This is a genomic window from Nitrincola tibetensis (assembly GCF_003284585.1).
GTDB classification, from domain to species: Bacteria; Pseudomonadota; Gammaproteobacteria; order Pseudomonadales; family Balneatricaceae; genus Nitrincola; species Nitrincola tibetensis.
In genome coordinates this window covers 1-48,554 of the sequence record NZ_QKRX01000021.1, presented here as the reverse complement: position 1 = coordinate 48,554, position 48,554 = coordinate 1, and the positions used below count along the sequence as shown (strand labels likewise).

At 45.6% G+C, this 48,554-nt stretch carries 44 protein-coding genes; 42 read left to right on the top strand and 2 right to left on the bottom strand.

What is annotated here, in order from left to right; genetic code table 11:
• Positions 1–3,372, bottom strand: a 3,372-nt coding sequence (locus tag DN062_RS17590) for a PAS-domain containing protein (protein ID WP_112160607.1), incomplete at its 3' end; no start/stop codon positions are given.
• 83 nt (positions 3,373–3,455) lie between these two features.
• Positions 3,456–4,865: an RNA-guided endonuclease InsQ/TnpB family protein gene (locus DN062_RS17585; protein WP_112160606.1), complete on the bottom strand. Its 1,410-nt coding sequence runs from the start codon at positions 4,863–4,865 to the stop codon at positions 3,456–3,458.
• A gap of 332 nt (positions 4,866–5,197) precedes the next feature.
• Between DN062_RS17585 and DN062_RS17580 the strand changes: the two genes are divergently transcribed.
• From DN062_RS17580 to murI, 42 genes are all read left to right on the top strand, one after another.
• Positions 5,198–5,458: a DUF4212 domain-containing protein gene (locus DN062_RS17580; protein ID WP_112160605.1), complete on the top strand. Its 261-nt coding sequence runs from the start codon at positions 5,198–5,200 to the stop codon at positions 5,456–5,458.
• Positions 5,459–5,463: 5 nt separating this feature from the next.
• Complete coding sequence (locus DN062_RS17575) at positions 5,464–7,233, top strand: sodium:solute symporter family protein (protein ID WP_112160604.1); 1,770 nt, start codon at positions 5,464–5,466, stop codon at positions 7,231–7,233.
• Between the two features lie 94 nt (positions 7,234–7,327).
• Positions 7,328–7,834 (top strand): hypothetical protein, encoded by a 507-nt coding sequence (locus DN062_RS17570; protein WP_112160603.1) that lies wholly within the window; start codon positions 7,328–7,330, stop codon positions 7,832–7,834.
• Between the two features lie 166 nt (positions 7,835–8,000).
• A complete protein-coding gene (locus DN062_RS17565) occupies positions 8,001–9,683 on the top strand; it encodes a VC_2705 family sodium/solute symporter (RefSeq protein WP_112160602.1) in 1,683 nt (560 codons plus the stop codon).
• Between the two features lie 64 nt (positions 9,684–9,747).
• Positions 9,748–11,589, top strand: a complete 1,842-nt coding sequence (locus DN062_RS17560) for a DUF294 nucleotidyltransferase-like domain-containing protein (protein WP_112160601.1) — start codon at positions 9,748–9,750, stop codon at positions 11,587–11,589.
• Between the two features lie 4 nt (positions 11,590–11,593).
• On the top strand, positions 11,594–12,070 hold the full coding sequence (locus DN062_RS17555; RefSeq protein ID WP_239995837.1) for an exonuclease domain-containing protein: 477 nt from the start codon (positions 11,594–11,596) through the stop codon (positions 12,068–12,070).
• Positions 12,052–12,261 (top strand): 3'-5' exonuclease family protein, encoded by a 210-nt coding sequence (locus tag DN062_RS18985; RefSeq protein WP_239995836.1) that lies wholly within the window; start codon positions 12,052–12,054, stop codon positions 12,259–12,261. The genes DN062_RS17555 and DN062_RS18985 overlap by 19 nt, the downstream gene beginning before the upstream one ends.
• A gap of 190 nt (positions 12,262–12,451) precedes the next feature.
• Complete coding sequence (gene fliE / locus DN062_RS17550; RefSeq protein ID WP_112160600.1) at positions 12,452–12,811, top strand: flagellar hook-basal body complex protein FliE; 360 nt, start codon at positions 12,452–12,454, stop codon at positions 12,809–12,811.
• Between the two features lie 14 nt (positions 12,812–12,825).
• Positions 12,826–14,499, top strand: coding sequence for a flagellar basal-body MS-ring/collar protein FliF (gene fliF / locus DN062_RS17545; protein ID WP_112160599.1), 1,674 nt, complete (start codon positions 12,826–12,828; stop codon positions 14,497–14,499).
• Positions 14,492–15,487, top strand: coding sequence for a flagellar motor switch protein FliG (fliG, locus tag DN062_RS17540; RefSeq protein WP_420811682.1), 996 nt, complete (start codon positions 14,492–14,494; stop codon positions 15,485–15,487). Before fliF ends, fliG begins: the two co-directional genes overlap by 8 nt.
• A 3-nt stretch (positions 15,488–15,490) precedes the next feature.
• On the top strand, positions 15,491–16,237 hold the full coding sequence (locus tag DN062_RS17535) for a flagellar assembly protein FliH (protein WP_112160597.1): 747 nt from the start codon (positions 15,491–15,493) through the stop codon (positions 16,235–16,237).
• 24 nt (positions 16,238–16,261) lie between these two features.
• Complete coding sequence (fliI, locus tag DN062_RS17530; RefSeq protein ID WP_239995838.1) at positions 16,262–17,641, top strand: flagellar protein export ATPase FliI; 1,380 nt, start codon at positions 16,262–16,264, stop codon at positions 17,639–17,641.
• Positions 17,638–18,096 (top strand): flagellar export protein FliJ, encoded by a 459-nt coding sequence (gene fliJ / locus DN062_RS17525; protein WP_112160595.1) that lies wholly within the window; start codon positions 17,638–17,640, stop codon positions 18,094–18,096. The genes fliI and fliJ overlap by 4 nt, the downstream gene beginning before the upstream one ends.
• 116 nt (positions 18,097–18,212) lie before the next feature.
• A complete protein-coding gene (locus tag DN062_RS17520) occupies positions 18,213–21,437 on the top strand; it encodes a flagellar hook-length control protein FliK (RefSeq protein WP_112160594.1) in 3,225 nt (1,074 codons plus the stop codon).
• A 72-nt stretch (positions 21,438–21,509) separates the two neighbouring features.
• Positions 21,510–22,013, top strand: a complete 504-nt coding sequence (locus DN062_RS17515) for a flagellar basal body-associated FliL family protein (protein WP_112160593.1) — start codon at positions 21,510–21,512, stop codon at positions 22,011–22,013.
• A gap of 14 nt (positions 22,014–22,027) precedes the next feature.
• Positions 22,028–23,008, top strand: coding sequence for a flagellar motor switch protein FliM (gene fliM, locus DN062_RS17510; RefSeq protein ID WP_112160592.1), 981 nt, complete (start codon positions 22,028–22,030; stop codon positions 23,006–23,008).
• A 25-nt stretch (positions 23,009–23,033) separates the two neighbouring features.
• Positions 23,034–23,444, top strand: a complete 411-nt coding sequence (gene fliN / locus DN062_RS17505) for a flagellar motor switch protein FliN (RefSeq protein WP_112160591.1) — start codon at positions 23,034–23,036, stop codon at positions 23,442–23,444.
• A complete protein-coding gene (gene fliO / locus DN062_RS17500; protein WP_112160590.1) occupies positions 23,444–23,881 on the top strand; it encodes a flagellar biosynthetic protein FliO in 438 nt (145 codons plus the stop codon). Before fliN ends, fliO begins: the two co-directional genes overlap by 1 nt.
• Positions 23,878–24,615 carry a flagellar type III secretion system pore protein FliP gene (gene fliP, locus DN062_RS17495; RefSeq protein WP_112160589.1) on the top strand — a complete coding sequence of 246 codons (738 nt, stop codon included), beginning with the start codon at positions 23,878–23,880 and terminating at the stop codon, positions 24,613–24,615. Before fliO ends, fliP begins: the two co-directional genes overlap by 4 nt.
• Positions 24,616–24,631: 16 nt before the next feature.
• Entirely contained in the window at positions 24,632–24,901 is a 270-nt protein-coding gene (locus tag DN062_RS17490; protein WP_112160588.1) for a flagellar biosynthetic protein FliQ, read from the top strand.
• A gap of 4 nt (positions 24,902–24,905) precedes the next feature.
• Positions 24,906–25,676: a flagellar biosynthetic protein FliR gene (gene fliR / locus DN062_RS17485; RefSeq protein WP_239995835.1), complete on the top strand. Its 771-nt coding sequence runs from the start codon at positions 24,906–24,908 to the stop codon at positions 25,674–25,676.
• Positions 25,677–25,688: 12 nt separating this feature from the next.
• The gene (flhB, locus tag DN062_RS17480; protein ID WP_112160587.1) at positions 25,689–26,831 is read left to right on the top strand and encodes a flagellar biosynthesis protein FlhB; all 1,143 of its coding nucleotides are present in this window, start codon (positions 25,689–25,691) and stop codon (positions 26,829–26,831) included.
• 161 nt (positions 26,832–26,992) lie between these two features.
• Entirely contained in the window at positions 26,993–29,083 is a 2,091-nt protein-coding gene (gene flhA, locus DN062_RS17475; protein WP_239995834.1) for a flagellar biosynthesis protein FlhA, read from the top strand.
• Between the two features lie 37 nt (positions 29,084–29,120).
• Positions 29,121–30,557: a flagellar biosynthesis GTPase FlhF gene (gene flhF, locus DN062_RS17470; RefSeq protein WP_112160585.1), complete on the top strand. Its 1,437-nt coding sequence runs from the start codon at positions 29,121–29,123 to the stop codon at positions 30,555–30,557.
• 12 nt (positions 30,558–30,569) lie between these two features.
• A complete protein-coding gene (locus DN062_RS17465; RefSeq protein ID WP_112160584.1) occupies positions 30,570–31,385 on the top strand; it encodes a MinD/ParA family protein in 816 nt (271 codons plus the stop codon).
• 25 nt (positions 31,386–31,410) lie between these two features.
• Positions 31,411–32,121 carry an RNA polymerase sigma factor FliA gene (locus tag DN062_RS17460; RefSeq protein WP_112160583.1) on the top strand — a complete coding sequence of 237 codons (711 nt, stop codon included), beginning with the start codon at positions 31,411–31,413 and terminating at the stop codon, positions 32,119–32,121.
• Positions 32,122–32,213: 92 nt separating this feature from the next.
• The gene (gene cheY / locus DN062_RS17455; protein ID WP_112160582.1) at positions 32,214–32,597 is read left to right on the top strand and encodes a chemotaxis response regulator CheY; all 384 of its coding nucleotides are present in this window, start codon (positions 32,214–32,216) and stop codon (positions 32,595–32,597) included.
• A 39-nt stretch (positions 32,598–32,636) separates the two neighbouring features.
• Positions 32,637–33,443 (top strand): protein phosphatase CheZ, encoded by an 807-nt coding sequence (locus DN062_RS17450; protein WP_112160581.1) that lies wholly within the window; start codon positions 32,637–32,639, stop codon positions 33,441–33,443.
• A gap of 13 nt (positions 33,444–33,456) precedes the next feature.
• The gene (locus tag DN062_RS17445; RefSeq protein WP_112160580.1) at positions 33,457–35,553 is read left to right on the top strand and encodes a chemotaxis protein CheA; all 2,097 of its coding nucleotides are present in this window, start codon (positions 33,457–33,459) and stop codon (positions 35,551–35,553) included.
• 33 nt (positions 35,554–35,586) lie between these two features.
• The gene (locus DN062_RS17440) at positions 35,587–36,819 is read left to right on the top strand and encodes a protein-glutamate methylesterase/protein-glutamine glutaminase (RefSeq protein WP_112160579.1); all 1,233 of its coding nucleotides are present in this window, start codon (positions 35,587–35,589) and stop codon (positions 36,817–36,819) included.
• 20 nt (positions 36,820–36,839) lie between these two features.
• On the top strand, positions 36,840–37,616 hold the full coding sequence (locus DN062_RS17435) for a ParA family protein (protein ID WP_112160578.1): 777 nt from the start codon (positions 36,840–36,842) through the stop codon (positions 37,614–37,616).
• Complete coding sequence (locus tag DN062_RS18680; RefSeq protein WP_193483911.1) at positions 37,616–39,022, top strand: hypothetical protein; 1,407 nt, start codon at positions 37,616–37,618, stop codon at positions 39,020–39,022. The genes DN062_RS17435 and DN062_RS18680 overlap by 1 nt, the downstream gene beginning before the upstream one ends.
• Complete coding sequence (locus tag DN062_RS17425; protein ID WP_112160577.1) at positions 39,022–39,447, top strand: DUF2802 domain-containing protein; 426 nt, start codon at positions 39,022–39,024, stop codon at positions 39,445–39,447. Before DN062_RS18680 ends, DN062_RS17425 begins: the two co-directional genes overlap by 1 nt.
• Before the next feature lie 107 nt (positions 39,448–39,554).
• Positions 39,555–39,962: a nucleoside-diphosphate kinase gene (gene ndk / locus DN062_RS17420; protein WP_112160576.1), complete on the top strand. Its 408-nt coding sequence runs from the start codon at positions 39,555–39,557 to the stop codon at positions 39,960–39,962.
• A gap of 69 nt (positions 39,963–40,031) precedes the next feature.
• Positions 40,032–41,141 carry a dual-specificity RNA methyltransferase RlmN gene (gene rlmN / locus DN062_RS17415; RefSeq protein WP_112160575.1) on the top strand — a complete coding sequence of 370 codons (1,110 nt, stop codon included), beginning with the start codon at positions 40,032–40,034 and terminating at the stop codon, positions 41,139–41,141.
• Between the two features lie 28 nt (positions 41,142–41,169).
• Entirely contained in the window at positions 41,170–41,940 is a 771-nt protein-coding gene (gene pilW / locus DN062_RS17410) for a type IV pilus biogenesis/stability protein PilW (RefSeq protein ID WP_112160574.1), read from the top strand.
• A 62-nt stretch (positions 41,941–42,002) separates the two neighbouring features.
• A complete protein-coding gene (locus DN062_RS17405; protein WP_112160573.1) occupies positions 42,003–42,839 on the top strand; it encodes a RodZ domain-containing protein in 837 nt (278 codons plus the stop codon).
• A 54-nt stretch (positions 42,840–42,893) separates the two neighbouring features.
• Positions 42,894–44,144: a histidine--tRNA ligase gene (hisS, locus tag DN062_RS17400; RefSeq protein ID WP_205126769.1), complete on the top strand. Its 1,251-nt coding sequence runs from the start codon at positions 42,894–42,896 to the stop codon at positions 44,142–44,144.
• A 19-nt stretch (positions 44,145–44,163) separates the two neighbouring features.
• On the top strand, positions 44,164–44,820 hold the full coding sequence (locus DN062_RS17395) for a YfgM family protein (RefSeq protein WP_112160571.1): 657 nt from the start codon (positions 44,164–44,166) through the stop codon (positions 44,818–44,820).
• Complete coding sequence (bamB, locus tag DN062_RS17390) at positions 44,817–45,965, top strand: outer membrane protein assembly factor BamB (RefSeq protein WP_112160570.1); 1,149 nt, start codon at positions 44,817–44,819, stop codon at positions 45,963–45,965. The genes DN062_RS17395 and bamB overlap by 4 nt, the downstream gene beginning before the upstream one ends.
• A 67-nt stretch (positions 45,966–46,032) precedes the next feature.
• Positions 46,033–47,472, top strand: a complete 1,440-nt coding sequence (gene der, locus DN062_RS17385; RefSeq protein ID WP_112160569.1) for a ribosome biogenesis GTPase Der — start codon at positions 46,033–46,035, stop codon at positions 47,470–47,472.
• 10 nt (positions 47,473–47,482) lie between these two features.
• Positions 47,483–48,316 carry a glutamate racemase gene (gene murI, locus DN062_RS17380; protein ID WP_112160608.1) on the top strand — a complete coding sequence of 278 codons (834 nt, stop codon included), beginning with the start codon at positions 47,483–47,485 and terminating at the stop codon, positions 48,314–48,316.
• Positions 48,317–48,554: the final 238 nt, after the last annotated feature.

Genomic DNA, 48,554 nt, shown 5'->3' with positions numbered 1-48,554 from the left:
TCCCTTTACTTCGCTGTGACGTGGATTGTCGATGCGCTTAAACTCCTCAAAAACCTCTTTGATCTTGTTTTCCGCAATCCCTACGCCTGTGTCCCAAACCTCAAGTCGTAAAAATTGTCCCTCGCGTCTTGCCCCTAACAGCACCTTACCCGTTTTCGTATAGCGCATGGCATTGGATAAAAAGTTTTGCAAAACTCGACGCAACAGTTTTGGGTCGGAGTAAATCACTTGCTTTGAACAGACATACCGATATTCAAGATTACGCTCAGATGCCAGTGCTTTAAACTCGGTGCTTAGGTTATTGATCAAGTTGGACAAAGAAAAGTGGCTGGGTGAGGGCTCTAACGCGCCAGCATCCAGTTTGGAAATGTCTAGAATGGTCGTGATCAGCTCTTCTGCTGCACGTAACGAGCCATCGAGATTCTCGATCAATTGATTGACATCGGGCTCATAGGTTTTTTGAGCAAGCGCCGAAATAAATAAACGTGCTGCATTCAGAGGTTGCAGCAAATCATGACTAGCTGCAGCTAAAAAGCGGGTTTTACCTAAGTTAGCTGCTTCTGCATCGGATTTGGCTTGACGAAGTTCGTCCTCTATCAGTGCGCGTATGGTGTTTTCTTTACGAAGCTCTTTGTTGACGACCGATAGTGCTTGTGTTCGTTCGCGTACGCGTTGCTCTAGGTTTTCGTTGGTTTCTTGCAAGGCCAGTTCTGCAATACGGCGTTCTGTAATGTCTTGATAGAGCGTGAAATAGCCCAATAGATCGCCGTGCTCACCCATGTGCGGAATGTACGTCACTTCGGCAAAACGGTCACTGCCATCTTTTGTTGGGAGCTTTGTTTCAAAGCGTTGGCGCTCGCCCGAAAGGGCTTTGTCGATATAAAAACGGCGGTATTCGTATTCTTCGCGTGTGAGTACGCTGTAGCATGGAATACCCGCGACTCGGTGGCGATCTAAGCCGAATACGTCGGCATAGGCTTTGTTAATAAACAAGTAACGCATTTGCGGATCTAAGTAGGCAATTAAAACCGGCACGTTGTCTGTATAAATGCGTATATTCTGTTCGCTCTCACGTAAAGCTTCTTCAATGGCTTTGTGATCGGTAATATCCATATAGGTATTCACGTAACCGCCATTGGGCATGGGATTGCCGCGAATTTGCAATACGCTGCCATCGGGGCGCATACGTTCGTAAGAGTGAGGATTATTGTCGAGCAGTAATGCGACGCGAGCTTTGATGTGTTCGTTGATCTCCCCAGGGCCATATTCGCCTTGTCTGGCATTGTGACGGAAGACTTCTTCGATAGGGCGGCCAATGCAAATCAACCCATCTGGGTAGTTGAACATCTCGATGTATTTACGGTTCCAAGCGACTAAACGCATTTGTTGATCGACTACGCTAATCCCTAGGCCAATATTTTCAATAGTGGATTGCAGCAAGGAACGATTGAAGCGCAGGGCTTTTGAGGCTTCGTCTACGATGGTCACGACATCGCCGATCATCATTGTTTTACCGCGTAGAGTAGAGTCCATGACAATCCGTGCCGAAGAGGCTCCAATAGCGCCAGCCAGCATGCGTTCCGTGTATTGAATTAACTCAGGACTGGCTTTATCACCCGGCAAAGGGTAGTGATCTCCTCTTTGTAGTGCAAAGCCTGTGAAGGCATGGCGTGTCCGACTGGCTCCGAGGAAACGCTCACTGAGCATTTCTAAATCTTCAACGGTGACATGCCCAAAAAGACGTGATTGATCGCTAATGTCTTTATTATGGACATTAATAAAGGCCGTCGCTTGAATACGATCGACCAAGCGGCTGCGAGATAAGCGCGAAATAAAGATAAAAAAGAACAGGTTGAAGAAAAGACTCCACAAAACACCATGTGTCAGAGGATCGAGCCCTGTAATGCCAAAAAGAGCGGTGGGTTGTAACCAGGAATTGGTATCTGATGGAATGAGGTCAGTTAAAGTGTATGGGATGTCCAATGCGGCCCGAGTGGTCGGCAAGACCAGTGTGTAGGCCCAGAGAACCATGCCTGCGATCATGCCTGCCAGTACGCCTTGTCGTGTGCCTTCTTTCCAATAAATACCGCCGATAATGGCAGGTAAAAACTGGATCGCTGCTACAAAAGCCAATAAGCCAAACGAGGCCAGAGAGCCGTGATCGCCAAAAATGCGGTAGTAAAAATAGGCGAGAATCATTAAGCCTAAAATTGTGATGCGTCGCACGCGAAGCAAGAGCGCGCCCAGGTCGCCGGATTTCGATAAGCGTAACCAGCGAATACGCAACAATAAGGGCATTACAATATCGTTACAGACCATCGTTGAGAGCGTAATACTGGCAACAATAACCATACTGGTTGCAGCAGATAATCCACCGATGAAAGCGAAGACGGCAAGATGCTCCCAGCCTGCAACGAGGGGGAGCATGAGTACATAGGAGTCAGCATCTATCGTGCTTCCTGCAAAAATATCCATGCCTGCAACGGCAATAGGCAATACAAAAAGTCCAAGTAGAATAAGGTACAAAGGGAAGAGCCAGCGAGCCATTAATATATGCTTAGGATGGGTGTTTTCAACGACCGTGACATGAAATTGACGCGGCAAACAAATCACAGCAGCACAAGCAAGCACTGTTTCTGTCAAAAAACTGCCAGCAAAAGGGGATTGAAAGGTTGGGCTGTAACGAATTTGGTCTGAAATCATGCTTAGCGTGTTGCCTAAGCCATCGTACAGATAAAAGGTGACAAAAAAGCCGACGGATAAAAAAGCCGTGAGTTTGATGATGGATTCAAAGGCAACAGCTAGAACCATGCCGGGATGATGCTCAGTGGCATCGATATGGCGCGTGCCAAAAAGAACGGCAAAAATACCCATTAACAAAGCCACAAATAAAGCCGTATCACTGCCTTTGCTGAGCGCTTCTGTTGCGCCGGGGGCAATCGCGTTATAGCTAAGTGCAACCGCTTTAAGTTGCAGTGCAATATAGGGCATGGTCCCCAAGACCGCGATTATCGTGACTAGTACCGCTAGGCTTTGGCTTTTTCCATAACGAGATGAAATAAAGTCGGCAATGGTCGTAATGTTTTGTTGCTTGCTGACGAGAACAATTTTCTCGATCATGCGCCAGCCAAAAATAAAGACAATGACGGGCCCTAAATAAGTGGCGGCAAACTCCCAGCCTGTAGTAGATGCTCTGCCAACGGCGCCATAAAAAGTCCAAGATGAGCAGTAAACCGCTAGGGACAATGAATAGATTAAAGGATGGTTTGCCAGTCGTTGTCCTGTCGCACTTTTATCGCCGTAATAGGCGATTGCAAACAGTAGAAAAAGGTAGGCGACAGAGATAAGTATGATTAATCCGCCAGACAGCATCGTGACATCCTGATATCAAAGTAGGAGGGTAGTGTACCGATAATCCTATCGGATCACATCTAGTTGATGTGAACTACTCACCGCTAAAGCGGTTGAGCTTCCAAGCCAGCGACCTGAGTCGCTAGCTTTTCTTTTTTGACGCTTCGCAGGCCACGGCTAGTCGAGCTTTTGGCTCGGCTAGTCTTACGCATGCCTCCACGCCCAGTATCTGACTGTGGCCTTAAAACCCCATCATCAGATAACACCGTTCCAGTGTCTAAAATTAAGTTAATGGCCCGTTTCTTAATCACCATTGACGCATTGTGATCCGCGTTGTCAGTGTGTCCACAGTGACCGCAAGTAAATATGGATTGTGACTTGCGATTGTCGGGGTGAGTGTGACCGCATAGCGCACACTCCTGACTGGTTCTTGGGGCCGGTATTTTAAATACCACCTTTCCAGCGTGATAGGCTTTGTATTTTGTATAGGTTTCGATGAGATGCCAACCCACGTTTAATATGGACTTATTGAGTCCAGACTTTTGCTTGGCTTTATTCGAAACATATCGTCCTTGCTCGTCCTGTTGCGCTTTAGGCTTGCGCGTCATTGCGGCCGTTCTCAAGGCTTCGAAGACAATGACTTTAGCGTCGCTGTTCACCAATGAACGACTGGTTTTATGCGCGAAGTCATTGCGTATATTCGCTTTTTTCGAATGATGAACCGCGATGCGATGCTTGGTTTTAGCTCTGCGATTAGAGCCTTTTTGCTGCCGCGCCAACCGGCGCTGCAATCGCTTGATATAGCGTTCAGATTTGCTCATGGATTTTTTTTGATCCTGAGCAAAATCATACGTCTGGTCACCCGCATGAACCGGAATCACTACGCCGCGATCAATGCCCTGAGTGTATTCTTCCAGATACTCTCGGGTGACCCCTTGTAGAAAGGTTAAATGCTCTTTAAGCGTTGGCAGGCCAGCATCCGATACATTGTTTTCATAGCAGAATGATAGGGTGTATTGACCCCGTTCCTTGCGAACATACATCGAATTCGGGATCTGAAATGTATCATGAGCCTTAAACGACAAATAGCCGATATTGTTTGTCTTCGTCCCAATAAACAAGCGAATATTGCCATCTTCGCAGCGGTCAAATCGAAACACTTCGCGGGTCAGATGAATACTGCCCTTATCCGTTTTCGGTTTGCGCTTGGGTCTGCCACACTGACCGCTCATGAACTTTTTATACGTCTTGAACCAGTTTACAGCACTATTGCGCAGTATTTGACTGGGGCAATTATTCAGCCATGGCGTCAGCTCTGTTGACTTAAACTGGGCCGTGGTTTGATCGATGGGGGCATAGGTGCCGATAGCGCAATATTTACGGGCAAAGGTTCGATAATAATGCTCTTCTTCGACCTTGGCATTCCAGATGCTACGAGCACAGCCCATCCATTGGCTGAGTATCAGCCTCTGGTGGGGTGTTGGATTTGCTCGCAGTTTGATGCCTGTTAACATGATGCCTGTTTATTTGCTCTTAATACGTTAAATGATAACATTTTTTATTCTAAAAAATGTTGATCGCTTGCTTGACTCGTCCCTAAAGGAACGAGATTGCGCAAGCATTTTGTTCAACCTATTATACCATTGTCGTGTTTGACTAAAGGTTTGATGATCGACAATTTAGACTCTGTGTGCTCTAGTGTCAGAAATCATTAGGTTTTTTCTGAAATCATCAATTAAATCATTGGTTTCTAGACTAAAGTCGGGGCTTTTCTTTTACAGGTTACCTTTGTTAGATTGAGGCTGTATTTTTCTCAACTCCAATAACAAAAAAATGGAGAGTCAACATGGCAGATGATAAGCAAAATGCAGCTGCATACTGGAAGGCGAACGTTCGCCTTATCACTTGGAGCCTGGTTGTATGGGCTCTTGTATCGTATGGCTTCGCCATACTTCTGCGCCCAATGTTAGCCGGTATTCCGGTTGGCGGAACTGATCTAGGATTCTGGTTTGCACAACAGGGTTCGATCCTCACCTTTATCGCGATCATTTTCCACTATGCGTGGCGATTGAACAAGCTTGATAAAGAATTTGGTGTCGAGGAGTAAGCGGCATGAGTCAATTTGCAATCAATCTTATATTTGTGGGCGCGTCCTTCGTTCTTTATATAGGTATCGCGATCTGGGCACGTGCTGGGTCAACAAAGGAATTCTACGTTGCTGGTGGTGGTGTAAACCCTATCACAAACGGTATGGCGACTGCTGCAGACTGGATGTCAGCTGCATCTTTCATCTCAATGGCAGGTTTGATCGCAGCGGGTGGTTACGCTAACTCTACCTTCCTAATGGGGTGGACAGGTGGTTACGTATTACTGGCGATGCTGTTGGCACCTTACCTACGTAAGTTTGGTAAGTTCACTGTGCCTGACTTCATCGGTGACCGTTTCTACAGCCGTGGCGCGCGTTTAACAGCCGTTCTTTGCTTAATCATCATGTCAGTAACTTACGTTATCGGACAAATGACAGGCGCTGGTGTTGCCTTCTCTCGTTTCTTGGAAGTAAGCTCAGCTGCAGGTATCTGGATTGCAGCGGCAATCGTATTCCTTTACGCCGTATTTGGTGGTATGAAAGGGATTACCTACACTCAGGTGGCTCAGTATGTGGTGTTGATTGTTGCTTACACCATTCCTGCTGTGTTCATTTCTTTACAGATAACCGGTAATCCACTCCCTCCGTTAGGTTTGTTTGGTACTCACCTTGAGTCTGGTATGCCTTTGTTAGAGAAACTGGATGAAGTGGTACGTGAGCTGGGCTTCCGTGACTACACGGCTGACGTTGATAATAAACTGAACATGGTATTGTTCACTTTGTCTCTGATGATCGGTACGGCGGGTCTACCACACGTAATTATTCGTTTCTTCACTGTACCTAAGGTAGCTGATGCGCGTTGGTCTGCAGGTTGGACGTTGATCTTCATCGCGTTGTTGTACCTGACTGCTCCTGCAGTTGCGTCAATGGCTCGTTTGAACCTTGTTAACACCATCTACCCTGAGGGCCCAACGGCTGATGCATTGGCTTACGCTGATCGTCCAGAGTGGATTAAAACATGGGAAGAAACAGGTCTCATTCGTTGGGAAGATAAAAACAACGATGGTCGTATCCAGATGTATAACGATGCCAATGCTGCGTATGCTCCTACAGCAGAAGCACGTGGTTGGAACGGCAATGAGTTGACAGTAAACAATGATATTCTAGTATTGGCAAACCCTGAAATTGCAAACCTACCACCTTGGGTTATTGGTTTGATTGCGGCTGGTGGTATTGCAGCAGCACTCTCAACAGCAGCTGGTTTGTTACTCGCGATTTCATCGGCAGTCAGTCATGACTTAATCAAGACCATCATTAATCCAAACATCAGTGAAAAGGGTGAGATGATGGCCGCGCGTATCTCCATGGCAGGTGCGATTGTGTTGGCAACCTATCTTGGGCTGAATCCGCCTGGCTTCGCGGCACAGGTGGTAGCATTGGCCTTCGGTATTGCAGCAGCCTCTTTGTTCCCTGCTTTGATGATGGGTATCTTCTCTAAGCGTGTGAACGACAAGGGTGCCATCGCAGGTATGCTTGCTGGTTTGATCTCCACATTGGTTTACATCTTCACTTACTTGGGATGGCTCTTCATTCCGGGTACGAATATGTTAGCCAATACGCCAGACAACTGGTTGTTCGGTGTGTCACCTCTGTCCTTCGGTGCAATTGGTGCTGTCATCAACTTCGCGGTCGCCTATGCGGTGTCTTTGGCAACTGAAGAGCCACCACAAGAAATTCAGGATCTGGTTGAAAGCGTTCGTACACCAAAAGGTGCTGGCGCTGCTCTTGATCACTGAGCATAATAGAACCTAGCACAGCGCAGGCTGTAAGTTAGGGTCTTCTAAGCGGGCCTCCAAACGGAGGCCCGACTTATTTCAGGAAAGGTTAAACATGATTTGGACAATAGTCGCGATTGTATTTGCGGGTTTAGGTGCAGCCGGTATCGCTTTAACTCTGCGTAAACTGACACGAAATAAATTGCCGAAATGGATTATTCCTGTCTTTGCAGGCGCAGGGATGTTGGCCTATCAAATTTATTATGAATACGATTGGTTCGATCATCAGCAACAGCGTCAACCTGAGGGAACAGTAGTCGTTTCAACGGAGGAAGGTCAGGTATTTTGGCGTCCTTGGACGTATTGGTTTCCTATGACAATTGCGTTTAGCGTGTTGGATACGAACAACATCGTTAAGGTCGAACTTAATGATGTAGAACTGGCAGAATTTATACTCTACCGCTTTGAAAAACAGCACATAGACCATGTATCGGTCAAAGCCCATGTGATGAACTGCGAGACAGCTGAGCTATTGCCTTTATCGTCAGAGCGCACCTTGCAGTTTGAACGATTACGCGTATTAGCAAAAGATGATGTTTTATATACAAGCGTCTGCCAATAATAAAAAATTGAGACTAAAGTCAGGCTTTTCACTTGGCTTTGTCCTTTGTTAGAGTCAAAAGAAGTTCATTGAATTGTCCTATAATAATTTTACGACTAAGTGCATAGTCTCCTAGCCTTATCCATTTTTGATAGGGTGATACTAAAACCACAGAGAAAGCAGCCAAATGTTGCCTGAACATCTCTTATACACTTTACTCGCCCTAATCAGTGTGTTTGTTATTTATGCTGTCTATAGTTTGAGTCAAGGACATTCATCCACGCAGTTCTATATGGCGGGGGGGCGTGTCTCGCCAATGACGAATGGAGCAGCAATTGCGGCCGACTGGATTTCAGCTGTGACGTTTCTGTCCTTGATTGGTTGCCTTGTTGTGGTAGGGCAGGATGCTTTGCTCTATATGTTAGGCTGGAGTGCTGGTTTTGTCTTATTGGTTTTATTACTGATCCCTTATTTGCGACGTTTTGGTCAAGCCACAGTGCCTGGGTTTATGCTCAAGCGCTATCAGTCACGTTGGATTTGCGTAATTGCCGTTATCACGAGTGTCTTGATCGCGCTCTTTTATTTGGCGGCTCAATTGCGAGGCATGGGAATTGTTTTTTCACGCTTCCTGCAAGTACCTATTACAACGGCAATCGTTTTCGCCGTCATATTATTGATCTTCTATGCCGTTATGGGGGGGGTCAAAGGGGTGACGTATACACAAGTTATTCAATATTCCGTTTTGATTTTTACCTTTATGGTGCCTGCTTTTTTTATTAGTTTTCAAGTGACTGGGCAGTTTTTGCCGCAGGGTTTGCCCTTTGCCGAGGTCGGCGAGCAAGGAAGTGTCTTCCATTGGTTTGAACGGCTGAGAGTAGATGCAGGGTTTGATGCATTTGTGTCAACGAATTTGTTGTGGTTTGAGAAAGGTCTGTTGGTATTGCTTTTGGCCTGTGGTACGGCCGCTTTACCCCATTTGATTATGCGTTTTTTTTCTGTAGGAACGCCTCGAGAGGCCAGATTGTCCGGTGGCTGGGCACTGCTATTTATTGGTTTCTTTTATACCGCCATTCCTGGGGTGGGGATGGTCGGCGGCGCGCAATTTTTACACTCAGTTAAAGAGTATGATGGAGAAGGTTTGTATGCAGCGGCGATGCCAGATTGGGTAGATCGTTGGCAAGCTTCGGGATTGGTGAGTTGGCAGGATCACAATGATGATGGACGAATCCTATATAAGCAAACCGATGAGCTATCCATGAGTCAGTTTGGCAGCGAGCTGTCTTTGGATCCTGATGTAATGGCGATTGTCTTCTTAGAGGTCGCTGCCCTACCTTCGTGGGTGATTGCCCTGTTGGCCTCAGGGGCCTTGGCAGCGGCTTTAGCATCGGCGACTGGTGTCTTAATGGTCGCTTCTATTTCAGTGTCTCGCGATTTGATGAAAAAGTGTTTCATGCCCCAGATGACGGATAGGCAATCATTGCATTTAGTGCGTTGGTCTTCCTTGGGTTTGGTCATATTGTCATCTGTGCTAGCTGTATTTCCGCTTGGATCCTTGATTGAAACGCTTGCAATAGGGTTTATCTTTTCGGGAGCCGTATTGTTTCCAGCTTTGGTCTGCGGTGTTTATAGTGAACGTATACATGCAAAAGGGGTGTTCGTTGGGATGTCACTCGCGTTCATGCTGGTGCTAGGCTTTGTGATAGCGACTATTTTGTCACACCCTGTTCTTTTGCATTGGTCTTATTCATTCGCAACTTTTGGTGGAGTGGCTTTGTTGGTGAATTTTCTTGCAAGTTGGTTAGTGTCTTATTTAACACCTGCTCCAGATAATTCGACTCAGCAGGTGGTGGCTAAAATGAGGGTAACTTAGTCACTTTAGCTTTGAAAGGACGCTAGTAATGAACGAATTATCAATAATAACAACGGAGTAAATAATGCCTGATTCATTCAAAATGGACAATTTGCCGTTCAGCTTGCTCGATGAGCGAGAACAGGCATTGCTTCGCAGTCACTTGGATATTACCTATTTTCAGAAAGGTGAAGCCATCATTGAAGCGGGAACCGCGCCCGAAGGTTTGTATGTCATCTTAAAAGGACGAGTGGGTGAAAGTGATTTAGGTGAGACCTTAGCAACTGGAGAGGTGGTAAGTTCGAATGTGTTTGTTCATTACCAAGATGAGGACTATTTTGGTGGCTGGTCGGCTCTGAATGGCAAAGCAATTCATAACTTTATCGCGGTTGATGAAACCATTTGTCATTTGTTACCCACGAAAACACTGTTGGAGCTGATTTCAAGTAATCATTTATTTGCTGATTATTTCCAACAAAATTTGACAGCCAAGCGCGAAATTGTTGCTCAACATGGTCAAAGCCAGGATATGGCTGAGTTTATGTTGGCTCGAATTGATGATGGTACGATACGCGAGCCTTTGATTGTATTGGAAGGAACATCAATTTTTGAAGCGACTCGCTTGATGCGGGAAATGAAAGCCGATTGTGTGTTGGCTAAGAAGGGCAATCGTTACGGTATGGTGACAGGAACAGACCTGTTAGATGCTGTGGTCATCAATCAGCTGCCTCTCGATTCTGATGTTTCCGATATAGCAAGCTATCGCCTTATAACCATTGACCCCCAAGACTATTTGTTTAATGCCCTGATTATGATGACGCAACAGCAAATAGAGCGTGTTGTGGTGATGAAAGACTCACAGGTACTGGTCGGGATCGTAGAACTTACCGATGTATTGAGTCATTTTTCAAGTCATTCGCATGTCATCGGGTTGCGAGTCGAACGTGCGCAAACCATTGCCGATTTACGTGATGCCTCTAGGGGGTTAACGGAGCTCATCAAGGCCTTGATTTCAACGGGTGTCAAAATACGATTTACCATGGAACTCTTGGCTGCAATGAATGGACGCATTTTGTCAAAGCTCTTTGATTTAACCATTCCTCAGGATATGCGTCCACATGTGTGTTTAATTGTGATGGGGTCTGAAGGGCGTGGCGAACAGATCATGAAAACAGATCAAGACAATGGTCTTATTTTCCGTGATGGCTTGGAATGGCCTAAGATGCATGAGGTGATGAAGCAGTTCAGCGAAACACTTATGTCATTTGGTTTTCCTCCCTGTCCTGGCAATATCATGGTGTCAAACCCTGAGTGGGTTAACTCGACAGAGGATTGGGCAAATAAGCTGTCACGCTGGAGTCAAAAGTTTGACGGTGAGTCGGTGATGAAGCTAGCGATTGCTGTTGATGGTAAACCCGTTGCTGGAAACGTGGCGTTATTTAAAGTGGCCCGTAATGCTTTCTTGCGCAGTATTCGGAATAACGAAATTTTCTTCTCGCACTTTGCTAAGGCTTCGTTGGATTTCAATACACCTCTGACCTTTTTTGGTAAGTTAAAAGATAAGGGGAGTTTGGATATCAAAAAAGGTGGGGTGTTTCCGATCGTGCACGGGATTCGCACCATGGCGCTTGAGCATAAGATTCTTGAAACCAACACCTTTAAACGTATGGAGTTGTTGATGGAAAAAGGTGAGTTGCCTAAGGCGTTAGGCGCTAACCTATCTGAGGCCTTGTCATTATTTGTTCAGTTACGCTTGAAGCAACAAATCGATAGGGTTCAAGCAAGTGAATCTGGTGTTGACGATACCCCGAACGCCATCGACCTACAGAAATTGAATAAGTTAGAGCGAGAGTTATTGCGAGACGCTTTGAGTATTGTTAAAGATTTTAAAAAGTTTCTTACCAATCGTTATCATATAGGGACCTAGCCGAATGATCCTTCCACGTATGATTAGACGCCTAAAAGACCGACGTGATCATAAAAACGGCGACTATGCGCATTTGTTTGAGCCATATAAAGGCGATGAAATCGTATCCTTGGATTGCGAGACGACGAGTTTGGACGTCAAAAAAGCAGAAATCTTATCCATTGGAGCGGTTAAAATTAAAGGGCGTAAAGTCGTTACGAGTGAGCGTTTGGATATTAAATTAAAGCCACCAGCCTCCTTGTCGAAAGACTCAATATTGATACATAAGATACGTGCGAGTGATTTGGTGGATGGTATTGAAATTGAGGACGCACTAGAACAGGTCTTGCAGTTTGTGGGTAATCGTCCCATCTTAGGCTATTACGTTAATTACGACGTGCGAGTGCTTGATAAGTTTATCCGTCCTCAGTATGGGTTTGGTTTGCCGAANATAAGTTTATCCGTCCTCAGTATGGGTTTGGTTTGCCGAATAAAGCCATAGAGCTGTCTCATGTTTACCATGACATCATTAAATGGAAGTCTGTGGGTGGGGAGATAGATCTGCGTTTTGATACCATTTCCAAGAAATTGGATATTCCGATTTTGCAGCGTAATACGGCGCTAGGTGATGCCATTACTGTCGCCTTAATGTATGTCCGTTTGAAGCACGGCTCCCCACCTTCTGTCGCTTAGGTCGACTCTTGTTTTTTTGACGCATTGAAGAACAGGTCTTTTGGCCTGTTTTTTGCATTCTAACCTGTGTTGCGCCACTCTTAGTAAAAAAAGTGACAGAATACCGTCGTCAGTATGGTATATTTGTTTGTGTTGTGGCGTAAACTTTTTATAATGTCAAAAAAATGCCGTAAACGAGTGGGGTGATTGCATGATTGAGCGCGCAGATATTTCAAGTGTATTGTCACAGATGCGTTCTCTGCGTGCCGAAATGCAAGCAGGGGCACAACAGGTAGCATTGCCATCCATGGGACAGTTAAATACTGAGTCCGTGAAGCCTACAGATCGCTCAGGTTTTGGAGCTTTACTCAAATCGGCTGTTGACTCCGTAAGTGAGCAGCAAAAAATGGCGAGTGAGTTACGTGAGGCTTATGAAAGAGGTGATGCTGGTGTCGACCTGCCCCAGGTCATGATTCAAGCGCAAAAATCATCTGTCGCTTTTGACGCCATGACACAAGTTCGTAATCGTTTGGTATCTGCCTACGAAGACATTTCCAAAATGCCGATTTAATAGAGCTTGATTAAATGGAAAATACAGCAGGATCACTGACGTCAAAAGGCGGATTAATGGCGGGCTTTAATAGTCTCGGCATTTTGCGTCAGTTGGGGTTAATGGTGGGTCTTGCGGCAAGTATTGCGATAGGCTTCTCGGTTGTGCTCTGGTCTCAAAAGCCCGATTATCGAGTGCTCTATTCAAATCTTAGCTTTGCGGATGCCAATGAGGTTATTGAGCAATTGCGCATGAGCAATATACCCTATCGCTTTGATGCGGATGGTCGTGCGATTTTAGTGCCCGAATCGCATGTTCATAATGCGCGCTTACGCTTAGCTGCTGATGGTTTTTCGGCGGATCGAACAGTGGGGTTTGAGTTGTTGGATGGTGATCAGGGGCTCGGCACCAGTCAATTCATGGAAACAGCACGCTACCGTCGTGGCCTTGAAGGTGAGTTGGCAAGAACTATCTCCAATATGGTCGCGGTAAGGTCTGCTAGAGTGCATTTGGCCATTCCGAAAGACACCGTTTTTATTCGAGATCAACGTAAACCCCGCGCATCGGTGTTTTTGGAGTTGACCTCAGGGCGTCAGTTGGAGCGTGATCAGGTTGCTGCTATTGCCAACTTTGTCGCCTCGAGTATTCCTGAGCTAGACGTTAAAGACGTCACTATTGTCGATCAGCGTGGGCGCTTGCTCAATATTCGAGATGCAGATACCGATGTTGTTCTGGCTGCGCGGCAATTAGAGTATACGCGTCAGGTTGAGGATACGCTGGTTAATCGTGTTAACAGCATATTGCAGCCTGTGGTTGGTATGGGCAACTTTAGAGCTGAGGTCTCGGCTGATGTTGATTTCACTCAGATTGAGCAGGCCAGCGAAATCTATAATCCTGATTTACCCGCCTTACGAAGCGAACAAACCATGGATGAACGTCGTGCTGCAGGGGAGCCAGCGGTCGGTGTTCCTGGTGCATTGTCAAATCAGCCACCAGGACCTGTTGCGGTTCCAGAAGTAGTTGGAGCGGAGGGTGCAGGAGCGGGTGGTGCTGCATCCGGTACAAGCCGCAATCAGGCGACGCGTAACTTTGAACTGGATCGGAGCATTAGCTATACCCGCCATCAAATGGGGGGGATAAAGCGTTTGTCGGTTGCCGTCGTGGTTGATGATCTTGTCAGTATTAATCCAGAAACGGGTGAGACTGTTCGCACACGTTGGAGCGAAGAAGATCTTCAGAGGCTTCGTCAGTTGGTGCAGAACTCGGTTGGCTTCTCGGCTTTAAGAGGTGACAATGTTGATGTGATCAACTCATCCTTTGTTGCGCCAGATCTATTTGAAGTGGATGACGTGCCTTTTTGGAAAGAAGACTGGTTTTGGAGTCTGGTTAAGCAAGCATTAGGCGCAGGATTTGTTCTTTTGCTTGTATTTGGTATCTTGCGGCCTGTATTAAAACATTTGACAGCGGTGGGTGAGGCTAAAAAAGATTTAGAATACGGTCCCGTTGGTGCTGTTTCCGCTGAGCTGGACGGCTTAGATGCATCCGGTATGGCCGAGGATCGTGTCACTTTTGGCGGAACAGAGCCAGGCGGCATCAATGGATCGAGTGAGAATTTTGAGTTTCAGTTAAATGAAATTCGCAGTATGGTGGCGGAAGATCCTGCGCGCGTGGCTCAGGCGATAAAACAGTGGGTGATTGAGCGTGAGTAACGACCTAACCGATATTGAAAAAGCAGCCATTCTACTCATAAGCTTGGGTGAGAGTGATGCGGCTGAAATACTTAAGCATCTTGGGCCGAAAGAGGTTCAACGTATCGGTGAGGCAATGTCTCGTTTAGACAATATCCCGCAATCGAAAGTTGAAAGTGTTATTAGTAATTTTCTCGAAGTGGTGAGCGATCAGACAGGAATCGGTATTAATAATGATCGGTATATCCGAGCTATGCTTAATCAAGCGCTGGGTGAAGATAAAGCCAAAACATTGATTGATCGAATATTGTTCACGACCAATACATCCGGTCTAGATACCTTACGTTGGATGGACCCACGCCAAGTAGCGGAATTGATTCGTTTTGAGCATCCGCAAATTCAATCGGTCATTGTGTCGTATCTCGAACCGGATCAAGCCGCAAGTGTTTTGGGATATTTTGACGAAAATGTTCGTTTAGATATTGTAATGCGTGTTGCTGCAATGGATCAGATACAGCCTCAAGCCTTGCAAGAGCTGAATGACATGCTGGAAACACAATTCTCGGGTCCCCGCTCAACTCAGTTGGCGAAGTTGGGAGGCATCAAGTCTGCTGCTGAAATTATGAACTTTATTGATACGCAGATTGAAGTTGAGCTAATGGAGTCTATGCGTAGCGTTGACGAAGTGTTGGCTGACCGTATTCAGGATTTAATGTTTGTATTTGACAACCTGATTGATGTTGATGATCGGGGTATACAGGTTTTATTGAGAGAAGTGCAAACCGATATGCTGATTATTGCTCTTAAAGGCGCTGATTCTGGTCTGCAAGAAAAAATATTTAAAAATATGTCCAAGCGTGCCGCTGAACTGTTGCGTGATGACCTAGAAGCAAAAGGCCCTGTCAGAATTTCGGAAGTTGAAGCTGCTCAAAAAGAAATCTTAACTGTTGCTAGGCGTTTGGCCGATGATGGCGAGATTAATTTAGGCGGCGGTGATGACATGGTGTAAGGGATGACAAAATCAGATAATGCGATACCTGTTCGGATACCTGCGGCCAAAGCGGGTAAACTTCAGACTTGGCAGCTACCCGATATCGAACGATCTTCGTCTTTTAGCCCTTTGCACGCGTTGCGTGAGCAAGAAATAGTCAGGGTGGTAGATGAAGAGGTGGCAGCCGAAAAACTGACAGTGAAAGAGTTAGATGCCATTCGAGAAGAAGCCTACAAAGAAGGATTTGCTGAGGGGCGTCAGGACGGGTTTGAGCAGGGCAAACGAGAGGGATATGAGCAAGGCTTAGCGATGGGATTGAATGAAGGTCAAGGGCAAATTGACATCCAGTTGCAGGTGTTGCAGTCGATACAGTCTCAATTGTTCGATCCTTTAGCTTCAAAAGAGGCGCAATTAGAAGCCCTTTTTTACGGCTTGGTGGTTAAGATATCAGAAGCAATTGTGATGTCTGAGCTTTCGATTTCAGAAGATCGCCTAAAAAGTACATTAAAGCAGGCATTGGATGCTTTACCTGCTCAACCCAAGCAGTTAAAAATTGTGATGCACCCCGAGGATAGCCAGCTGCTTTCAGAATATGCTGAACGACATGGTTTGGAATTCTTGGATGATGTCAGTATGACGCGTGGAGGTTGTCGTTTAATTAGTGAGCATTCAGAAGTAGATTATCAAGTTGAAACACGGTTTAGCCAAGTGCTGGATCAATTCAAAGCGTCACTGCGCATGCCTCTGGAGCCGAATCTAGCGGAATAAGTTAAGGTTTTTATCGTGAAATTTATTGAACGCTGGCAGCATGCTTCATCTCAGTCTTTACATTCACCTCAGCCGCAAATTTCAGGGCATGTTACACGTCTAATTGGTTTAACACTCGAAGCCGTGGGCCTTAAAGTGGCACTCGGTGATTGCTGCTATATCCAAGTGACGACCGATCGTGCTTGCGAGGCGGAAGTTGTTGGCTTTTCTGGCGATAAAATTTATTTGATGCCTCTGCAAAGTGTTGAAGGTTTGCAGCCTGGAACAAAAGTGACTCCTGTTTCAGGTAAAGGCTTAGTGCCTGTTGGTTTTGGGTTGTTAGGCCGTGTTCTCGATGGCACAGGTAAAGCACTGGATGGTAAAGGGCCTTTGGATGTTGATGAGTGGGTTACTTTGGAGGGGGAGGTTATCAATCCTCTGCATCGTCAGCCTATAAATGCATCTTTGGACGTAGGTATTCGTGCCATTAATGGCTTGTTGACGGTCGGTTGTGGTCAGCGTTTAGGGTTGTTTGCCGGAAGTGGTGTGGGTAAATCCGTGCTGCTCGGGATGATGACACGCTTTACCGAGGCTGAAATTACGATAGTCGGTCTGATTGGAGAGCGTGGACGTGAGGTGAAGGAGTTCATTGACCATAGTTTAGGAGAGGAAGGGATGGCGCGGTCTGTGGTCATTGCTTCTCCTGCCGATGATTCCCCTTTAATGCGCCTTCGTGCCGCGCAATTGACGACGCGTATTGCTGAATACTTTCGTGCAAAGGGCAAGCGTGTCTTGTTGTTAATGGATTCGTTGACACGTTACGCGCAAGCGCAACGAGAAATTGCTTTGGCTGTTGGTGAGCCGCCTGCAACAAAAGGCTATCCACCCTCTGTTTTTGCTAAGTTGCCAAAATTGGTTGAGCGCGCTGGAAATGCTGAAAAAGGCGGAGGTTCAATTACCGCTTTCTATACCGTGTTGACAGAGGGTGATGATCAGCAAGACCCCATCGCAGACTCTGCGCGTGCCATACTCGATGGGCATTTTGTCCTGTCAAGAGCTTTAGCTGAACAGGGGCATTATCCAGCCATAGATATTGAGGCATCTGTCAGTCGAGTGATGCCACAAGTGGTGACGCCTGAACAGTTAGCGATGGCGCTGGAGTTTAAACGAATGTATTCCCGCTATCAGCAAAATGCAGACTTAATTAGTGTGGGCGCCTATGCTAGAGGCAGTGATCCTTTAACCGATAAAGCGATTGAAATGCAGCCTATTATAAAATCCTATTTGCAGCAGACAATGCAAGAGAGTTTGCCAATGGCTCGGTCGGTTGAGGAGTTAGGTTTGGTGATTACGGCGTCATCGCAGGTTCAAACAGTGCAGTCGCCTAAAATGCCGATGGTAAATCAGCGCATGGATAGGCGATGACAAAGAAAAAGTCCGACCGCTTAGCGTTGGTTCATGATTTAGCGGTTAAAAAGCGCGAGAAAGCCGATCAGTACTTGGCTGAAAGTCGTCAACGAATGATGCAAGCTGAAACCCAGTTGCAACAACTCGAAAGCTATTTGCGTGAGTATCAAGAACAGTTCACTCAAAGTGGCAAACAAGGCTTTTCATCATCTCAAATCGTCTCTCATCAAGCGTTTATATCGCGCTTACAACATGCGGTGAGGCAGCAGTATCAAACACTTTACTTGGCGCGAGATCAGTATGAGCAAGTGTTGAAACACTGGCAGCACTCCTACGCTCAAGCAAAGGGCCTTGAAAAACTGCACGACAAGGCCTTAGATGTTGAGCAGGTTCAGAGAGATAAGAAAGAGCAACGGCAAATAGATGAGCGTTCTCAGTTAACTCAGCGATCAGGTTTTTTTTCGTCTGATTGAGGGTCGTATCCGTCAACATGGACCTTTGTGAAACTAAGTGATGTCATGTGTTGATAGCGTGAATTGGCTTGGATATTGCAAGAAGGCAGTAAAGTCCCCCGCTGTTGGAGTTTGACATGTCTTTTTCCTTATTCCCAAATTTGTCAGCATTAGGCCTGTCTGGAGCGATATCTATGCCAGCTTCGCCTGATGCTAAAGGCACGCAGGCTCCGTCTGGCAGCTTCTTTAATACGCCGAAAGCTCACGCATTCTCCGCTTTAATCGAAAAGGCTTCCGGCGGTCGGGATTCAGTTAATGCACCCTCTGCTGTGGCAGATTCATCTGCATCCCAAGGCAATTCTTTGCCAGTGGTCGGCAGGGAATTGCCGCGAAACTCTACTCATACTGCCGAGCCCGATATGTCGCCAGCTCGCGATAATCGGCTGCAAACGTCCAACCCAAGCTTGGGAGAAACTCAGTCATCCGATAGAAGGCGTTCTTTGACTGACAGTGCAAGTGAAGCAGGGAGTCAAGCGAAACACTTTGCAAAGAGTACCTCAAATGAGGTAAGTCAGGTAGTGATTGCTGCAGAAGATAAGTCAACGCATGTCAAGGCTGCCGAACCGAGTCTATCTGACATTGAGGCCTCAAGCGATGTTAGTAAAGTCGTTGTATCTGATCTTACTAAAGCCATTCATCGTGCGATTCATCAAGCGCAAGATGATGCTCAATTGTACAAAACCGATACGGCACTAAGAGAAGCGATTAGAGATAATCAATGGAATGCTGACTTAGCTGAGCCACCTATTGCAAATACAATACAGGGGGTTGCCGACACTCGTAGCACGAGTGGAAGTGCTGGTTTGGCTGTGAGCGCACCCAGTCAAATTTTTTCCGATGGCGCTGTAAATAAATCTAATTTATTACCAGAAGATCCAAAAACATCTGCTAACAGTGCAGCTGTACTGAATGTTCAAAACGAAAATCCAGCAGCTGCTTCATTAATATCAGGCGTGGCCGCACAGGTGAGCGCAGATAAGCCTCAGGTGGTTGTGAGGCCAAGACAAGAAGCTAGCATTTCAACGAATGATGCAATCCTAAGGCCCGTTGAGCGAGAGTTCTTAAAAGAGGCCGGTGCTCATGATAACTCGATAATAAGGCTTGCTGAGGAGCGAGCTTTGTTGAATGCTGAAAAAGAAGGGACAGTTTCTAATCCATCTCCTGTAAACCTGATAGGCATTGACACTGTGGCTCAAAACCAAAGCATGCCCCTGACATCTGAAACGAGCATGGATTTGATTTCGTCTGAAGATGCGCTTTCTGCGCGCGCTACACAGCCTGAACCACCTTCAGAATCCGACATGGTTTCTAGCAACCCAGAGTTGGATTTGTCTATGCCGCCAGCGCCTCAGACGCTGAAAACGCCCTCAGGCCCTATTCAAGAAGAGCCTTTTCTTGTGGCGGGTTATGATCCTAGACGTTTCGAAAGCGATACTCGTGAAGCAGACACCGTCAACGTGAGGGGGGAGACTGTCCTCTCTGGACGGAAGGTTGAATTAGAGCGCAATCTTTTTGTGACCTCCCCGTTAGCAGATGTGCCTGACTCTCAGAGGATGGAAATCATTGAGAATGCTCGTTTGTCAGCGCAAATAAATGCTAGTCATGATTTAGGTCAACTGGATGAGCGGGTTCAGCGCCAAGGCGAGGGTGTGGCTTCGGTTCCTGATCGCCTAGAGAGTGTTAAGCCGAGTTCGGCTGCACCAGTGAGAGTGAGTGAGCCAGTCAGTGTTGGTACTCAGTCACCGAGCTTGCCTGCAGCACCAGTTGGCTTGCCTGTTGAAGGCATCATTCGTTCAGAACCGCTAGATTTGCCAACTACAGCTTCTATCCCTACTGAGTTATCAAGTCTGACAGTGGCCACAACAGATTTGCCAGCTGAGCCTTCCGTTCGTGTAGAACCACCTAATTCGCGTACTCAAGCGCCCGTTCGGGGTGTGTCACTGGATTTACCTGATCAAGCTTCCGCTCGTGTAGAGTCGCCAAATTTTCGTGCTGAAGCTCCCATTCGAGCTGAGTCTTCAGGCGTGCCCACTGAAACTTTAATTCGTACTGAAGCATCCAGCTTGTCTAATGATAATGGGCTTTCACCACGACAAGAGGACGTAACTCAACTCAATCGAGTCCGTGGAGATGTCCAGCCCCCAATACGTCCTCAAGCTGATGTGCAGCAAGCAAATGTTGAACCTCCTCTAGTGGATGAGGCGGCTATTCGACGAGAAGGAGCCATAGCATCTTTATCGCAGAATCCAGGGGATACGAGTATTCGTGAGGCTTCAGCGGCAGTGGGGCCCAGAACAGGTTCACCTAGCATTCAGCCTGTGCCTGAGGAGATTGTATTGCCGAGTAGGGACTCTTTGCCAAGAAGCGAGATGATTAGAGGTTTTACTGAGACGACAGTGAAAGATGCTCCTGTTCAGACGACAGAAGCATCGGTGTCTAATCCAATGTCGGCTCAAAATGAGGTATTAATCCCCTCAGACACTGACCTGCCAAAGGTGGATTCGACGGGGCTTGTTGCTGATACTCCCGAGGCTGCTGCAGCTCCAATGTTGTTTAAAGATAAAGAGCCTGTACAAAAAACAGAGCCACGATTAGATAAAAGTGTTAGAAAAGAAGATTCGGTTGTGCTGCGTGAGGCACAAAGGCCTGTTGGTGCAGCGGTAGAAGCTGAGCGGATTGTAGACTCGATGCGTTTACGAACTGAAGGCTCAGAACGTCGTATTGAAATGGAGCTGAGAGAGTCAATGTTGGCAAGCACTTCATCGACATCCGTATCCGCCGCTAAATCGGATGGATCTAGTAGTGCATTGAGTTCAGCCTTGAATGGTGCTCAGCAAACTACTTCTGCTAACCCTGCGACATCTTCTGTGATGTCCGAATCCTTGCGTCCGGCTGAGCGCTTAATGAATCCAGCGTGGGCTAAAGGGATGGGAGAAAGAGCCATTATGATGGTTCAGCAAGGCCCTAAGGTTGCGGAAATACGCTTGGATCCACCTGAGTTGGGATCGTTGAGAATTCGAATCCATGTTCACGCAGGTGATCAGGTTAATATTAGTTTTAGTGCTCCGAATGCCAACGTTAGAGAAGTGCTTGAGCAACACATGCCAAGGTTAAGGGAAATGTTTGCAGAGCAAGGATTAAATCTTGCAGATTCCTCTGTGTCTGATCAATCTTCCCAGCAACAAAAAGACAAGGAAGGTGGAGGCTTTGCTAAGGGTGGAAAAAATATTGAGCAGTTAAATGAAAATAGTACTGCATTTGCAAAGCCAATAAAAATCGGATTAGTCGATTATTATGCTTGAAGCAAGTCCACTGTTTTATAGAGGTTGTGGTATATTGTTCACTCTGGAGATAGTTGAAGACTGGGGTGATCAATGGCTGAAGATAACAATGAAAACAAGGGTAAAGGTTCAAAGAAAAAACTAATCATCATCTTGGCCGCTGTCGTTTTATTGTTGGTGGTAGGTGGGGCTGCATTCTTTTTGTTAATGGGAGGTGACGAGCCATCGGAAGCAGAAGCCAAACCGGTAACGCCGACAGAAGCAATCTATGTGAAGATTAGAACACTAGAAGGTCGCCCGATGTTTGTTGCTGGCTTGCAAAACCCGGCCGGTACACAGCACTTTATTCAAGTCTATGCAGAAGCGAAAACACGTAACCCCGCTGTTGAAACTGTATTGAATACACATATGCCTTTATTTGTTGCGCGTCTAAATACTCTATTTACAACAAGTAATCCTGATTCCTTGAGAACAGTAGAGGGTGTGCGGGCCTTGCAGCAGGAATCCACCGAATTGGTAAGACGTTTAGTGAGTGAGCGTGGTGGTCCTGGCGATGCTGTTGAGATTGTTTTGTTTACCGACTTTGTGATGCAGTAATGGAGCAGCGTTAAATGTCCGTTAAGGATCTGCTATCGCAAGATGAAATTGATGCCCTGTTGCACGGCGTTGATGATGGTGATGTTGAAACAGCTGACGAAAGTTCTGTCGATGAGTCGGGGGTTCGTGTTTATGATCTAACCAGCCAAGAGCGCATTGTCCGTGGGCGAATGCCGACGCTAGAAATGGTCAATGAACGTTTTGCGCGTTTAGCACGAGTGACGTTGTTTAATCTACTGAGAAAGCCCGCAGACGTGACCGTCGGTGGAGTGCAGGTGATGAAGTATGGTGATTACATCCATACTCTATATGTTCCTACCAGTATGACGCTAATGAAAGTAATGCCTTGGCGCGGAACGGGTCTTTTGATCATGGATGCAAAGCTCGTTTTCAAACTGGTTGATCAGTTTTTTGGTGGAGATGGGCGGCATGCAAAGATTGAAGGCCGAGATTTTACGCCAACTGAAAATAGATTGGTTTATAAAACAGTCAACCAGTTTTTTGAAGATCTAAGGCATGCATGGTTACCTATTCACACCTTAAAATTTGAGCAGATAGGTCACGAATTGAACCCTGCGATGGCCAACGTTGTAGGGCCCAATGAAGTGGTGATTGTAAGCTCGTTTCAGGTTGATCTTGAGGGGGGGAATGGTGATTTTCATGTGACCATTCCTTACTCAATGATTGAACCTATACGTGATCAGTTGATGTCGGTATACCACAGTTCTGAATCCGAAAGAGATGATCGTTGGATGTCGTCGCTACGACGGGATATATTACATGCAAGCCTACCAATTGACTTAATTGTGACTGAGCGTGAGATGACATTACGCGATGTTATGGAGTTTGAAGTTGGAGATGTGATTCCAGTTGATATACCGGATCAGCTCAAACTTAAAGCGAATGCAGTGCCCTTGTACACCTGCCAACTAGGAACATCTCGTGGTAACCTTGCAGTGAAAATACATCGAGTCCTTAAGCAGGATTCTGAATAAATAGTGCTATTGCGGAGATCCGAGTGTGAGTGACGAAAACGCTAATGTTGATCAACAAGCCCTAGCTGATGAGTGGGCGGCTGCGATGGAAGAGCAGGTAGGGTCGCCGGATTCGGAGCCAGATATCATGAAGGTTCAGCTTAGTGAACTGAAGGATGAGTCAGTTTCCGGCGGTGACCCTAGGCTTGAAGTTATTTTAGACATTCCCGTTAAAATGACGGTGGAGGTTGGTGGTACTGAAATTGCCATACGAAACTTGCTTCAACTGAGCCAAGGTTCTGTTTTGGAACTTGATCGTGTTGCTGGTGAGCCGCTTGACGTCAAGGTGAATGGCACATTAATTGCTCACGGCGAAGTTGTTGTTGTCAATGATCGCTATGGCATACGTTTAACCGATGTTATCAGTCCTCAAGAGCGGATTAGGCGATTAAAATAGTGAAAGGGTTACTAACGCTGATTGTCTGTTTTATTCTTTCGTCTTCTTATGCGTTCGCGACAGAAGCACCTTTAGTGCCTCAAAATAACTTCATGTCTTCAGAGCCTATGACCTTTGCGGCGATTGTTCAGATGGTGCTAGGTTTGCTGTTGGTTATAGCCGTTATCTTTATTATTGCCGCTATTATGCGACGTGTTGCATTTTTACCTGGCCAACATAAAAAATTGAGAATTGTGGCTGCTTTGTCTTTGGGGCAAAAAGAGCGAGTCGTCCTAGTGCAGGTGGGTGATGAACAGTTGCTTTTGGGGGTTTCGCAGGGGCAAGTGACTTTGCTTAAGTCTTTTGATGAGCCTGTTATTGAGCTGTCTGTGCCATGCGATGATTTTGGGTCAAGGCTAAAGTCGATTATAGCTGCACAAAGAGGTCGCTCGAAATGAGAGGGTGGTTATTTCTCTTTTTGGTGTTCATGCCCTTGATGGTGCAGGGGCAGGATTTTGGAATCCCTGCTATATCCTTGCGTGTTGATGAGGATGGTTCTGCTGAGTATGGTGTCACGATACAGATCTTAGCGCTCATGACGATGCTGACATTCCTGCCAGCAATGCTCATGATGATGACTTCATTTACTCGAATTATTATTGTTTTTTCGATTTTGCGACAAGCGCTAGGTTTGCAGCAGACACCCTCGAATCAAGTCTTAGTGGGCTTGGCGCTTTTCTTAACGTTTTTTATCATGACGCCTGTCTTCGAGCGAGTGAATGCTGAGGCTGTACAGCCATATATAGCTGGAGAATTAGTTGGTTTGGATGCTTTGGAGGCAGCAGGAAAGCCTTTTCATCAGTTTATGATTCGTAATACGCGCGAAAGTGATCTTGATCTGTTTATGCGTATCTCTGATACGCCTCGTGTGGAAACACAGGAAGACGTGCCCTTTCGAATTTTGATCCCAGCCTTTGTTATAAGCGAACTAAAAACGGCATTTCAAATAGGATTTATGTTATTTATACCTTTTTTGGTCATTGATTTGGTTGTAGCAAGTGTGTTGATGGCCATGGGTATGATGATGTTGTCTCCCGTGATTGTGTCACTGCCATTTAAAATAATGCTATTTGTATTGGTGGATGGGTGGGCGATGGTTGTCGGCACGCTGGCTGCCAGTTTTGGAATCTAGCGAGGAGGGCTAAAGCGTGCTGATTGGAAATACGCTGGACCTATATGGTGGCGCATTTTGGTTGATTATCAAAATCGTTACGGTAATTGTCGGGCCTGCTTTGATGGTGGGATTGATTATCTCAGTATTCCAAGCGGCGACCCAAATTAATGAGCAAACCCTGAGCTTTCTACCACGTCTTATCGTAAGTTTGTTGGCGGTAATGTATGCGGGGCCATGGATAGTGACTCAAATTATGGATTTGTTTGAGTTTTTGTTTTTGAATATTCCCCATATGATTGGGTAGAGTCGTGTTTGTTTCTTTAGCTGAGCTAGAACAGATGGTCTCTACTTTTTTGTGGCCTTTGTTTCGCGTCTCATCTTTTTTTATGGCCGTTCCAATCATCGGTACACAAATGGTTCCTGTACGAGTTCGCTTAGGGCTGGCGTTAGTTGTGACCCTTCTGATTGTGCCTGTACTGCCCGAAATGCCTGTCTTTGACGGCCTCTCTTTATATAATTGGCTTGTGATTGCAAATCAGATTTTGATCGGTGTTGTGCTAGGGTTCACACTACAATTGTTGTTTCAGAGTTTTCTTGCTGGGGCGCAAATTATAGCTATGCAGTCCGGCTTAGGTTTTGCGTCGATGACGGATCCAAGTAATGGTGTTAGCGTTGTTGTGGTTGCTCAGTTTTATTCCATGATGGCAACGTTATTGTTTTTGGCAATGAATGGGCACTTAGTGATGATTGAAATCCTAGCCCAGAGCTTTTTTCATTTACCTGTCGGGCTCACTGGGGTGGATGGCGAAGTATTTATGCGCATCGTTTTGACTCTAAGCTGGCTATTTATGGCGGCGCTGTTGATGGCGATGCCTGCAATCCTTGCATTGTTAATTATTAACCTTGCCTTTGGCATCATGACAAAAGCTGCGCCTCAGTTGAATATTTTTGCGATAGGCTTCCCTTTCATTATGCTGGTTGGTTTATTTATGCATTGGGTTAATGTCCCCATTTTTTATGATCACTACGTGCGTATGACTGACTTTATGCTAAGTTTTATTCACTCATTGTTGCTCTAATGGGAGGAATGAATGGCTGAAGAAACGGGTCAAGAAAAAACACAAGAACCCACGGCGAAGCGCATACAAGATGCGCGAAAAAAAGGGGATATTGCGCGCTCAAAAGAGCTGACAACTCTGGCGCTGCTAATGGCCTCAGCGGCGGCCGCTTTGATGTTTGGTAGTCATGTTGGGCAGACGATGATGCGAATGTTTAGCCATAACTTCAGCATCCGTGGTGAGGCAGTCTCCGATCCTGCTTTTATGTTTATTTATTTATATGAAGCTTTGTGGGATAGTTTTTTCAGTTTATGGGGCTTTTTTCTGATGGTCTTTTTGGCCAGTTTTTTATCATCAATCGCGCTTGGTGGTTGGAACTTTAGTGGAGAGTCGTTACAGCCTAAAGGCAGTCGTTTGAATCCGTTGGCTGGGATTAAGCGAATGTTTTCTATGAAGTCTTTGGTCGAGCTTTTTAAGGCTATAGCAAAGGTGTTGGTGGTTGGGGCTGTATCTGTCTTGGTGGTCATGGTTTTGCGGCCGGAGTTGATGGCGTTGACGGCCGAAAACATTGAAACATCCATTGAGCATGCTTTAGAGGTGTTAGCTTGGTCTTTTTTGTTGATCAGTGCAACTATGATTCTGGTTGTGTTGGTTGATGTGCCGTATCAGCTTTATGACTACAATAAAAAGCTGAAAATGACGATGCAAGAAGTTAAAGATGAAATGAAAAATACCGAGGGTAAGCCCGAAGTAAAGGGGCGTATTCGTCAGTTACAATATGAAATGTCGCAGCGCACAATGATGAAAGATGTGCCGAGCGCAGACGTAGTTATCACCAACCCGACCCACTATGCTGTAGCTATCAAATACGATCAGAGTCATGGAGATGCCCCCGTCATTATTGCCCGTGGTGCTGATTTTGTTGCGCTCAAGATTCGTGAAATAGCACAAGAGCACGATGTACAGATTTTATCATCGCCAGCCCTAGCACGAGCTTTATTTTATGCGACGGAGGTTGGGGATGAAGTCCCAACTGGTTTGTATACGGCGGTTGCTCAAGTATTAGCATACGTCTATCAATTAAAAAATACTCCCTCCTACAGCCAATCAGCAATTCCAGCGCCAAGAGAGCAAGATCTTGAAATTCCTGAAACTTTTCGAGTTGATCCTGACTAATTTGGCTTAAATATTGCATAACGCCCTTATGTCTCGTCATTTTGTTTCTTTTGTCAAAAAAATGGCGTTTCTAGCTCAATTTAGACGATTAGTGCGTTTTTATATTATATGGTTTAATTTTTTGGTCATTTTGTTGACGGTTGGGTGTTGTGGATAGAGGTGTGTTTGTACAAAACGTAAAACGAATCGGGCATGGGAATATTGGTATTCCTTTGTTGCTATTGGTTATCTTGGCCATGGTAACGCTGCCTATTCCGCCTTTTTTGTTGGATGTTTTTTTTACATTCAATATAGCCTTGTCGATTGTCGTCTTGTTGGTGTGTATCTACGCCTTACGCCCACTGGATTTCGCCGTTTTTCCAACCATTTTGTTAGCTGCGACACTGATGCGTTTGGCACTGAATGTGGCCTCTACACGAGTTGTGCTTTTGAATGGTCATGAAGGTGGAGCTGCCGCTGGTCAGGTTATTTTAGCCTTTGGTGAGGTGGTTGTTGGCGGTAATTATGTTGTGGGTATCGCGGTTTTCATGATTTTGGTTATTATTAACTTTGTAGTGGTAACGAAAGGTGCGGGCCGTATTTCAGAAGTCAGCGCTCGATTCACTTTGGATGCAATGCCCGGTAAGCAAATGGCAATTGATGCGGACGTGAACGCAGGTTTAATTTCGCAGGATGAGGCTCGCGAGCGTCGACAAGAAGTTACAAGAGAGGCGGATTTTTACGGGTCTATGGATGGTGCGTCAAAATTTGTTCGAGGGGATGCGGTTGCTGGTATTTTGATTTTAGTGATCAACCTGCTGGGCGGCTTAGGGATAGGTATGCTTCAGCATGGTTTGGATTTTGATACGGCGATGAAAAACTATTCCCTGTTGACGATTGGGGATGGGCTTGTTGCGCAATTGCCTTCTTTGCTTTTGTCAACGGCGGCCGCTGTAATGGTGACACGTGCTAACTCATCTGAAGCGATGGGAAGTCAGGTTTTTACACAAATGTTTGCATCACCAAGGGCGTTGTTTGTTGCGTCCGGTGTGATTTTTGTGATGGGTATTGTCCCAGGGATGCCTCACTTTGCGTTTATCTCCCTAGCGGCTGTAGCAGCGGGCATTGCTTATATGATTCACAGTCGGCAAGTTAAGCAAAATGAATTTCAGCAGGCTGAAGCAGACTTGCCAGATGCAGTTATTGCAGAAGAGGAACAGCGTGATCTGAACTGGGATGACGTGATGCCCGTTGATATGGTCGGCCTAGAGGTTGGTTATCGCCTGATTCCTATGGTCGATAAAATGCAGGGTGGGCAGTTACTCGGTCGTATTAAAGGGGTGAGGAAAAAGTTATCCCAGGATTTAGGGTTTTTGGTGCCATCTGTTCATATACGAGATAATCTTGACTTAATGCCAGGTGCTTATCGAATTACGTTGATGGGTGTTATTTCTGGTGAAGGAGAGGTTTATCCTGATCGAGAGTTGGCGATTAATCCTGGTCAGGTGTTCGGTAGTTTGAAGGGTGTTGCCGTCAAAGATCCGGCGTTTGGTTTAGATGCTGTCTGGATTGAGAAAGGCCATAAGGAGCATGCGCAAACATTAGGTTATACTGTTGTTGATGCAAGTACGGTTGTCGCAACGCATTTGAACCAGATTTTGCAGAATAATGCACACAATTTAATGGGTCATGAGGAAGTGCAACAGCTTTTGGATATGTTGACTAAAACTTGCCCTAAATTGGTTGAAGAATTAGTACCCAAAAAGCTTTCAGTCAGTGTATTGTTAAAAGTATTGCAAAATTTATTAATGGAGCAGGTGTCGCTTAAGGATTTCAGGTCGGTGGCTGAAGCCCTAGCTGAAGCCGTTGATCGAACGCAGGATCCTTTGGCGTTAACGGCAGCGGTCCGGGTGGCTTTGTCACGCCTAATTGTTCAAGGAATCAACGGCTCAGATCAAGAGTTACCAGTGATTACGTTGGAGCCCAGTTTAGAGCAAATGCTGTTAGGTTCAATGCAGCAGGGGCAGCCATCAGATGAAACTTTAGTGTTGGAGCCGGGTATGGCTGAGCGTTTGCAAACCTCACTTGGGCGTGCCGCTCAGCAACAGGAGATGATGGGTAAGCCGTCAGTTTTATTGGTTGCGGCACCCGTAAGGCCTTTAATGGCAAGATTTGTTCGATATGGTGAGCACCAAATACATGTGCTTTCTTATCAAGAAATACCTGAAAGTAAACGGGTGACCATTGTTGCAACGGTGGGTGGGAATTCGTAATGTGGATGAACGAGCGCAGTTTCGGTAAGGATCAACTATGAAAGTGAAACGTATTTTTGCTCCTGATATGCGGCAAGCCATGAGACGTGTCAGGGAAGAAATTGGAGCGGATGCGGTCATTATATCTAATCATCGAGTCGCTGGTGGTGTTGAAGTGGTTGCTGCCCGTGAAGAAGACTATGAGCAAGCACAAGCGGAAATGTTGCGCTCAAAATCCAAAGCGCCTAAAGAAGAGGTGGTGGTTGCGCCACGCGCTCAGTCACGTCGCTCAGATCCCGATTTGGCTGAAGAGCTAAAACGAGTAGAACGAAAAATATCTGAAGCGCGCCGTGTGGCAGAACAGCCAATTCCTGTGCTCGATCATACACAAAACAAGCAGATTGATGATGAAGATGACGAGGATCTAAGGTTTATTTTGAGTTCTCTGAAAACTCAAGATGATGCACGATCACGGGCAGTGCCAAAGGATTCCTTTGCGTCTAGTGATTGGTCGGATGTGCCGCAGCCAGCAGCAAAGTCAGTACGTCAGCCTCCACAAGAGGATGATTTGATCCGAGTCATGCAACAAGAAATCCATCAGCTTCGCTCCATGATGCAAGAGCAGATAGGGCGAATACAAGAGCCGCCTGTTCGTCCTAAACCTGCGTCCTACCAGCATCCCGCATCTGTTATTCGTGTGACTGAATCACGTTTTCAGCAAATGGGTTTAAGTGCTCGATTAATTCAGCAGTTGGTGTCTTCTATTGAGTCAGAATTGTCTGAAGAGGATGCTTGGCGTAATGCATTAGGTCGCTTTGCAGATGCAATACCTGTTATTGGTGAGGAATTTATAGAACGTGGCGGTATGATTGCCTTTGTTGGGGCTACTGGCGTTGGTAAAACGACGACAATTGGTAAGTTGGCTGCTCGCTATGTGTTGCAGCACGGGAGTTCCAGTTTAGCTTTGGTGACAACCGACTGCTTTAGGATCGCCGCACATGAACAGCTTAAAACCTTTGGCCGTATTTTAGATGTCCCGGTGCGTGTTGTAGATGAGAACCATAGTTTGGAAGAAGTGCTGTTATCCTTGCGGGGTAAACGTTTAGTTCTAATCGATACAGCAGGAATGAATACGCGTGATTTGATGGGTAAAACACAGATGGATATGTTTTCATCTGTTTCAATGCGAATTAAAAAACTATTGGTGTTTTCGTGTTCGAGCCAAAGACAATTGTTGCGTAGTACCTATGATATATATAAAGAGCTTAATCTTAATGCATGCGTATTGACGAAAATGGATGAGTCCGGCAGTGTGGGGGAGGCGTTGAGTCTCGTGGTTGAAAAACAATTGCCAATAGCCTACGTGACGGATGGTCAAAAGATTCCCGATGATTTGATTGTGGCGCAAAGAAGAGATCTCGTGAGCCGAGCGGTGGTTGTTTCACAGCGGCACTCATCTGATGATGAGTCTCAACCTGTCTTTCGAGCAGGCTAGTAAGGGCATCATATGAAGCAAGCTCATCCAGTAAAAGTCATTGCAGTTACAGGTGGAAAAGGAGGTGTTGGAAAAACCAATGTCTCGGTTAATCTATCCACGGCCCTCAGTGATATGGGGCGAAGGGTTGTATTGATGGATGCGGATTTGGGGCTTGCGAATGTTGATGTTTTATTAGGTTTGCGGCCAAAGAGAACCATCGCTGACGTGTTGGATGGTCATACGACTCTAGCGGATGTGTTGGTGCGTGTTGATGATAATATGTGGATTGTGCCAGCGTCTTCTGGTACTCAAGAAATGACCACTCTTTCTGAACATCAGCATGCAGAATTAATTTATGCGTTTAATGATATTGCCGACTCCATGGATATATTGATCATTGATACGGCGGCAGGAATCTCTGAGTCGGTGGTTAGTTTTGTCAGAGCCTCTCAGGAAGTGTTGGTGGTGGTGTGTGATGAGCCGACTTCAATTACGGATGCCTATGCGCTTATAAAAATGCTGAATCGTGATCACGGGATGACGCGCTTCAGGATTCTCGCTAATATGGTCCATTCAGATACAGAGGGGCGGCATATGTTTAATAAAATTCTTACCGTAACTGACCGCTTTCTGGATGTAACCCTTCAATATGTTGGGTCAATACCTTATGATGAGTCAGTACGAAAAGCGGTTCAAAAACAAACGCCTGTTGTTAAAGCTTTTCCAAACAGTAAATCATCGCTTGCCTTTCGACAGTTGGCTGTCAAAGTGGACAGTTGGCCTGTTTTAAAAAGCCCAAGAGGACATCTTGAGTTTTTTGTCGAACGATTGGTTCAGCGAATTTAAATACAACATCAGACGAAGAAGCTGCATGTATAATCAGCTCCAATTTACGCCTAGCCACGAACTGGTTGAACAATATGCTCCTCTTGTGAAGCGGATAGCCCAACATTTGATGGCGCGCTTACCTGCGAGTGTCCAGCTGGATGATCTTATACAATCAGGAATGATTGGTTTACTTGAAGCTGCGTCAAAATACGATATGAGTAAAGGTGCAAGCTTTGAGACTTATGCTGGTATCCGTATTCGAGGCGCAATCATCGATGAGGTTAGACGAGGCGATTGGACGCCTAGGTCTGTACATCGAAACGGTCGTCGTGTGGCAGAGGCTATGCGTCAGGTAGAGTCACGTGAAGGGCGAGATGCTTCGGATCGAGAAGTGGCAGATGAGCTGGGTATATCGCTTTCTGAGTACCACGGATTATTACAAGACTCCATGGAGGCGCGCTTATTCAGTGTTGATGAGCTGACGGATGAGTCTGATGAAGGGGCTGTCTTGCAGTTTGAAGGGGATGAATTAAGCCCATCAGATGCTGTGAGTCAGGATGCCTTTCGAAGTGCTTTGGTTGCAGCGATAGGAGACTTGCCAGAAAAAGAGCGCCTTGTTTTGGCTTTATATTACGATGAAGAGCTAAATTTAAAAGAAATAGGTAGCATTCTTGGGGTTAGTGAGTCTAGAGTAAGTCAAATACACTCCCAAGCCGCCCTGAGGCTTAGAAGTCGTTTAAAAGGTTGGAATTAAGTAGTCGCTTTTGTTTGAGATATCGACAAACCGTGATTACTATAGATGATAGTGAATTATGTTTTTAGCGATCATAGCTGGGGGATAGTGTCTTGAAAAAAGACATCAAAATTCTTGTTGTAGATGATTTTTCTACCATGAGACGAATTATTAAAAATCTGTTGCGTGATCTCGGTTTTACCAATGTCGATGAGGCCGATGATGGTAGAACGGCATTGCCGATATTAAAACAAGGTCGAATTGAGTTCTTGATCACAGACTGGAACATGCCTGGCATGACAGGAATAGACCTTCTTAAAGAGGTTAGGTCCGATCCTGAATTGGCGCATATACCTGTTTTAATGGTGACTGCTGAAGCAAAACGTGAACAGATCATCGCTGCGGCGCAGGCGGGTGTGAATGGCTATGTCATTAAGCCTTTTACTGCAGTGGTATTGAAAGAGAAAATCGAAAAGATTTTCGAGCGCATTAGTTAGTCGCTTTTTTAGCCTGCTTACTACAAAAAGAGTTAGACAATGAATAGTCAAATTGCCAATTTAGAATATGAAGGACTCGAAGAGCTGTTAGGTCAAAAAGCCAGAGAGTTAGTTTTGGCAATTGATCAGGGTCAGTTGCACACCGCTATTGATTTGATTAATCAGCTCCAGCAAGCAAGACACCAAGTTTTTTATAATGAGGTAGGGCATCTGACCCGAGGACTTCATGAAGCAATCAAGTCATTTTCCAGTGATATTGGTGAAAAAATTGGCAGTAGGGATGTAGTCTCATCGGGTATGCCTACTATGTCGGATGCTTCTGATAGGCTGGCATATGTTATTGAATTAACTGATAAAAATTCTCATGAGACGATGGACCGCGTTGATAAATCTTTAACTCTAGTAGACCGTCTAGATCATCAATCAGAGCGTTTCAGAGATTTATTGTTGTTGGTGGGGCAGCTAGAGGGCGATTTTAAAGCCTTAGATGGTGTTTATGACCGAACATGCATGGTCAAAAATGAATCTGAAAAGACAGTCGCTGAGTTAAAGTCAGTACTGACAGAGATTTTAGTGTCGCAAAGTGTCCAAGATATTACAGGTCAACTTATTCGACGTGTTATCACATTAATGACCCAAGTTGAAACTCAACTCGTTAAACTAATGGAGATGGCGTCAAAGGTAGAGCGGCTGAGTGGTATGGATGTGTCAAAAAAAGTGGCGCGTGAAAGTAAAGTAGCTGAGGATCAGATTAAAGCACAAGGTCCTCAATTAAAAAATAAAGAAGCTAACGCAGTGTCTAATCAGGATGATGTCGACGATCTGTTGTCAAGCCTAGGCTTTTGAATAGGGGATGTCTATGAGTTTGGATGTCGATCAGGAAATACTAGAAGATTTCCTCGTTGAAGCAGGTGAGATTCTAGAACAGTTGTCTGAACAGCTCGTCGATCTTGAGCAAAGGCCAGATGATCGTGATTTGCTTAATGCTATATTCAGAGGTTTTCATACTGTAAAAGGTGGTGCTGGTTTTCTTCAGCTTGACCCAATGGTTGACTGCTGTCATCAGGCAGAAAATTTGTTTGATTTGCTCCGAAACGGTGAAATTAAACTAACTGCAGCGCTTATGGATGTGGTCTTGCAATCCTTAGATGCCGTCAACGTAATGTTTGACAATGTTCGTAACGGTGAGGCACCTCAGCCTGCTTCAAATGCGCTCCTTGCTCGTTTGAAGGCTTTTGTCTCTGGTGAGGTAGAGGATTCTGCTGAGCCTATCGCTGCTCCTAAATCGACTTCTACAGCTCGGCCCTCGCCTTCTTCTGCCAAAGTGGAAAAGCCCCAGTCGGCTGTGTTGAATCCGAACTCTCCAAATGATGAATTTGACTTGTTGTTGGGGGATGTGACTGGACCATCTAAGTCTTCTTCCGAAGCAAAAGTATATGACACAGAAGAAGATTTGATTACCGAAAGTGAGTTTGAAGCGCTTCTTGATGAGCTCCATGGTTCAGGAGGTGCTCCAGGTAAGCTTACGGACTCTGTTGCAGCGACGAGTTCTGATGAAGAAATAACTGAAGATGAATTTGAAGCGCTACTCAATGACCTGCAAGCCAAAGGTGAAGGTGCGTTTGCATATGTTGCTCCAGCTCCATCCGCCCCTACAGCAAAAGCTTCATCTGACTTAGATGCCTATATCAAAGATGACTATTCCTCTATGTCGTCGGGACCCTCTGAAGATATAGTGTCAACCAAAACATCGGTTTCAGTGCCATCACCCGTTGCTCAGGCTAAGGTTGTTCAAGAGAGTAACGTGCGCGTTGATACGGCGTTACTTGATAAAATAATGAACATGGTGGGTGAACTGGTTCTTGTCAGAAATCGCTTGGTTCGATTAGGCGGTGCTGGTGATGATGAGGAGATGTCTAAAGCGTTAGGTACTTTGGACATGGTCACAGCTGATTTACAGACATCTGTAATGAAAACACGGATGCAGCCTGTTAAAAAGGTTTTTGGACGCTTTCCTCGTTTAATTCGAGATTTATCGAGAAGTTTGAAAAAAGAAATTCGCCTTGAGTTGCGAGGTGAAGAGACTGACCTAGATAAAAACTTGGTTGAAGCTCTAGCTGATCCATTGATTCACTTAGTCCGCAACTCAGTTGATCACGGTATTGAGTCGCCCGAAGATCGTGAAATGATGGGTAAGCCAAGAGAAGGGCATGTTTTACTTTCTGCAGAGCAAGAGGGTGATCATATTCTGCTAATCATTCGTGATGATGGTGCGGGTATGGACGCAGAGAAATTGCGTCGTTTGGCCGTCTCTAGGGGGATGCTTGACCCTGAAGCCGCTGCACGTTTGACCGATCACGAATGTTTTAATTTGATATTCCAAGCGGGCTTCTCGACAAAATCTGAAATTTCAGATATTTCAGGTCGAGGCGTCGGTATGGATGTCGTCAAAACCAAAATTACTCAGCTGAACGGGACGCTGGCAATTGACTCTGTCCTTGGACAAGGTACCCAGATAGCTATTCAAGTTCCATTAACGCTTGCGATTATGCCGACCTTGATGGTGACTTTGGAAGAGCAAGCGTTTGCACTGCCCTTGGTGAATGTAAACGAAATTTATAATTTAGATTTAACCAAAACAAACATCGTTGATGGTCAGCAAGTTATCATTGTTCGTGACCGTGCGTTGCCATTATTCCACTTGAAGCGTTGGTTGGTGAAAGGGCATGAAGTGGCGGACTTGCCAGAACAGGGGCATGTTGTGATCGTTTCAGTCGGCACGACTCGAGTTGGCTTTGTTGTCGATCAGTTGGTAGGGCAAGAGGAAGTGGTCATTAAACCCTTGGGTTCCATTTTACATGGAACGCAAGGGTTATCAGGTGCAACGATTACAGGTGACGGACGAATAGCACTCATTATCGATATTCCAAATCTTTTGAAACGCTATGCAGAATAGTTGGTTTAGCTCTGTTGAGTGGGTGATTCCTGTATGGCGGTGAAAGTGCTGATCGTTGATGATTCCAGTTTTTTTCGTAACCGGATAGAAGAAACACTTAGTAGTGATCCGCGAATTAAAATTGTTGGAACTGCAGTAAATGGTAATGAGGCAGTAGAGAAAGCAGCGCGTCTGCGGCCGGATCTAATTACGATGGACGTCGAAATGCCTAAAATGAATGGTATTGAGGCGGTAAGGCAAATCATGCAAGTGGCACCAACAAATGTGTTGATGCTGTCATCCCTGACCCATGAAGGGGCTAGGGTGACTTTGCGTGCTTTAGAGGCTGGAGCTGTTGATTATTTACCTAAAGATATCCGCGCTTGGATGGATCGGTCTAGCGATTTGCGCAAAGAGTTAATTGATCGGGTTGTTGCATTAGGGACTTCTCGCAACTTTAATACGAATACAGCTTTTGGCCGAAATCCATCTACGAGTGGTTCGTCGACAACGATGGTATTTCGACCAGAGCCTTCAACTTCATCAGTTGTTTCGGCACGTGATACTGAAGTGAAAAGTGCACTGGAAACGAGGCGCCAATACATTCCTAGGACATCCTTAGCTCAAGATCAATCGGTAACAGGATTGTCAGCTCGTCAAGACGCGTCTTCTAAGGTGCTTAACACTCGTGTTGCCAAACCAGCTAGGCTTCCTGATTGTCGCTTGGTTGTAATTGGAGCTTCTACAGGTGGCCCTGCTGCACTGCAAGCAATTCTTACGCGTATTCCATCAAACTTTCCACACCCTATTTTGCTTATTCAGCACATGCCCTCTACCTTTACCAAGGTGTTTGCGGAAAGATTGAATCAGCAGTGCTCTATTGAAGTCAGAGAGGCTGTCGATGGAGATCGTATGAGGCCAGGTCTTGCTTTGCTTTGCCCTGGTGGAATGCAGTTGATGATAGATCCGCGCCAGATTGATAAGTTGAAAATTATTCCAGGTGATGAGCGCTTGACGTATAAGCCCAGTGTTGATTTTACTTATGCATCTGCTGCAAGGCTTTATCAAAACAAAGTGTTAGGGATTATTTTGACGGGTATGGGAGCTGATGGCTGTGAAGGTGCTCGTCGTCTTAAAGAGGCGGGCTCTGTAATGTGGGCTCAGAGTAAAGAAACTTGTACCATTTACGGTATGCCACAGGCCGTTGTTAATGCTGGCTTGGCAGATGCAGTTTTGGATTTAAATGATATTGGTGATCTCCTGTCTGCTCCCGATGGCAAAAAGTAGACCGTTAACAGGAAAGAAATATGCAGGTTTGGGCGGTTGCGAATCAAAAAGGCGGTGTTGGTAAAACAACAACAGTTGTGTCTATTGCTGGTCTCTTGTCAGAGGTTGGTTATAGGGTTTTAATGGTGGATCTTGATCCTCACGGTTCACTGACAAGCTATTTTAGATTTGATCCTGACGAGATAGAGCTGAGTGCTTATGATCTGTTTGAACGGCCGGATTTAACGTCTGTTCAAGTTAATTCATTGATTGTTAAAACTAGCAACGAGAACATTGATTTATTGCCTGCCTCTACAGCCTTGGCAACGCTAGAGCGCAAAGCGGTAGGCAAAGAAGGATTGGGCTTGCAAGTTGCAAAGGCGTTGCGATTTTTAAAAGATAGATATGATTATGTCATTATCGATAGCCCTCCTGTTCTAGGAGTTTTGATGGTTAATGCACTTGCTGCTTGTAACCATCTTATCATTCCTGTTCAGACTGAGTTTCTTGCGTTAAAAGGACTTGAGCGTATGATTAGAACGATTGATATGATCAATCGAGCTCGGAAAGCAAAGTTGAATTACACAATACTGCCCACATTCTACGATAGACGCACTCAGGCATCGGTTAGCAGCCTCAGAGAGTTGCATAATTTGTATGGCGACAAAGTGTCTGGAGCTGTAGTTCCGGTTGATACTAAATTCAGAAATGCGAGTATCAAAGGCGTCGTACCATCAACATTGGACTCTGGAAGTCGTGGTGTTCATGCATATGCTCGATTGCTACGAAACCTATTAGAACATCGTAAGGGGGCGTAATGGCAGATCAGAAGCAAGTGGTATATGAGTACTTGGAAGCCCTTTTGCTAGATGTAGATGAACTCGATAACGAAGACAATATGGCTGAGCTAGACGAAGCGGGTGATTTAAAAAAAGCAGAAAAAGCCTTGCCTGTACCTGAACAAGCTGATTATTCTTCTGCTGAAGAGCCAGAGCCAGAGCCAGAGCCAGAGCCAGAGCCAGAGCCAGAGCCAGAGCCAGAGGAAGAGCCAGAGCCAGAGCCAGAGCCAGAGCCAGAGCCAGAGCCAGAGCCAGAGCCAGAGCCAGAGCCAGAGCCAGAGCCAGAGCCAGAGCCAGAGCCAGAGCCAGAGCCAGAGCCAGAGCCAGAGCCAGAGCCAGAGCCAGAGCCAGAGCCAGAGCCAGAGCCAGAGCCAGAGCCAGAGCCAGAGCCAGAGCCAGAGCCAGAGCCAGAGCCAGAGCCAGAGCCAGAGCCAGAGCCAGAGCCAGAGCCAGAGCCAGAGCCAGAGCCAGAGCCAGAGCCAGAGCCAGAGCCAGAGCCAGAGCCAGAGCCAGAGCCAGAGCCAGAGCCAGAGCCAGAGCCAGAGCCAGAGCCAGAGCCAGAGCCAGAGCCAGAGCCAGAGCCAGAGCCAGAGCCAGAGCCAGAGCCAGAGCCAGAGCCAGAGCCAGAGCCAGAGCCAGAGCCAGAGCCAGAGCCAGAGCCAGAGCCAGAGCCAGAGCCAGAGCCAGAGCCAGAGCCAGAGCCAGAGCCAGAGCCAGAGCCAGAGCCAGAGCCAGAGCCAGAGCCAGAGCCAGAGCCAGAGCCAGAGCCAGAGCCAGAGCCAGAGCCAGAGCCAGAGCCAGAGCCAGAGCCAGAGCCAGAGCCAGAGCCAGAGCCAGAGCCAGAGCCAGAGCCAGAGCCAGAGCCAGAGCCAGAGCCAGAGCTAATTGAAAATTCTATTGGGGCAAGTGCTATGGCGGATAGTGAAAGTGTGGTCTCGTCACCGAAAAAAGCCGCGCATGATGATCTCCATTGTCTTTTAATAGATGTTCATGGCTTAAAATTAGCGGTCCCATTTGATTTTGTGGAAGGTGCTTCCGAAATTCGTGATCTAACGTTAAGTATGGATTCGAGACAAGACTGGATTTTAGGTCGGTATGGTGATGTGTATCAGCAAACGATTGTGGTGGACACAGGTGTATGGGTTATTCCAAATACATACAACGTAGATGATGCTGCATATACAGATATTGTTGTTTTAAAGGGAAGAGGATGGGCCCTGGCTTGCAACTCAATTATTGAGTCTATTCATATACCTTTGAATAGCCTGAATATTAATAAAGATAAAACGCATAGAGCTTGGTTATATGCAACTTGCCTTGAAAAGCGCTGTGCTGTTTTAGATATACAACAATTGTTGGATGAGTTTGGGGTGATGATTGTCTGATGACGCAGTTCGCGGGAGGTGCGTATGCTTGGGTTATATTGGTGAGTATAGCTTTCTTAGCTATAGTTGCTATTGCCCTTTCATTTCTCGCACTAATTCGTGTTAGGCGGCAAGAGCAGAGGCATCAGCTCTTATTAAAAGTTTTACGTAATGAAATTCAAGGCGCAACGGGCAGCTCGATTGGCTTAGGTAAGCGTTTGGTTGCTGTAGAGCGTAAGTTAAATATTACCGCTGAAAAACAAATCGAGTTAGAAAATAGAGACCCAGGCGTGCTTGCTTACAACCAAGCTGCAAGACTCATGGAAATGGGTGCAGGTGTTGAAGACTTGGTGCGTTCTTGCGGCATAGGCCGTCCAGAAGCGGAGCTCATGGCGTTATTGCATCGAGAGTTGCAAGATGACAAGTCAATCTCACATAAACACTAGTCCTACCATGAACAGTTATGTTAATCGCTGTTCAGTGTCAGCTTCATCACGTATAATTGCCAACCTTTTATCCTTTATCGACCTTAGTTTTAAGTGAGGAAATGATCATGGCTTTACAACGTACTCTGTCCATTATTAAACCTGATGCAGTTGCAAAAAATGTGATTGGTGAAATCGAAACTCGTTTCGAAAAAGCAGGTCTAAAAATTGTTGCGCTGCAAATGAAAACGCTCTCTAAAGAAGAAGCAGAAGGTTTTTATGCAGAGCATAAAGAGCGTCCATTCTTTGCCGATCTTGTTGCGTTTATGACATCAGGTCCTGTTGTCGTTCAGGTTTTGGAAGGTGAAAATGCTGTTCTTCTTAATCGTGACTTGATGGGAGCAACAAACCCTAAAGAAGCAGCAGAAGGAACTATTCGTCGTGATTTCGCTTCATCAATTGATGCGAATGCAGTTCATGGTTCAGACTCTGAAGCTTCTGCTGCACGAGAAATTGCGTATTTCTTTGGTGGCTAAGTAACCATCGATTTCATGGGTCGGCTACGCATGTCGACCCATATTTTATTGAACAATCAGGTAAGCCGTATGCAAACTCCAACTAAAGTCAATCTACTTGGCTTATCCCCATCAAAACTAGAAGCTTTTTTCGATGAGCTAGGCGAAAAACGCTTTCGTGCAACTCAGGTTCTGAAATGGCTTCATCAGAGAGGGGCGAGTAGCTTTGATGAAATGACCAATCTCAGTAAATCCTTAAGAGAAAAGTTGGAGAGTGTTGCCGATATTCGTGAGCCTGAAATAGTTGTTGAGAAGTTCTCGACCGACGGTACTCGCAAGTGGGTCATTCGTATGGATGGTGGCTCAAGTATTGAAATGGTTTTGATACCTGAGGGCTCGCGGAAAACACTTTGTGTTTCTTCTCAAGTTGGATGTGCCTTGGATTGTAGTTTTTGTTCAACGGGAAAGCAGGGCTTTAACCGCAACCTGTCTACCGCGGAAATTATCGCTCAGTTACGTGTAGCGATTCGTTCTTTTGGCCCTTTTGATCCATCTGATGAACGCCGTGTTACGAATGTTGTTTTCATGGGGATGGGGGAGCCTTTACTTAACTTTGATAACGTACTTGATGCAACACAATTGATGATGGATGATAACGCCTATGGCTTATCTAAAAGAAGAGTTACATTGAGTACAGCAGGTGTTGTGCCAGCTATGCATAGGCTTGCAGGGCTTAGTGATGTCTCACTTGCCGTTTCGTTACATGCACCTAATGATGACTTACGGAGCCAGCTAGTGCCCGTCAATAGCCGTTATCCAATTCGTGAATTAGTAGATGCTTGTAATAATTATTTAAAGCATTTGAATGATAAGCGTGTTATTACAGTAGAATATACGTTGTTAAAAGGTGTAAATGATCAAATAGAGCATGCTCAACAGTTGATAAAAGTCTTACGCAAATTTCCTTGTAAACTGAATTTGATTCCGTTTAACCCGTTTCCAGGATCGGGTTACGAAAAGCCGAATGAGCAGGCGATATTACAGTTTAAGCAGATCATTGTTAACGCGGGAATTATTACAACTGTTCGAAAAACGCGTGGGGATGATGTAGATGCTGCATGCGGGCAGTTGGTAGGACAGGTTGATGATAGAACTCGGCGTAGCCAAAAATATATAAGCGTGGTACAACAGTCATCGTGATGAATGGATAATACATAAGGAGTAGAGGGTGAAGGTTAGGTTTGCGTTAGTCATACTGATTTTTTTTAGTTTTGCTGGATGTGTATCACAGACAGTTAGGCAGGATGCGACCTCTTCACCAGATGCTGCTTTGCAAGCCTATACGCAGCTGGGCTTGCAATATTTACAAGCTGGCGATACCAATAATGCCAAGCAGTCATTGCAAAGAGCAATTGCGATTAATGAACGCTATGCTCCAGCCCATAATGCAATGGGGTTGGTCTTTCAATATGAGCGTGAAAATAAACTAGCAGAAGAGTACTTTAAGCGATCCACTCAACTTGATCCCGATAATTCAATGCACCGAAACAACTACGGTGCCTTTTTGTTTTCTCAGCAGCGTTACCCAGAGGCATGTGTTGAGTTGCAAAAAGCGGCAGATGATCCCTTCTACTCTGCACGTGCTCAAGCATTTGAAAATCTAGGTCGTTGCTATCGTATGATAGGGCGTCTCAGTCATGCGGAAGAAGCATTTAAGCGGGCGTTAGAGTTAAATCGTTCAAGACCCTTCGCTCAAATAGAATTAGCGGATTTGCTACTGGACAATGGAAATCTTCCAGAAGCGATGCAATGGTTTGACCGTTTTCGACAAATGGTTGACAATCGAAGTGCACAGCACTCTCCTCGAAGTTTATGGGTGGGTGTGAGAATTGCACGGGCAGAGCGTAACCCTAGTCAGGCTGCAACCTTTGGTTTGCTGTTAAGAAATTTATACCCTGATTCTGAGGAATATAGGCTATTTAGGGAGTCGGTGAATTGAGTACAGGCGACCATAATCAAGATTATCGGTCGGAAAATGGATTTCCCGGACATGAACTAAGAATGGAACGCGAGTCAAAGCATTTGACGTTGAGTCAGGTCGCGACTGATTTGCACTTAATGCCTAAAGTGATTACCGCTATTGAGTCATCTAAGCCACAAACCTTTCACAACCCCGTGTTTATGAGAGGGTATATTCGTAATTATGCAAATTACTTAGGTTTGGATGCAAAAAAATATACGGTTGCATTTGAGCGGCTTGGAACTGTTAATTTATCACCTCCAGTGATTAAGTCGACCAATAGCGTCAAACAAAGAGACCCTTTTAAGGTGCCTTTTGCAAGAGGCGTCACTTGGCTGTTTGTCTTGACAATGCTGGGTGTTGTAGTTTGGTGGTCTAAAGAGCAATACCGAGTTGTACCATCTGATGCATCAAGCCTTTCGACTACTGGAGTCGCAGACATTGCTAGTGAGAGTGAGCGCCTGATTGATGAAGGTTTTTTGGAGCCTGATGCTTTGATTGCGGATTCATCCACTTCTTTTAATGCAGAAGATTCAGCTGCTAGTGAGTCTGTGTTAGACCTGCTAGTAGAAGATGAAACTGAGTTGGAGCCAGCGTTAGAAGAAGTAGTGGAAGTCTTGCCTGTTGTATTTGATGGCTTAGAAATGAATTTTACGAATGAGTGTTGGGTTCAAGTGCGAGATGCCAGTGGAAGAACAATTTACTCCGCAGTTGCAAATAGCGGTGATCAAGTGCAGGTTGCTGGATCTGAGCCTTTGTCTGTTATTATCGGCCGCGTTGATGCAGTTGGAAGTGCTCTATATAAAGGTACAACTATTGATGTTTCATCACTAACAAGCACTAATGTTGCGCGTTTTACATTACCTTTAAACCCTTAAAAGAAAAAGTAATAGCAGGATTATAGTTTGTCAAAGATTAAAGCAATTCGGGGGATGAATGATATTCTCCCTGAAAAGACCCCTGTGTGGCAGTTTTTAGAAAATTCAGTTCGTGATGTTTTAGCAGGGTATGGTTATCGAGAGATTAGAACTCCGATTGTTGAGCAAACCGATCTTTTTAAACGATCAATTGGCGAAGTTACTGATATCGTTGAAAAAGAAATGTATACCTTTGCCGATAGAAATGACGAGAGTCTAACTCTGCGCCCAGAAGGAACAGCAAGTTGCGTGCGTGCGTGCGAGGAGCACGGTTTGCTTTACAATCAGGTTCAGAGGCTGTGGTACGCAGGACCTATGTTTCGCTACGAGAGGCCACAAAAAGGCCGATATAGGCAGTTTCATCAAATAGGTGTTGAAACCTTTGGTATGTCGGGCCCAGATATCGATGCCGAACTAATTCTCCTAAGCGCACGTCTTTGGAAGAAATTAGGGATTGATGGCGCTGTGACGCTTGAAATTAATACATTAGGGAGTTCGGAGTCTCGGCAGAGGTTTAAAGATGATTTAGTGTGTTATCTAACGACACGTAAAGAGGATTTAGACCCAGACAGTCAGCGTCGTCTAACAAGTAATCCTCTCAGAATTTTAGACAGTAAATCAGCGCAAACACAGCTTATCTTAAATGAAGCACCGAATTTCCACGATTATCTTGATGATGAATCTGTGTCACATTTTGAAAGCTTGAAAGTTTTACTTGAAAGCGCGGGTGTGAATTTTCGAGTGAACTCGAGGCTTGTTAGAGGGCTCGATTATTACAGCAAAACAGTATTTGAATGGGTAACTGATGCGCTTGGTGCTCAGGGAACTGTGTGCGCTGGTGGTCGTTACGATGGTTTAGTCGAGCAATTGGGCGGTAAAGCGACTCCAGCTGTTGGTTTTGCAATGGGGGTGGAGCGCTTAATTCTATTAATTGAGTCTGTATCCAAGCTGCCAGAAGCTCTTTATCAGCAGGCAGATATTTATATCCTTCCGCTTAGTGCAACTTTGGACGTGAAACAAAAAATACTTTGTTTAGCCGAAACCTTGAGGAGTGAGACAGATCTTAAGGTTATGCTTGGCTGCGGAGATGGAAGCTTAAAGAGCCATCTAAAGAAAGCAGACAGTAGCGGTGCGCGCGTGGCACTCCTTGTTGGGCAGGCAGAACTCGAAAATGATACGGTTCAGGTAAAGTTCTTACGTGAAACTATTGATCAGCAAGAAATCAGCGTAAAGGATCTGACGGATTCTTTTCTAACAAAATTTTGAGGTTTTAGGAGTTAATCAGGTGGCTGAACTGCGAACTGAAGAAGAGCAACTGGATGCACTAAAGAATTGGTGGAAAGAAAACGGTAAAGCGTTGATGCTAGGTGTTGGTGCTGCTGTTGTCATTGTTGTGGGTTGGCAGGGTTGGCAGTCACGTCAAGCCACCAATGCTGCACAGGCTTCGATTCTATATCAAAGCCTGATCGAATCAGTGGTTGTTGATTTGGATGAAGGCAGGGCGCAAACCAGTGAAACCGTTCAGCATTTAGGAGAGCGATTAAAAGCTGAGCACCCTAAAACGACCTATGCTCAATATGCGGCATTAATTCTGGCAAGAGCATCTGTACAGTCAAATAACAATGAAGCCGCTTTAGCAGAGCTTGATTGGGTATTAGCGAACAGCAAAGAGGATGACATCAAGCGGGTAGCAACTCTTCGCAAGGCAAAAATTTTACTGGGTGAACAAAAAGCGGAAGAAGCCCTGTCTTTAATGGATTCCATCGAGCCTGCGAGCTTTTCAGTTGTTTATCACGAATTGCGTGGTGATGCATACTTCTTGCAAGAGGATATAGAGGCTGCGCGTCGTGAATATGACCTTGCCCTCGCTGCCAATACTGGTGACGCGAGGCCTATTTTGCAAATGAAGCGTGATGATTTGGGTTCTGGGAGCGGCTCATGAAAAACCTCTTCAGATGTCCTGTCTTGATGACTCTCTTTGTTTTGCTCGGAGGTTGCGGTTTCTGGGGTAAAAGTGATGAGGTCAAACCGTCTCCACTTCCAGACATTGTGTCTGAGAATAGAGTTACCGTGCTTTGGACTGCAAGTGTGGGTGATGGTCCTGGCAAGCGCTTTCATGAAATGACCGTTTCTGTTGATGGAGACAGAATCTTTTCGGCGGATCACAGGGGATTAGTCGCTTCCTTTGATCGTAGGACTGGTCAGAGGGTTTGGTCAGTTAACTTAAAAGAGCCAATTGTAGGCGGTGTGGGAGCTGGGCATGGTCATGTGATCGTTAACTTGCGATCAGGTGAAATAGTCTCTTTAAGTGCAGAAAATGGTTCAGAGCTATGGCGTTATCAATTAACGTCGGAAGCAACAGCGCAGGTGCAGATTAATCCAGCAATTGTTGTCGTTCAAACTGTGAATGGTCGGATAACTGCATTGGATCGAGTTACAGGTACTCATCGTTGGACATATGATGCCCAAGTGCCATCTTTATCGCTCAGAGGCACAGGGGCTCCACTTCTAACTTCAGATGTAACGATCGCTGGCTTTTCAAACGGAAAATTAGTCGCTCTGAATAATGAGAGCGGTCTTTTTTTCTGGGAAACTCGCATTGCAGACGGAACTGGCCGTTCTGAGTTGGAGCGAATGGCAGATATTAAGGGCAGACCCCTTATTTTGAACAATACGCTATATGTCGCTGCTTATCAGGGGCAGATTAGATCTATCAATCCGTTTAATCTCCAAGTTTTTTGGGGGCATGATGTGTCAACCTACAGAAGCTTAGCGACTGGGTTTGGCAATATCTATCTTGTGAACGATAGAGATGCAGTCTTGGCTATGGATGCTGCGAGTGGTGCTAGTGTATGGACGCAAAGAGATCTATCATTAAGGCGTCTGTCAGCTCCTGCTACAATTGGTAACGCAGTTGTTGTTGGTGATGCCGAAGGTTACCTGCATTTTATGTCACAGGTAGATGGCCGTTTTGTGGCTCGCCACAAAGTTGACTCGTCAGGTGTGACGGGCGATATGCTGGTGCGGGACAATGTTCTCTATGTATTAACAAATGCTGGACGGTTAGCTGCTATTCAGCTGAACTAATGAATTTAATATCCAGAAGCGGCTGTCTGTTGTATACAGTCGGCCGTTTTTGGTTTTGGGAAAAACTATGCTTCCGGTAATTGCGCTTGTTGGGCGTCCTAATGTTGGTAAATCAACGCTGTTTAATCGATTAACGCGCTCAAGGGATGCGCTTGTGGCTGATCTACCGGGTTTGACTCGTGATCGTAAGTATGGGCAAGGACAGCATGACGAATGTAGCTATATTGTTATTGATACAGGCGGCATCACGGGTGATGAGGCGGGTATTGATAAAGCAATGGCTCAGCAATCTCTCTACGCGATAGAAGAGGCAGATGTTGTGCTCTTTATTGTCGATGGTAGATCGGGATTGAATCAAGCAGATGAATTGATTGCTGATCACTTACGTCGAAGTAATAAACCATTTAGATTGGTTGTTAATAAAACTGATGGCATAGATGAAAATGTGGCGATGGCCGATTTCTATGGCTTGGGTGTAGGGCAGCCGCTCCCGATAGCTGCTTCACATGGTCGCGGTGTTTCGCAGTTGATGGAGCTAGTGCTTGAGCCCTTCGCTGTAGCGAACATTGAAGACGAAGCCGAAAAAGAAGATTACAAAGATACAATAAGAATTGCAATTATTGGTCGCCCTAACGTCGGAAAATCAACGCTCGTTAATCGAATGCTAGGTGAGGAGCGTGTTGTTGTCTTTGATCAGGCAGGTACAACGCGTGACAGTATTTACATTCCGTATGAGCGTGAAAATAAGAAATACACACTTATTGATACTGCAGGTGTTAGGCGGCGCAAACACATTACTGAGGCAGTTGAGAAATTCTCAATTGTGAAAACGCTCCAAGCCATACGTGACTCCAATGTGGTAGTGATGGTTATTGATGCCACTGAAGGTGTTACAGAGCAAGACCTACATATGCTTGGGTTTATTATCGACTCTGGTCGTGCATTAGTCGTTGCTTTAAATAAATGGGATGGAATGACGTCGGATCATAAAGAGAAAGTACGGGAGCAAATTAGACGTCGACTTGAGTTTGTAGCCTTTGCTCGAATGCATTTTATCTCAGCCAAGCATGGGACAGGTGTTGGTGATCTATATGGCTCAATTCATGAAGCTTTTGATTCTGCGATGGCGAAGTGGACAACAAACAAGCTAACACGCTTGCTTGAAGATATTGTTGCTGATCATCAGCCGCCCTCGGTTCATACTCATCGGATTAAGTTGCGCTACGCTCATCAGGGTGGCTCCAATCCACCTATTATTGTTGTTCACGGAAATCAAACAGACTCGCTTCCAATATCTTATAAGCGTTACTTGGAAAATCGATTTGTAAAGTTGCTTAAGATTCGTGGCACACCTATGAGGTTTGAATTTAAAACGGGCGATAATCCTTTTGCAGGCAAACGTAACCTTTTGACAGCAAGACAAAAAGCGAAAAAAGAGCGCAATAAAGAACATATCAAGGCGCTTAAAAAGCAAGCCAAGAAGCGGTCCGATAAACGTGGTAAATAATAATGTTGAAATGAGCAAATCTATAGGTTTGTTCGACTCGGGTGTTGGAGGGTTGACTGTTCTTAACGAGGTTAGGAGGTGTTTGCCTAATGAAAACTTAGTTTACTTAGGCGATACTGCTCGAGTCCCTTATGGGACTAAGAGTGTTGCTTCTATCTCTAAGTATGCAGAGCAGGCTGTAAGGGCGCTGGAATCGTATGATATAAAAGCGCTCGTTATTGCTTGCAACACCGCTTCAGCAGCGGCGTTAGAGGCTCTAAGCAAATCTCGTCCTGATTTACCGATTATCGGTGTGATTGATCCAGGTGCACAAGCGGCTGTTAAGGTTAGTCAAAACTGTAATATTGGTGTCATTGCAACTGAAAGCACTATTAGTAACCAAGCGTATCAAAAAGCAATTCTATCTATTCGGCCAAATGCATCAATAAAAGCAGCGGCGTGCTCACTATTTGTGGCACTCGCTGAAGAGGGTTGGCATGAAGGCGAATTGGTCGAAGCGATTGTTAAAAAATCACTAACGGATTTGTTTGCTAAGTCCTCCGAGCTGGATTGTGTTGATACACTTGTTTTGGGGTGCACGCATTTCCCTGCATTAAGGAGTGCCATTCAAAACGTAGTAGGTCCGACAGTTAAGTTGGTCGACTCGGCAACGACAACGGCCGAGGTACTGTGTCATACGCTCGACCGACTTGGTTTGTTAAATCGTGCATCTCAGGTTGGAAATGTGAGCTTCTTGGTAACGGATGGGCCCGAGCGTTTTGCACGAGTCGCCAAAAATTTCTATTCAGAACCAATTACGCCAGAAGACGTTTCATTGGTCGATATACAGCATTTCGGCTTCTAAGTTACAAATAAAAATAAAAAGTCATAAATAAATTGAAAAAAGATGTTGACGGCAAAGTAAAGTCTAATTAATATACGCACCTCGCTTGAGACAACGGCCCAATACACCGGGTCACTTAAGCCGCTCTTTAAAAAATTAATCAGGTAATGCGTGTGGGCGCTTGTTCAGGTTAGGCATTAAAGCTTAATCAAAAACAAGCAACCTATATGTGAATTCATTTAGATGTACGTTTTTGAGC

Bases quoted from the DNA above. Each gene is read 5' to 3' on its own strand.
- DN062_RS17585 (WP_112160606.1), bottom strand. From the start codon at position 4,865: ATGTTAACAGGCATCAAACTGCGAGCAAATCCAACACCCCACCAGAGG.
- DN062_RS17580 (WP_112160605.1), top strand. From the start codon at position 5,198: ATGGCAGATGATAAGCAAAATGCAGCTGCATACTGGAAGGCGAACGTT.
- DN062_RS17575 (WP_112160604.1), top strand. From the start codon at position 5,464: ATGAGTCAATTTGCAATCAATCTTATATTTGTGGGCGCGTCCTTCGTT.
- DN062_RS17570 (WP_112160603.1), top strand. From the start codon at position 7,328: ATGATTTGGACAATAGTCGCGATTGTATTTGCGGGTTTAGGTGCAGCC.
- DN062_RS17565 (WP_112160602.1), top strand. From the start codon at position 8,001: ATGTTGCCTGAACATCTCTTATACACTTTACTCGCCCTAATCAGTGTG.
- DN062_RS17560 (WP_112160601.1), top strand. From the start codon at position 9,748: ATGCCTGATTCATTCAAAATGGACAATTTGCCGTTCAGCTTGCTCGAT.
- fliE (WP_112160600.1), top strand. From the start codon at position 12,452: ATGATTGAGCGCGCAGATATTTCAAGTGTATTGTCACAGATGCGTTCT.
- fliF (WP_112160599.1), top strand. From the start codon at position 12,826: ATGGAAAATACAGCAGGATCACTGACGTCAAAAGGCGGATTAATGGCG.
- DN062_RS17535 (WP_112160597.1), top strand. From the start codon at position 15,491: ATGACAAAATCAGATAATGCGATACCTGTTCGGATACCTGCGGCCAAA.
- fliJ (WP_112160595.1), top strand. From the start codon at position 17,638: ATGACAAAGAAAAAGTCCGACCGCTTAGCGTTGGTTCATGATTTAGCG.
- DN062_RS17520 (WP_112160594.1), top strand. From the start codon at position 18,213: ATGTCTTTTTCCTTATTCCCAAATTTGTCAGCATTAGGCCTGTCTGGA.
- DN062_RS17515 (WP_112160593.1), top strand. From the start codon at position 21,510: ATGGCTGAAGATAACAATGAAAACAAGGGTAAAGGTTCAAAGAAAAAA.
- fliM (WP_112160592.1), top strand. From the start codon at position 22,028: ATGTCCGTTAAGGATCTGCTATCGCAAGATGAAATTGATGCCCTGTTG.
- fliP (WP_112160589.1), top strand. From the start codon at position 23,878: ATGAGAGGGTGGTTATTTCTCTTTTTGGTGTTCATGCCCTTGATGGTG.
- flhB (WP_112160587.1), top strand. From the start codon at position 25,689: ATGGCTGAAGAAACGGGTCAAGAAAAAACACAAGAACCCACGGCGAAG.
- flhF (WP_112160585.1), top strand. From the start codon at position 29,121: ATGAAAGTGAAACGTATTTTTGCTCCTGATATGCGGCAAGCCATGAGA.
- DN062_RS17465 (WP_112160584.1), top strand. From the start codon at position 30,570: ATGAAGCAAGCTCATCCAGTAAAAGTCATTGCAGTTACAGGTGGAAAA.
- DN062_RS17460 (WP_112160583.1), top strand. From the start codon at position 31,411: ATGTATAATCAGCTCCAATTTACGCCTAGCCACGAACTGGTTGAACAA.
- DN062_RS17450 (WP_112160581.1), top strand. From the start codon at position 32,637: ATGAATAGTCAAATTGCCAATTTAGAATATGAAGGACTCGAAGAGCTG.
- DN062_RS17445 (WP_112160580.1), top strand. From the start codon at position 33,457: ATGAGTTTGGATGTCGATCAGGAAATACTAGAAGATTTCCTCGTTGAA.
- DN062_RS17440 (WP_112160579.1), top strand. From the start codon at position 35,587: ATGGCGGTGAAAGTGCTGATCGTTGATGATTCCAGTTTTTTTCGTAAC.
- DN062_RS17435 (WP_112160578.1), top strand. From the start codon at position 36,840: ATGCAGGTTTGGGCGGTTGCGAATCAAAAAGGCGGTGTTGGTAAAACA.
- DN062_RS18680 (WP_193483911.1), top strand. From the start codon at position 37,616: ATGGCAGATCAGAAGCAAGTGGTATATGAGTACTTGGAAGCCCTTTTG.
- DN062_RS17425 (WP_112160577.1), top strand. From the start codon at position 39,022: ATGACGCAGTTCGCGGGAGGTGCGTATGCTTGGGTTATATTGGTGAGT.
- ndk (WP_112160576.1), top strand. From the start codon at position 39,555: ATGGCTTTACAACGTACTCTGTCCATTATTAAACCTGATGCAGTTGCA.
- rlmN (WP_112160575.1), top strand. From the start codon at position 40,032: ATGCAAACTCCAACTAAAGTCAATCTACTTGGCTTATCCCCATCAAAA.
- DN062_RS17405 (WP_112160573.1), top strand. From the start codon at position 42,003: ATGGAACGCGAGTCAAAGCATTTGACGTTGAGTCAGGTCGCGACTGAT.
- hisS (WP_205126769.1), top strand. From the start codon at position 42,894: ATGAATGATATTCTCCCTGAAAAGACCCCTGTGTGGCAGTTTTTAGAA.
- bamB (WP_112160570.1), top strand. From the start codon at position 44,817: ATGAAAAACCTCTTCAGATGTCCTGTCTTGATGACTCTCTTTGTTTTG.
- der (WP_112160569.1), top strand. From the start codon at position 46,033: ATGCTTCCGGTAATTGCGCTTGTTGGGCGTCCTAATGTTGGTAAATCA.
- murI (WP_112160608.1), top strand. From the start codon at position 47,483: ATGAGCAAATCTATAGGTTTGTTCGACTCGGGTGTTGGAGGGTTGACT.